Origin of the sequence: Mariniflexile ostreae (genome assembly GCF_042427585.1) — a bacterium.
GTDB lineage: Bacteria > Bacteroidota > Bacteroidia > Flavobacteriales > Flavobacteriaceae > Pseudalgibacter > Pseudalgibacter ostreae.
In genome coordinates this window covers 1-57671 of record NZ_JBHMFC010000006.1, presented here as the reverse complement: position 1 = coordinate 57671, position 57671 = coordinate 1, and the positions used below count along the sequence as shown (strand labels likewise).

General features: G+C 35.8%; 54 protein-coding genes (1 of these 54 running past the window's edge). 18 read left to right on the top strand and 36 right to left on the bottom strand.

All coding sequences use genetic code 11. From position 1 onward, the window contains the following. The 10 genes from ACFFU9_RS01630 to uvrC all read right to left on the bottom strand — a co-directional run. On the bottom strand, positions 1-45 hold the 5' end (the start) of the coding sequence (locus ACFFU9_RS01630; protein WP_379859613.1) for a hypothetical protein. It extends 396 nt beyond the left edge of the window; the window shows 45 of its 441 coding nt (coding positions 1-45); the start codon lies at positions 43-45; its stop codon lies off the left edge, out of view. 15 nt (positions 46-60) lie between these two features. Then, the gene (pgi, locus tag ACFFU9_RS01625) at positions 61-1680 is read right to left on the bottom strand and encodes a glucose-6-phosphate isomerase (RefSeq protein ID WP_379859612.1); all 1620 of its coding nucleotides are present in this window, start codon (positions 1678-1680) and stop codon (positions 61-63) included. Beyond that, positions 1681-2976 (bottom strand): peptidoglycan DD-metalloendopeptidase family protein, encoded by a 1296-nt coding sequence (locus ACFFU9_RS01620; RefSeq protein WP_379859611.1) that lies wholly within the window; start codon positions 2974-2976, stop codon positions 1681-1683. Beyond that, positions 2967-3113, bottom strand: a complete 147-nt coding sequence (locus ACFFU9_RS01615; RefSeq protein WP_379859610.1) for a hypothetical protein — start codon at positions 3111-3113, stop codon at positions 2967-2969. The genes ACFFU9_RS01620 and ACFFU9_RS01615 overlap by 10 nt, the downstream gene beginning before the upstream one ends. A 224-nt stretch (positions 3114-3337) precedes the next feature. Further along, entirely contained in the window at positions 3338-3463 is a 126-nt protein-coding gene (locus tag ACFFU9_RS01610) for a hypothetical protein (protein WP_379859609.1), read from the bottom strand. Between the two features lie 109 nt (positions 3464-3572). Beyond that, positions 3573-4358 carry a DUF3108 domain-containing protein gene (locus tag ACFFU9_RS01605; RefSeq protein WP_379859656.1) on the bottom strand — a complete coding sequence of 262 codons (786 nt, stop codon included), beginning with the start codon at positions 4356-4358 and terminating at the stop codon, positions 3573-3575. A gap of 180 nt (positions 4359-4538) precedes the next feature. Next, positions 4539-6779: a patatin-like phospholipase family protein gene (locus ACFFU9_RS01600; RefSeq protein ID WP_379859608.1), complete on the bottom strand. Its 2241-nt coding sequence runs from the start codon at positions 6777-6779 to the stop codon at positions 4539-4541. Between the two features lie 145 nt (positions 6780-6924). Further along, positions 6925-7575, bottom strand: a complete 651-nt coding sequence (locus ACFFU9_RS01595) for a SanA/YdcF family protein (RefSeq protein WP_379859607.1) — start codon at positions 7573-7575, stop codon at positions 6925-6927. Between the two features lie 112 nt (positions 7576-7687). Then, positions 7688-8014 (bottom strand): DMT family transporter, encoded by a 327-nt coding sequence (locus ACFFU9_RS01590; protein WP_379859606.1) that lies wholly within the window; start codon positions 8012-8014, stop codon positions 7688-7690. A gap of 26 nt (positions 8015-8040) precedes the next feature. Next, on the bottom strand, positions 8041-9846 hold the full coding sequence (gene uvrC, locus ACFFU9_RS01585; protein WP_379859605.1) for an excinuclease ABC subunit UvrC: 1806 nt from the start codon (positions 9844-9846) through the stop codon (positions 8041-8043). 196 nt (positions 9847-10042) lie between these two features. Between uvrC and ACFFU9_RS01580 the strand changes: the two genes are divergently transcribed. Genes ACFFU9_RS01580 through ACFFU9_RS01565 form a run of 4 tightly spaced genes read left to right on the top strand, consistent with a single transcriptional unit; the run spans position 10043 to position 12881 of the window. Further along, positions 10043-10468: an ATP-dependent zinc protease family protein gene (locus tag ACFFU9_RS01580; protein WP_379859604.1), complete on the top strand. Its 426-nt coding sequence runs from the start codon at positions 10043-10045 to the stop codon at positions 10466-10468. Beyond that, positions 10465-11340 (top strand): 30S ribosomal protein S6--L-glutamate ligase, encoded by an 876-nt coding sequence (gene rimK, locus ACFFU9_RS01575; protein WP_379859603.1) that lies wholly within the window; start codon positions 10465-10467, stop codon positions 11338-11340. Before ACFFU9_RS01580 ends, rimK begins: the two co-directional genes overlap by 4 nt. Beyond that, a complete protein-coding gene (locus ACFFU9_RS01570; protein WP_379859602.1) occupies positions 11341-12321 on the top strand; it encodes a succinylglutamate desuccinylase/aspartoacylase family protein in 981 nt (326 codons plus the stop codon). Beyond that, positions 12318-12881, top strand: coding sequence for a 5-formyltetrahydrofolate cyclo-ligase (locus ACFFU9_RS01565; protein WP_379859601.1), 564 nt, complete (start codon positions 12318-12320; stop codon positions 12879-12881). Before ACFFU9_RS01570 ends, ACFFU9_RS01565 begins: the two co-directional genes overlap by 4 nt. Here ACFFU9_RS01565 and ACFFU9_RS01560 read toward each other — a convergent pair. From ACFFU9_RS01560 to panC, 10 genes are all read right to left on the bottom strand, one after another. Continuing rightward, complete coding sequence (locus ACFFU9_RS01560) at positions 12878-13510, bottom strand: lipoprotein signal peptidase (protein WP_379859600.1); 633 nt, start codon at positions 13508-13510, stop codon at positions 12878-12880. The genes ACFFU9_RS01565 and ACFFU9_RS01560 overlap by 4 nt on opposite strands. A gap of 112 nt (positions 13511-13622) precedes the next feature. Continuing rightward, positions 13623-14003, bottom strand: coding sequence for a TraR/DksA family transcriptional regulator (locus ACFFU9_RS01555; RefSeq protein WP_379859599.1), 381 nt, complete (start codon positions 14001-14003; stop codon positions 13623-13625). A 4-nt stretch (positions 14004-14007) separates the two neighbouring features. Beyond that, a complete protein-coding gene (gene ileS / locus ACFFU9_RS01550) occupies positions 14008-17412 on the bottom strand; it encodes an isoleucine--tRNA ligase (RefSeq protein WP_379859598.1) in 3405 nt (1134 codons plus the stop codon). Between the two features lie 133 nt (positions 17413-17545). Then, positions 17546-18001 carry a hypothetical protein gene (locus ACFFU9_RS01545; RefSeq protein ID WP_379859597.1) on the bottom strand — a complete coding sequence of 152 codons (456 nt, stop codon included), beginning with the start codon at positions 17999-18001 and terminating at the stop codon, positions 17546-17548. A gap of 114 nt (positions 18002-18115) precedes the next feature. Continuing rightward, positions 18116-21853, bottom strand: a complete 3738-nt coding sequence (locus ACFFU9_RS01540) for a DUF8693 domain-containing protein (RefSeq protein ID WP_379859596.1) — start codon at positions 21851-21853, stop codon at positions 18116-18118. A 741-nt stretch (positions 21854-22594) separates the two neighbouring features. Next, a complete protein-coding gene (radA, locus tag ACFFU9_RS01535; protein ID WP_379859595.1) occupies positions 22595-23953 on the bottom strand; it encodes a DNA repair protein RadA in 1359 nt (452 codons plus the stop codon). Positions 23954-24003: 50 nt separating this feature from the next. Next, positions 24004-25155: an alpha/beta hydrolase gene (locus ACFFU9_RS01530; protein ID WP_379859594.1), complete on the bottom strand. Its 1152-nt coding sequence runs from the start codon at positions 25153-25155 to the stop codon at positions 24004-24006. Between the two features lie 86 nt (positions 25156-25241). Beyond that, positions 25242-26192 (bottom strand): lysylphosphatidylglycerol synthase transmembrane domain-containing protein, encoded by a 951-nt coding sequence (locus tag ACFFU9_RS01525; protein ID WP_379859593.1) that lies wholly within the window; start codon positions 26190-26192, stop codon positions 25242-25244. 25 nt (positions 26193-26217) lie between these two features. Continuing rightward, positions 26218-26568 (bottom strand): aspartate 1-decarboxylase, encoded by a 351-nt coding sequence (gene panD, locus ACFFU9_RS01520; protein ID WP_379859592.1) that lies wholly within the window; start codon positions 26566-26568, stop codon positions 26218-26220. Between the two features lie 13 nt (positions 26569-26581). Next, entirely contained in the window at positions 26582-27430 is an 849-nt protein-coding gene (panC, locus tag ACFFU9_RS01515; protein ID WP_379859591.1) for a pantoate--beta-alanine ligase, read from the bottom strand. Positions 27431-27549: 119 nt separating this feature from the next. On the opposite strand from panC, the gene ACFFU9_RS01510 reads away from it, so the two are divergent. The 6 genes from ACFFU9_RS01510 to ACFFU9_RS01485 all read left to right on the top strand — a co-directional run bounded on the left by ACFFU9_RS01510 (position 27550) and on the right by ACFFU9_RS01485 (position 36928). Next, positions 27550-28359: a glycogen/starch synthase gene (locus tag ACFFU9_RS01510; RefSeq protein ID WP_379859590.1), complete on the top strand. Its 810-nt coding sequence runs from the start codon at positions 27550-27552 to the stop codon at positions 28357-28359. 27 nt (positions 28360-28386) lie between these two features. Then, positions 28387-30015: a BamH family beta-barrel-assembly machinery protein gene (gene bamH / locus ACFFU9_RS01505; protein WP_379859589.1), complete on the top strand. Its 1629-nt coding sequence runs from the start codon at positions 28387-28389 to the stop codon at positions 30013-30015. A 6-nt stretch (positions 30016-30021) separates the two neighbouring features. After that, positions 30022-31869: a glutamine--fructose-6-phosphate transaminase (isomerizing) gene (gene glmS, locus ACFFU9_RS01500; RefSeq protein ID WP_379859588.1), complete on the top strand. Its 1848-nt coding sequence runs from the start codon at positions 30022-30024 to the stop codon at positions 31867-31869. Positions 31870-32069: 200 nt separating this feature from the next. Next, positions 32070-34877 (top strand): TonB-dependent receptor, encoded by a 2808-nt coding sequence (locus ACFFU9_RS01495; protein ID WP_379859587.1) that lies wholly within the window; start codon positions 32070-32072, stop codon positions 34875-34877. 166 nt (positions 34878-35043) lie between these two features. Then, positions 35044-36552: a F0F1 ATP synthase subunit beta gene (atpD, locus tag ACFFU9_RS01490; RefSeq protein ID WP_379859586.1), complete on the top strand. Its 1509-nt coding sequence runs from the start codon at positions 35044-35046 to the stop codon at positions 36550-36552. An 82-nt stretch (positions 36553-36634) separates the two neighbouring features. Next, the gene (locus ACFFU9_RS01485; RefSeq protein WP_379859585.1) at positions 36635-36928 is read left to right on the top strand and encodes a F0F1 ATP synthase subunit delta/epsilon; all 294 of its coding nucleotides are present in this window, start codon (positions 36635-36637) and stop codon (positions 36926-36928) included. A gap of 66 nt (positions 36929-36994) precedes the next feature. Here ACFFU9_RS01485 and ACFFU9_RS01480 read toward each other — a convergent pair whose 3' ends face one another. The 7 genes from ACFFU9_RS01480 to ACFFU9_RS01450 all read right to left on the bottom strand — a co-directional run bounded on the left by ACFFU9_RS01480 (position 36995) and on the right by ACFFU9_RS01450 (position 43967). Next, the gene (locus ACFFU9_RS01480; RefSeq protein ID WP_379859584.1) at positions 36995-37435 is read right to left on the bottom strand and encodes a LexA family protein; all 441 of its coding nucleotides are present in this window, start codon (positions 37433-37435) and stop codon (positions 36995-36997) included. Positions 37436-37534: 99 nt separating this feature from the next. After that, positions 37535-39721 carry a TonB-dependent receptor gene (locus tag ACFFU9_RS01475; protein WP_379859583.1) on the bottom strand — a complete coding sequence of 729 codons (2187 nt, stop codon included), beginning with the start codon at positions 39719-39721 and terminating at the stop codon, positions 37535-37537. A 277-nt stretch (positions 39722-39998) separates the two neighbouring features. Then, a complete protein-coding gene (arfB, locus tag ACFFU9_RS01470) occupies positions 39999-40412 on the bottom strand; it encodes an alternative ribosome rescue aminoacyl-tRNA hydrolase ArfB (RefSeq protein WP_379859582.1) in 414 nt (137 codons plus the stop codon). Further along, entirely contained in the window at positions 40409-41959 is a 1551-nt protein-coding gene (locus ACFFU9_RS01465) for a DUF4301 family protein (RefSeq protein ID WP_379859581.1), read from the bottom strand. The genes arfB and ACFFU9_RS01465 overlap by 4 nt, the downstream gene beginning before the upstream one ends. Next, positions 41946-42530 carry an AAA family ATPase gene (locus ACFFU9_RS01460; protein WP_379859580.1) on the bottom strand — a complete coding sequence of 195 codons (585 nt, stop codon included), beginning with the start codon at positions 42528-42530 and terminating at the stop codon, positions 41946-41948. Before ACFFU9_RS01460 ends, ACFFU9_RS01465 begins: the two co-directional genes overlap by 14 nt. A gap of 74 nt (positions 42531-42604) precedes the next feature. After that, positions 42605-43339: a phosphoglycerol geranylgeranyltransferase gene (locus ACFFU9_RS01455; protein ID WP_379859579.1), complete on the bottom strand. Its 735-nt coding sequence runs from the start codon at positions 43337-43339 to the stop codon at positions 42605-42607. A 1-nt stretch (position 43340) separates the two neighbouring features. Continuing rightward, complete coding sequence (locus ACFFU9_RS01450; protein ID WP_379859578.1) at positions 43341-43967, bottom strand: 4'-phosphopantetheinyl transferase family protein; 627 nt, start codon at positions 43965-43967, stop codon at positions 43341-43343. Between the two features lie 129 nt (positions 43968-44096). On the opposite strand from ACFFU9_RS01450, the gene ahcY reads away from it, so the two are divergent. Both ahcY and ACFFU9_RS01440 read left to right on the top strand, forming a co-directional pair. Next, positions 44097-45413, top strand: coding sequence for an adenosylhomocysteinase (gene ahcY / locus ACFFU9_RS01445; protein WP_379859577.1), 1317 nt, complete (start codon positions 44097-44099; stop codon positions 45411-45413). Between the two features lie 109 nt (positions 45414-45522). After that, complete coding sequence (locus ACFFU9_RS01440; RefSeq protein ID WP_379859576.1) at positions 45523-45993, top strand: very short patch repair endonuclease; 471 nt, start codon at positions 45523-45525, stop codon at positions 45991-45993. A 7-nt stretch (positions 45994-46000) separates the two neighbouring features. Here ACFFU9_RS01440 and ACFFU9_RS01435 read toward each other — a convergent pair whose 3' ends face one another. Then, entirely contained in the window at positions 46001-46273 is a 273-nt protein-coding gene (locus ACFFU9_RS01435; protein ID WP_379859575.1) for a hypothetical protein, read from the bottom strand. Positions 46274-46539: 266 nt separating this feature from the next. Between ACFFU9_RS01435 and ACFFU9_RS01430 the strand changes: the two genes are divergently transcribed. The 3 genes from ACFFU9_RS01430 (at position 46540) to ACFFU9_RS01420 (ending at position 48824) form a co-directional block, all read left to right on the top strand. After that, entirely contained in the window at positions 46540-47013 is a 474-nt protein-coding gene (locus ACFFU9_RS01430; RefSeq protein ID WP_379859574.1) for a DUF1569 domain-containing protein, read from the top strand. A 173-nt stretch (positions 47014-47186) separates the two neighbouring features. After that, on the top strand, positions 47187-47552 hold the full coding sequence (locus ACFFU9_RS01425) for a S24 family peptidase (RefSeq protein WP_379859573.1): 366 nt from the start codon (positions 47187-47189) through the stop codon (positions 47550-47552). Beyond that, positions 47553-48824: a Y-family DNA polymerase gene (locus ACFFU9_RS01420; protein WP_379859572.1), complete on the top strand. Its 1272-nt coding sequence runs from the start codon at positions 47553-47555 to the stop codon at positions 48822-48824. It begins immediately after the preceding gene. Positions 48825-48950: 126 nt separating this feature from the next. On the opposite strand, the gene rpmA is transcribed toward ACFFU9_RS01420, so the two are convergent. From rpmA to ACFFU9_RS01405, 3 genes are all read right to left on the bottom strand, one after another. Continuing rightward, positions 48951-49211 carry a 50S ribosomal protein L27 gene (gene rpmA / locus ACFFU9_RS01415; protein ID WP_345192380.1) on the bottom strand — a complete coding sequence of 87 codons (261 nt, stop codon included), beginning with the start codon at positions 49209-49211 and terminating at the stop codon, positions 48951-48953. Between the two features lie 42 nt (positions 49212-49253). Next, positions 49254-49913, bottom strand: coding sequence for a 50S ribosomal protein L21 (rplU, locus tag ACFFU9_RS01410; RefSeq protein WP_379859571.1), 660 nt, complete (start codon positions 49911-49913; stop codon positions 49254-49256). A 99-nt stretch (positions 49914-50012) separates the two neighbouring features. Next, a complete protein-coding gene (locus tag ACFFU9_RS01405; protein ID WP_379859570.1) occupies positions 50013-50465 on the bottom strand; it encodes a DUF4199 domain-containing protein in 453 nt (150 codons plus the stop codon). Positions 50466-50791: 326 nt separating this feature from the next. Here ACFFU9_RS01405 and ACFFU9_RS01400 point away from each other — a divergent pair, with 326 nt between their 5' ends. After that, entirely contained in the window at positions 50792-51169 is a 378-nt protein-coding gene (locus ACFFU9_RS01400; protein WP_379859569.1) for a heavy-metal-associated domain-containing protein, read from the top strand. Between the two features lie 83 nt (positions 51170-51252). On the opposite strand, the gene gldD is transcribed toward ACFFU9_RS01400, so the two are convergent. The 4 genes from gldD to mutY all read right to left on the bottom strand — a co-directional run bounded on the left by gldD (position 51253) and on the right by mutY (position 54964). Beyond that, a complete protein-coding gene (gldD, locus tag ACFFU9_RS01395; protein ID WP_379859568.1) occupies positions 51253-51834 on the bottom strand; it encodes a gliding motility lipoprotein GldD in 582 nt (193 codons plus the stop codon). Then, positions 51831-53138, bottom strand: coding sequence for a gliding motility-associated protein GldE (locus tag ACFFU9_RS01390; protein WP_379859567.1), 1308 nt, complete (start codon positions 53136-53138; stop codon positions 51831-51833). Before ACFFU9_RS01390 ends, gldD begins: the two co-directional genes overlap by 4 nt. 30 nt (positions 53139-53168) lie before the next feature. After that, positions 53169-53618, bottom strand: coding sequence for a single-stranded DNA-binding protein (locus tag ACFFU9_RS01385; RefSeq protein WP_379859566.1), 450 nt, complete (start codon positions 53616-53618; stop codon positions 53169-53171). A gap of 305 nt (positions 53619-53923) precedes the next feature. Then, on the bottom strand, positions 53924-54964 hold the full coding sequence (gene mutY / locus ACFFU9_RS01380; protein ID WP_379859565.1) for an A/G-specific adenine glycosylase: 1041 nt from the start codon (positions 54962-54964) through the stop codon (positions 53924-53926). A gap of 139 nt (positions 54965-55103) precedes the next feature. On the opposite strand from mutY, the gene ACFFU9_RS01375 reads away from it, so the two are divergent. Both ACFFU9_RS01375 and ACFFU9_RS01370 read left to right on the top strand, forming a co-directional pair. Then, on the top strand, positions 55104-55394 hold the full coding sequence (locus ACFFU9_RS01375) for an HU family DNA-binding protein (RefSeq protein ID WP_379859564.1): 291 nt from the start codon (positions 55104-55106) through the stop codon (positions 55392-55394). A gap of 379 nt (positions 55395-55773) precedes the next feature. Beyond that, positions 55774-57321, top strand: coding sequence for an Rne/Rng family ribonuclease (locus tag ACFFU9_RS01370; RefSeq protein WP_379859563.1), 1548 nt, complete (start codon positions 55774-55776; stop codon positions 57319-57321). A 157-nt stretch (positions 57322-57478) separates the two neighbouring features. On the opposite strand, the gene ACFFU9_RS01365 is transcribed toward ACFFU9_RS01370, so the two are convergent. Next, positions 57479-57671 (bottom strand): transposase (locus ACFFU9_RS01365; protein ID WP_379859562.1); only part of this gene is annotated, 193 nt, incomplete at its 5' end.

The following is a 57671-nucleotide window of genomic DNA, read 5'->3' as shown; positions in this document are numbered from 1 at the left end:
TAAATAGGCCCAATACGAATGAAGTAATTTTACTGTGTTATACATAATGCTAATATTTTTTTATGATAAATTTTTATAATGATTTAGAAGATTGCTTGTAGACGAATCGTGGGCATTATTAACCGTACCACTAAACTCCTTTAAAATTTTACTAGCCAATTGCTTGCCCAGCTCTACTCCAAACTGATCGTAACTGAAAATGTTCCAGATAATCCCCTGTACAAATATTTTATGCTCATACATCGCGATAAGTTTCCCTAGGCTTTCTGGAGATAGCGTGTTGATAAATAATGTATTTGTGGGCTTATTCCCTTTAAACACCTTAAACGGAACGATATTAGGAGCGGTATTCTCTTTAACAACTTCTGTCTCTGTCTTTCCATTTAATAAGGCTTCCGTTTGCGCTAAAAAATTTGAAATCAATTTATCTTGATGGTCTTGATTACCATGTAAAGCGTTTACAAATCCTATAAAATCTGCTGGTATCAACTTAGTCCCTTGGTGTATTAACTGAAAAAAAGCATGCTGTGAATTGGTTCCTGGTTCTCCCCAAATAATTGTTCCTGTTTGATAATCTATCGGATTTCCTTTTCTGTCAACACTTTTACCATTACTTTCCATTATACCTTGTTGCAAATACGTGGCAAATTGATTTAAGTATTGAGAATATGGAATGATGGCTTCGCTTTCAGCATGAAAGAAATTATTGTACCAAACACTTATCAATGCAAGAATAACAGGAATATTGCTATCAAAGTCTTCGTTTTCAAAATGATTATCCATTTTGTTCGCGCCTTTCAATAGGCTATCAAAATTAGAATAACCAACGGCTAAACTAATCGTTAATCCTACTGCACTCCAAAGTGAAAACCTACCGCCAACCCAGTCCCACATAGGGAAAACATTATTTTCATCAATGCCGAAATTTTTAACGCTTTCAATATTAGTAGAAACCGCCACAAAATGCTTTGCAATCGCATCTTCATTAGCCGATTTCAAAAACCACTCTTTTAGCGTATTGGCATTAGATAAGGTTTCTTGAGTGGTAAAGGTTTTAGAAACGATGACAAAAAGTGTTGTTTCTGGATTTAGTTTTTTTATAACTTCATTAACATGGTCTCCATCTACATTGCTTACAAAATGCGTGGTCAAGTCGTTTTTGTAAAACTGCAAAGCCTCCACGACCATAGCTGGCCCAAGATCAGAACCTCCAATACCAATATTTACTACATCTGTAAAAGCCTTTCCTGTAAAACCTTTTCTTTTCCCCTTTAAGACTTCATTAGTAAACGATTCTATTTTTTGTTTAACGGCATACACTTCAGGCATCACGTTTTCACCATCTACTATAAATTTTGAGCTTTTTGGGGCACGTAAAGCCGTATGTAAAACCGCTCTTCCCTCTGTTTCATTTATAATTTCTCCGGAAAACTGACTCTTTATGGCATCTTTTAGCCCAACCTCTTCAGCCAACTGCAAAAGATGTTTTAAAGTCTCGTCCGTAATTCTATTTTTAGAAAAATCTAAATAAAAATCTTCCCATTTAATAGTCATTTTATTTGCTCTGTTCTTATCTTGAGCAAACAAATCTTTCATGTGAACGTCTTTCACAGCTTCAAAATGCTTTTGAAGTTGTTTCCACGCCTTTGTTTCTGTTGGATTCTTGGTTGGTAATGCCATTTAGTTAGTCTTTGATATTAAGTTTTTATTTGAATTCCCTTCGTTAGCTATTTGTTTTTTATAAGGAATGCCATCCAACTGTTTCTTTATTGGAGGTATAAACTCTAAGTACTTAGATTTTAAAGCATCACTTATAGGTTCCGATTGTGGTAATTTCTCTTTAAAAGGGTCGACCTGTTTTCCATTTTTCCAAAAACGGTAGCATACGTGCGGACCTCCAGTATTTCCAGTCATTCCAACCCATCCTATAACATCACCTTGTTTAACATGATCACCAACTTTAACTTTACGTTTCTGCATATGCAGGTACTGGGTCTCATAAGTAGAATTGTGCCTTATTTTCACATAATTTCCATTACCTCCTTTATACCGAGATTCTGTAACCGTTCCATTTGCTGTAGCTAAAATAGGAGTCCCTACGCTTGCAGCAAAATCAGTACCTTTATGAGGGCGTAGAGCAAAACCATAATAGGCAATTCTTCTATTTAAATTATATCGAGAGGATATTCTACTAAACTGAACAGGTGCTTTTAAGAAAGCTCTTCTTAGGTTTTTTGCTTTTTCATCAAAATAATCATAAACCCCTTTAACCGTATCGGTTTCAAACCTGAAAGCATAAAAATCTTCGTTTTTATGATTAAACAACGCCGCTTTAACCCTATGGATTCCGGCATAGATGGTGTCGTCTATAAATTTATCGGTGTAAATAACCTTAAAACTATCTCCTTTTTGAAGTCTTCTAAAATCAATCGTCCATGCAAAAATTTCATCTGCTAACTTATTGGTCAAAACAGGACTTACGCCTTGCTCTTGCAACGTTTCAGAAATACTGCTATTAATAAAGCCTGTAACGGTATTCTCAACGTATTTAATAGGCTTTGTACTGGTATAGGCATGAATAGAGTCTTCAAAATTAATAACGACATATTCTATCAAGTTGGGTTGATAAATAAAACATTTAGGTGTTTCCAAAGAATCTTTAGCACATAAAAGGGTATAAGGCTTCCCTATTTGCAAACGTCTAATATCGAAGGTGTCCTTAGCCTTTTCACTAATATGAAATATTTTCGGATACCCTATTTTATTCCGTTCTAAAATAGCACCAAAACTATCACCACTTTTTACGGTATCCCTTTTAACTATAAAATCGTTTAAATTAAAACCAAATTCATAAAGTTCTGGTTCGGCAGCTTCCACTACCGCTAACTCGCCTTCTAAGTCTGAATCCTCTGAGGTATCTTTGCAGGCTACAAAACCAATAGCTAATAACAAACAGACTAATCCTTTTATTCCCATTCCCTTAATTCCTTCTTTATCCGTAAATCTGGAAAAAATATTCTCTTTTGATATTTTGGATGCATGTATTTTACCCATTCACTTCCTTCTGTTGCTTCGGCAGTTTTACTACCTGTTTTTAAATAATGACTTGCCATTTTACAATATACCTCAACCTTGTTAAGTTACGGTAAGATCATAAAAGTGCATGGCATCAACCTACTGTTTGTTTTTTGTTTGCTTTTGGAGAATGTCTCAAAAACAGCCCACCAATTGCATGTATCATGAAATTTTGCAAACTTAATGAATTCGTCTTTGTTTCTCTATTCAAAAACTGTTAATGTATCTGTTTTTTAACAGTTTTACAAGCTTTTTATGCAGCTTATCTATATGCTTTTTCAAAACCCTCTATGATTCCTTTTTTCAGAGCAAAGCTACGCACCTCAAAATCAAATATCCTTTCAACAACCAAAGGGGTGGCACCATACTTTAAGATTAAGCTCTGCATCTGTTTAAACACACCATATTTCATTAAAAAAAATCAAATAAACTCAAATCATTTGATTGCGCTATTCCGTTTTCTGGCGAGCTTACTTCACGACGACGCCAACGCCCATTTACTTAGCGTTTACAATAACTTTAAAGGGATGTTTTAATCCTTTAAAAGCATCTAAGTCTGCGCGCAAGGATCCAACAGCTAAATCCGCTTTAATACGTAAGGGCAGTTTGTTTTTATCTTTCGACACCCAAAGCGTTAAGCTCTCCTCTTCCTTAAAAACCCTTCCAGCCATAACATAAGGCCTAAACACCAAGGTTTCCACCTTCCCAAAGCCCGTATCTATAACTTCTTCTCCTAAATATTTTAATTTAAAACCATAATTCTCATCATCAAAAAACATATCGACTTCAATCTCGTCTCCATTTTTCAGATTTTTAATATCAAGATTATTTCTCAGATAATAAAAAGTAGACACCATGTCTTGAATATTGGGCTTTGTATCAATGGTGGTTTTAGTCTTGTTTTTTTTATCGTTCACGTAGGCCTTATTGTTTACTTGATCGAAATTAATCTCTATGTCTTTGGTATGGCCACCTTCATTAATATTTCTAACAAATTTATAAGGCAATATGGTTTCTTTATCAAAATAACTCTCATACCTATCTTTCACTTTAAAAAACCACTTTATCATACCCGACGTCCAACCATTGCCAACAACATGGTATACGTCCCGTCCATTTAAATTGGCGTCTTTTACGCTAAGGGTTGCGGTACCAGCGGTTAAAAAGCCACTATAACTCATTTTAAACTTAAACCATTCGCCAGTATCAAACGAAGACTCTTTTTGCGCAAAAGATGTTTGAAGGCTTAAAATTGCAAGGGATATAAGGAATATTTTTCTCATCATTTCGTATAATTGTAATGGAACTTATTTTTTGACATTTTATTGTTCTCTCTTTAGAAAATACAATTACTGTTCCAAAAATAAAAAAATTACTGAAGTCTTTATCATTATGGGCGTTTTAATCTTTTGTCTTAAATTTAAAATCCACAAGATTGTCTGATAGCTTCTTAAAATATAGACTTAAAACCAAAAGCCTACATTAAAAAACCAAATCCCTTTATTCGTATCGGGAGACCATGTATATTTAGCCTCTAAAGGGCCAAAGAAAGTTTCGATGCCATAGCCCACGGCAAAGCCAGAGTAATTTGGGTTTAGAAACCAATCGGTTGTGGTAAAAATATCATCCCCTACATTGGCATAATTGGCGGCGATATTAACATGATGTTTTCTAAAAATCTCAGCATCGAGTGTAAAGGTTCCTTTTATAAAACTATCACCAGAAATCGAAATAAAATCATGTCCATAAAAAGGCACATAATTATTTATAAAATGATTACCATACCCTCCAAGCCCAAAGTTAAGGTAAGGGTTTGAATCTTCTCCAATTCTTAAACCTGCTTGCTGTTCGATATTAAAAGAAAACCGTTTCATGAAACCAAATGAATAACCTATAGTCGTTTTAGCGATAGAAAAATTTAGGAAGTTTTTATTAAAATCAGACGAATACAAATACATATGAAAATCGCCATCAAACAAAAAACCCTTCTTAGGGAAGTACTTATTGTCGTATGTATCAAATAACAGTGTCCCAAATAAACTTAAGTAATCGCTTTTTTCAAATATAGTAGCATTGTTGTTCTGGGAAATGGTCTGCGAGGTCATTTTTAATCGTTTATGCTCGGCACCTATCGTTAATGGTAAATCCTTCCTGAACAGGGTTTGCAGAAAAATTTGATTTGTAAAATCATTAACTCTCAGTTCTAATTTATCGACATTTATTTGTCCCATCTCCTCTGGAGTAAGTATTGCTTGGGCCGCTACGTTTTTATTAAAGTCATCATATCTTGAGCGCAACCCCACACTCCAATAAAATCCTTTATCTATATAATATTCAAAGTTATATCGCACATTATCTCCTAACACAAGATCAAATGATGCGATATCATTTTTTGCAAACACTTGTTTTTTTGTAAAATTAAGAAGCAATGAACTTTTGTACAGATCATCGTAATGAATACTTGACTTAACAAACATCGTTTTACTGCTTTCTACCAGTTCCGTTTTTAAATTGTAACCTGTTCTTCCTGCCCCAGAAGGCTCTAACTCATATAAAAAGCTATCAAAATTATTCGTAGCTATTAAATTATTAATCCCTTTATTAAAATTATCATAACTGACCTTGGAGTTTGATTTTAGTTTTAATTTCCCTAAAACATAAGACCTCGTAAAATTACTCAACCCTTTTATATCAATATTATTTATGCCTATACTGTCTGGAAGTTTCTCTAATTTATGCCGTTTTACCTTTTTCAATTGCTTTGAAGCAATATCCTGCAATGCATCTAAATTTTCTAATGCTGCTTTTTCACCTACTTTTATAATTTTCTCTCGAGCATCAAAAGAAATAACACTAAAATCTTTAATATTAGGCTTAATATAAACATCCGTTTTTTTAGATTTGATGATCATATCCTTAATGGTCCTATAGTTATTGATTTGAAGTAAAATCTCTGGCGCAGAAACCAACTCTTGTCTTGTTGCCAAACTGTCCTGAACATCTACACCTATAATAATATCCATACCCTTCGCTCTTAGTTCATCTATAGGATAATTATTAGCCACACCCCCATCGATCAACACCCGATTGTTAATAATAACAGGCTGAAAAAGCGAAGGCAATGCACTACTAGCCATAACGGTTTGTGCTAAATTACCCCGATCCAGCACAATAGCCTTACCGGTTTCTATATCAGTTGCCATGCAAAAAAAAGGAATTGGCAACTTACTAAAATCATCAACATTGCTCACGTTCATCACAAGCTTGGATAATAAATTATAGACATTCTGCCCTCTAGACCACGCTGAAGGAAATTTTAGCTTAAACCCATCAAAAGGCAGGGTTATGGCATATTTTTCAGAACTTTCCCGCTCGCGAAATGTTTTAGACTCCCGGGGCAGGTTATCGTTAATGATATCATCAAATCGCAAGGCATTAAAAATAGAATCTATTTGTTTTCCAGAATAGCCAGAGGCATACAAAGACCCGACCATAGAGCCCATACTAGTACCTGCCACATAATCGACATGAACCCCTAAGCTATCTATAATTTTAAGCACACCAATATGTGCCATGCCCTTAGCACCGCCGCCACTTAAAACCAATCCTACTTTTGGGTTGTTTTTTTGAAACACCTTGTTTTGTGCTTGTGAAGCGCACAATGCAAATACCAATAGGATTACTAGACTAATCTGGGTTTTCAATTCTTTTATGTTTTTATTTATGATTTAAGATTCTAATACATTTATAAAATTCTTTTGCTATCAAAGCGCATCGAGAACAAAACGCTTTATCTATATCGCTCGTTTACAAAGACCTACTGCAAACCGTTTGCAGCAAGTTTTCACTTTACTCTATTTTAATTTCTGCACCTAAATACCTAGGGCTTACTCCCAGAACAACATCTAAAATAGCTTTTGTTCGAGCAAAATACTCTCTAATAGTTGTTTTCATTCCATAGTGATTAGGAGGATCTTGAGCATTAAACCCGACGGCATTAATTCCCTTATGTCCAGCGAGATAAATAGCCCGTTCGTTATGGAATTTTTGAGAAATAACAGTAAAATGGCCTAGTCCAAATATCGCTTTGGCCCTTACAACAGAATCCAAAGTTCTAAACCCTGCGTAATCCAAAAATATTTTATCTTTGGGAACCCCTCTTTTTATTAATTCATCTTTAAAGTCTGTAGGCTCATCATAATTTTCATTTCCATTATCTCCACTTACAAGAACAAAATCGATTTTCCCTTTTTTAAAAAGCATAACCGTTGCATCAATTCTATATTGAAAATACAAATTTACACTACCATCCCCAATATTTTTTGAGGTACCAAGAACAAGTCCTACTTTATTTTTTTTGATACGGGAAACATCAAAAAACGTTTTGTTTTTCGCACTGCTTTTAATAGAATAGTTGGACACTATTACCAGAGCGATTGGTAAAAAAAACAAGAAAGAGAGGATTAACATCATTTTATTTCTCATCCATTTTTTTAACATGCTACACAAAAGGTTTTTATTTCTCATTTTAAAAGTGTGATTTCAAATCCACACTTAAAACTAAAAGATTTACAAAAGCAAATTCGTTTCCATTTACATTCATGATACTTCTTTAATGTGATACTATTTTTAACCCCACAATGGAAACAATTAAAGTGGTAAGAAAAAATAATCTCCAAAACGCGGCAGGCTCTTTAAATACTAAAATACCAATAAGCACGGTACCTACAGCCCCAATACCAGTCCATACGGCATAAGCCGTTCCAATAGGCAGTTCCTGCGTTACTTTTACCAGCAACGCCATGCTTATGGCCAAACACACTAAAAAACCTATATACCAATACGTGGTCTCTACACCCGTGCTTTCTTTTGCTTTTCCAAGACAAGCGGCAAACGCCACTTCAAACAATCCTGCTATTATCAATAAAATCCAATTCATTATTTTTTTATTCTATTTTAAATCCTTCACAAATTGTTTTGATTTTTATGGTAATAGTTATAAACCTTATCTGCCCTAGCCCTACCAACCACAGCTTCCAACTCATCCAGCTTCGCATTAGATACGCGTTTTACAGATTTAAAATGCCTTAACAGCTCGACAATTGTTTTTTCACCTACACCAGGAATCATTTCTAATTCTGTATTTAACGCCGTCTTGCTTCGTCTGTTTCTGTGGTGCTCAATACCAAAACGATGCGCTTCATTACGCAATTGTTGAATTACTTTAAGCGTTTCACTTTTTTTATCGAGATATAAAGGAATAGGATCCTCTGGATAAAACAATTCTTCCAAACGTTTTGCAATACCAATAATAGCGATTTTTCGTCTTAAATTTAAGACCTCTAAACTTTTTAAAGCTGACGACAATTGTCCTTTACCTCCATCAATAATAATTAATTGTGGTAGATCCTGCTCCTCATCCAGCAACCTTTTATAACGCCTATAAACCACTTCTTCCATGGACGCGAAATCATCTGGACCTTCAACTGTTTTTATGTTAAAATGCCGATAATCCTTCTTGCTAGGCTTAGCATTTTTAAAAACCACACATGCTGCTACAGGATGTGTCCCTTGAATATTAGAATTATCAAAACACTCAATATGTCGAGGTTCTTCAGAAAGCCTCAGGTCCGTTTTCATTTGTGCCATAATCCTATTAACATGCCTATCAGGATCTGTAATCTTTATCTGTTTAAAACGTTCCATTCTGTAATATTTCGCATTTCGAAGCGATAAATCCAAGATGTGCTTTTTATCTCCCAGTTTAGGAATGGTCACTTTTAAATCTTCTCCTAGCTCCACCTTAAAAGGGACATAAATTTCTTTAGAATTGGAGTGAAACCGCTGTCTAATTTCGGTAATAGCAAGTTCTAACAATTCCTTATCGCTTTCATCTAATTTTTTTTTAATTTCCAGAGTATGAGAGCGGATAATAGAACCATATGATAATTGCAAAAAATTAACATAACCATATTCCTCATCACTCATAACAGAGAACACATCTACATTACTTATTTTTGGATTTACAATGGTTGATTTGGCTTGATAATTCTCCAATATATCAATTTTCTCTTTTATTTTTTGCGCCTCTTCAAATCTTAAATCATGGGCAAATTGTTTCATTTGCAGCTTAAATTCCGATAGCGAGTCTTTAAAGTTTCCTTTTAAAATTTCTTTAATAGCTTTTATATGCCCATGGTATTCCTCTTCCGTTTCTAATCCTTCGCAAGGCCCTTTGCAATTTCCCAAATGGTATTCCAAACAGACCTTATATTTATGGGCTTCTATATTTTCTTCAGACAACACATAATTGCAGGTTCTTAAAAGGTAAAGCCCTTTTATTAACTCCAGAAGTGTTGATACCGTTTTCATACTGGTGTAAGGCCCAAAATATTCACTTCCATCCTTAATCACCCGTCGGGTAGAAAACACTCTTGGAAATCGTTCTTTTTTTATACAGATCCAAGGATAGGATTTATCATCTTTTAAAAGCACATTATAGCGTGGCTTGTGCTTCTTTATTAGATTGTTTTCCAACAGTAAAGCATCGGTTTCTGTTTCAACCACAATGTGCTTAATATCTGCTATTTTTTTTACCAGTACCCGAGTCTTCCCGTTATCATGGGTTTTAGTAAAATACGAACTCACCCTTTTCTTTAAATCCTTAGCTTTTCCAACATACAAAATACCCCCTTCAGCATCAAAATACTGATATACACCTGGGCTATTCGGCAAGGTTTGTAGTTGTAAATCTAAGGTGGTTTTTGGCATAGCCCAAAGGTAATTATTTTAATCGAAAAAACGTTTCTTAGTTAGGCCTAGAAGTTTCTTTTAAATTTGTCATTCCCTTGAAAACGTGACTATAACCTTAAAATTCCTACACATATAAATGTGTTAAACTTTTTAAATAAATGCTTTTATTATACCACTATTTTAATACCTTGCCACACATTTTTAAAAACAAAAAATGAGCAAAAAAGTTATTGGTAGCGTCGATAAAATAGACTTCCCACAACTCAATCTTTTCAACATTGATGTTAAAATAGATACGGGAGCCTATACCTCTGCGATCCATTGCTCTGAAATCATTGAAGAAGATGGTGTTTTAAAGTGTACGTTTTATAGTAAAAAACATCCTAATTTTAGTGGCAAGCAAGTTATTTTTGATTCGTTTTCCAGAACCAATGTAAAAAGCAGTAACGGTATAAAAGAAAACCGATATAAAATAAAATCTGAAATCGTGTTTTTTGAAAAAACCTATAAAATTAATTTAACCCTCAGTACGCGTTACGACATGAAATTCCCTGTTCTTATTGGCAGGCAATTTCTTAAACGCAAATTTATAGTGGATGTAGATTTGCAAAACGTATCTTTTAATTCAAAAGCTTTATGAACATCGTTATATTATCAAGAAACCCACAATTATATTCCACTCAACGACTGCTTGAAGAAGGCAAGAAGAGAGGGCATCGCATGGAAATTATCGACCCTTTAAAATGCGACATCATTATTGAAAAAGAAAAGCCTACTATTTATTATAAAGACCGTTATTTAGATTATGTGGATGCTATTATCCCAAGAATAGGCGCCTCCATAACGTTTTATGGCTGTGCTGTAGTGCGTCAATTCGAAATGATGAATGTGTTTTCCATTGCAACCTCAGGCGCCATACAACGCTCTAGAGACAAGTTGCGTAGCTTACAGCGCTTAAGCAAAGCCGGCATAGGAATGCCGAAAACGGTTTTCACAAATTATTCGCGAGATGTAGAAGAAGTTATCGAACACGTGGGAGGAGCCCCCGTAATCATAAAATTATTAGAAGGCACCCAAGGATTGGGGGTGGTTTTAGCCGAAACAAAAAGTGCTGCAGAATCAGTTTTAGAAGCTTTTAACGGCCTTGAAGCTCGAGTTATTGTTCAGGAGTTTATAAAAGAAGCTAAAGGTGCCGATATTAGAGCCTTAGTCGTAGATGGACAAGTCGTTGGCGCTATGAAACGTCAGGGCAAAGAAGGCGAATTTCGCTCAAACTTACACCGTGGGGGCTCTGCCAATATTATCAAACTGGATACAGATGAATTACGTCTTGCCCAAAATGCATCACGGGTTTTAAACCTTCCTGTTTGTGGCGTAGACATGCTACAATCTGCACGTGGCCCTCTACTTTTAGAGGTGAATTCCACACCGGGTCTTGAGGGTATTGAAGAAGCTACTGGTAAAAATATCGCAAAAAGTATTATTAGCTATATTGAACGAAATAAAAAATAAATGACTTCCGAAAGCTCTGACATACTAACTATTTTAGACGTTAAAGTCTATCCAGGTGAAAGTAAGGAAGTGAGTTTTGACGTTGCAAAATTACATACCTCATCTTCTGTTGATGTTCCTATTATTATAGAACGGTCAAAAAAACCAGGCCCTACCGTATTGTTTACAGCGGGTATTCACGGCGATGAAGTTAATGGTGTTGAAATAGTAAGACAGCTTATCGCCAAAGGCATAAACAAGCCTAAGTCTGGTACTATTATTTGTATGCCTGTTATAAATATTTTTGGATTTATAAACCTAAAACGCGAATTTCCAGATGGTAGAGATTTAAACCGTGTATTTCCTGGCACTATAAATGGTTCTTTAGCAAGTAGGGTTGCGCATAAACTCATTCATGGCGTGATCCCCAATGTGGATTATATCGTCGATTTCCATACCGGGGGTTCAGGACGTTTTAATGCGCCACAAATTCGTATTACAAAAGAAAACAAAAATCTGAATAACTTGGCTAAAGTTTTTGGAGCACCGTTTGTGCTGTATTCTAAGAATTTAAATAAATCTTTTAGAAGCACCTGTTATAAATTAGGCAAACCCATGCTCCTTTTTGAAGGTGGCAAATCGTTCCATATCGATGATAATGTTACCAATTCGGGCGTTAATGGTGCTAAACGCGTTTTATACCATTTAGGGATGTTAAACAATAAGTTTAAAGTATCTAAACCTAAAAAAGACTGTGTTTTTATCAATGAAAGCCGATGGCAACGCGCCAACTTTTCGGGTATGTTCAAGGCTTCTATTTCTATTGGAAGCCATGTAAAAAAAGGAGATGACATTGGCAATATTACCGATCCGTACGGAAAATTCAATCAATTTGTAAAAGCACAAAATTCTGGCTATATTATCAATGTAAACGAATCGCCCATAGTATATCAAGGGGACGCTTTATTTCATATCACTTCAAAACTTAAACGCCAGCCATGAGCAAACTTGAATTACGAAAAAAATATAAAATTCTTCGCAACACATTAACTTTAAACCAAGTAGAGGATTTTAGCATGGATATTGCTAATCAACTTTTAAAATTACCCATTTGGGACTTCTCTTTTTATCACATTTTTCTATCTATTTCGGAACATAAAGAAGTGAATACCGATTATATCTTGAATATTTTATCAGGAAAAGATAAAAACATCCTAATTTCAAAAAGCGATTTTAAAACAGGTGAAATGCTTAGTTTTCTTTTGACAGACAATACAATCATCAAGAAAAATAGCTATAATATTCCCGAACCTGTAGCGGGTATTGAAATCGCCAATAACAAAATAGAGGTCGTTTTTATACCGTTATTAGCTTTTGACATATTAGGCCATCGTGTAGGCTACGGCAAAGGTTTTTATGATCGATTTTTAACACAATGCCAACCTGATACTTTAAAGATAGGACTTTCTTTTTTTGAGGCTGAGCCTGAGATTACAGATGTTTATGATGGTGATATTAAGCTGGATTATTGTGTAACGCCGAAAGGCATCTTTCAATTTTAGCTTTTTGTACCGTGCTTAGGAAATGCTTTGCCATTCCATATAATAAGCATTACAAAACCTGTACTTATAGCCATATCGGCCACATTAAACACGGGATTAAAAAATATAAAATGCTCACCACCCCATATGGGCAACCATTCGGGTAAAAACCCTTTCCACAGTGGAAAATAAAGCATATCCACTACTTTTCCATGCAATAGCGAATCATAACCCCCAGTTTCCGGCAAGAAGGTGGCAATTTGTCCGTAGCTATCGCTAAACCATACCCCATAAAAGACAGAGTCGATAATATTCCCTAATGCTCCGGCAAATATTAAGGCAATAGCTAATACTAAAACACTCGGACTAGATTTTTTAATTGCAGTAACAAGCCAATAACCAATGCCAAAAATAGCAAATACCCGAAATAGCGTTAACGCCACCTTAGCAGTCCTATCTGAAATAAACGACACGATGTCACTTAATTTCGTTCCCCAAGCCATGCCATCATTCTCTATAAAGTAAATTTTAAACCATTTAAAAACCGCAACACTATCCTGAAGCTTAAAATGTGTTTTAATATATATCTTACTTATTTGGTCGATAAGCAAAATAACAATGATCAAGACAATCGATTTTTTTAAGGACATAAACTGAATTACAAATTATGGTTTAAGAATTTCGCCTACAAACGGTTATTAAAAAACAAAACGTCTCGTTTATAAGTCGAGACGTTTCAAATATATCACTTTATACTAATTATTACTGCATGTTTTTAGCTTCAATACTCAATGTTGCATGAGGCACTAACTTTAAACGTTCTTTATTAATCAATCGTCCTGTTACTCGGCAAACTCCATAAGTTTTATTTTCTATTCTGATCAAGGCGTTTTTCAGGTCACGGATAAATTTTTCCTGACGTATGGCCAATTGTGAATTTGATTCTTTACTCATCACCTCACTCCCCTCGTCAAAAGCTTTAAATGTAGGCGAGGTGTCGTCTGTACCATTGTTATGATCGTTCATATAGGCACTTTTAATAAGTTCTAAATCATGCTTTGCCTTAGCTATTTTATCCTTAATCAAATCTTTAAATTCCGCTAAATCCTTATCGGCGTATCTTACGTTTTCATCTTTACTCATAATGTTAATGTTTTTGAATAAACAATTTGGTATTTACATCATCAAAAGCAATCTCTATACCGTTATCTAATTTTTCAATAATTTGTAATTCCTCTGCTAAAGTTTCTGCCTTAATATACAACATATTTGCATTAACGGCATTCACAATATGCGCATCATTTTGAAATGTGATATCAATTCTATCGGTAACCTCAAAACCAGAATCTTTTCTTAAATTCTGAATACGGTTTACAAGTTCTCTAGCTATACCTTCTTTTCTAAGGTCTTCTGTAATCGTAACGTCTAACGCCACGGTTAAAGCGCCTTCGTTTGCCACTAACCAGCCTTCGATATCCTGAGATATAATCTCCACATCTTCAGAGACCAATGTAACATTTTTTCCGTTAATTACAACGTCTATTTTCCCGCTTTGTTCTATTATTTTTATGTCGTCTGAGGTAAAAGCCCCTACTGCTTTAGCTACCAGCTTCATATCTTTACCAAAACGTGGCCCGAGTGCTTTAAAGTTAGGCTTTATCTGTTTTACCAGAATTTCTGAAGCATCCTCCAAAAGCTCGATCTCCTTAACATTAACTTCATGTTTTATTAAGTCTGAAACCGCTAAAATCTCTTCTTTTTGTTGTGCTGAAGCAATGGGAATCATTATTTTTTGCAAAGGCTGTCGTACTTTTATTTTTTCTTTAGCACGTAAAGACAATACTAACGACGATATGGTTTGGGCCGCTTCCATTTTGCGCTCTAGGCTCTTATCTACATAGGCAGCATTAAAAACTGGAAAATCGGACAGGTGGACGCTTTCAAAGGTTTCCTTTTTAGACACAGCATTCAGGTCCAAATACAAACGATCCATAAAGAACGGTGCCACTGGCGCACCTAACTTAGCAATGGTTTCCATGCACGTGTACAACGTTTGATAGGCCGATATTTTATCTTTTTGATAATCGCCTTTCCAGAAACGCCTTCTTCCTAAACGCACATACCAGTTACTCAAATAATCTTGTGTAAAATTAGAAATGGCTCGTGTTGCTTTTGTGGGTTCGTAATCTGCATAATAACCATCTACTTTCTGGATTAAGGTATGCAGTTCTGATAGCACCCAACGGTCAATCTCTGGACGTTCTTCGAAAGGAATGTCGGCTTCACTATAACTGAAATGATCCAAATTCGCATATAATTGAAAAAATGAATAGGTATTATAAAGCGTTCCGAAAAACTTACGTTTCACCTCCTCGATACCTTCTAAATCAAATTTTAAATTATCCCAAGGGTTTGCATTACTGATCATATACCAACGTGTAGCATCTGCACCGTAATGATCTAATGTCTCAAACGGGTCGACGGCATTTCCTAAACGTTTAGACATTTTCTGTCCGTTTTTGTCTAAAACCAAACCATTCGATACCACATTTTTATACGCAACAGAATCGAAAACCATGGTACTGATGGCATGCATGGTATAAAACCAGCCACGAGTTTGATCCACACCCTCTGCTATAAAATCTGCAGGAAAGGTTTTTCCCTCATCGATCAAATCCTTATTTTCAAAAGGATAGTGCCATTGTGCGTAAGGCATCGCCCCCGAATCGAACCAGACATCAATTAAATCGCTTTCGCGGAACATTTTCTGTCCCGTTGGTGATACTAAAACAATATCATCAACAATGTTTTTATGCAAGTCGATTTTAGCGTAGTTGTCTTCAGAATGATTCCCTGTTTCAAAACTTTCGAAAATGTCTGCTTCCATAAAGCCCGCTTCTACGGCACTTTGCATTTCTGCTTTCAATTCTTCAACCGATCCGATACAAATTTCTTCTTTACCATCCTCAGTTCTCCAAAGCGGCAATGGAATACCCCAATACCGAGAACGCGATAAGTTCCAGTCGTTAGCATTTGCCAACCAATTTCCAAAACGTCCTGTACCAGTAGCTTTTGGTTTCCAATTGATGGATTCATTAAGCTCATGCATTCTTTCTTTCACATCGGTTACTTTGATAAACCATGAATCTAAAGGGTAATATAGAATTGGTTTATCCGTACGCCAACAGTTTGGATAACTGTGTTTATATTTTTCTACCTTAAAGGCCTTATTCTCTTCTTTTAATTTGATTGCAATTTCGACATCTACCGAACGCTCTGGCGCCTCCCCTTCATCGTAATATTCATTTTTAACATATTTACCGGCATATTCCCCCATTTCTGGACGGAATTTCCCCTGCAAATTAACAAGTGGTACTAAATTGCCCTGTTCGTCTTTCACCAACATAGGGGGCACTTCTGGTGTAGCTTGTTTGGCCACCAAAGCATCATCGGCTCCAAAAGTAGGTGCGGTATGTACAATTCCTGTACCATCTTCCGTGGTTACGAAATCTCCAGAAATAACCCTAAAAGCATTTTCTGGATTATTATAAGGCAAGGCATAAGGAAGTAAGTGTTCGTATTTAATCCCTACTAAATCCTTCCCAACACATGCTTTAAGAATTAAAAACGGAATTTTTTTATCACTTGGGTTATATGCCGTTAATTCCGATTTATCTGCTACTTCTTTAAACTTTCCAGCAAACTGACTGTTCATTAATTTTTTTGCCAACAGCACTTTTATAGGCTCAAAAGTATATTGGTTATAAGTTTCCACTAAAACATATTCAATTTTAGGCCCCACAGTTAAAGCCGTATTACTTGGCAAAGTCCATGGTGTTGTGGTCCAAGCTAAAAAATGAATAGTACCTTCGTTTTGTAAAAAATCTGGTAAGGTATGCGAAACAGCCTTAAATTGAGCCACGATAGTCGTATCGGTAACATCTTGATAGGTACCAGGTTGGTTAAGTTCATGCGAACTCAATCCCGTTCCTGCTTTTGGAGAATAAGGTTGGATAGTATAGCCTTTATACATCAAATTTTTATTGTAAATCTGCTTGAGCAACCACCAAACGCTTTCCATATATTTTGGTTCGTAGGTAACGTATGGATCATCCATATCTACCCAATACCCCATTTTACGGGTTAGCTCGTTCCAAGCATCGGTATAGCGCATTACGGCTTTACGACATGCGCCGTTATAAGCCTCAACAGAAATACTCTTGCCGATATCCTCTTTAGTTATTCCCAATTCCTTTTCAACCCCCAGCTCAATAGGCAACCCATGGGTATCCCAACCTGCTTTACGCTTAACTTGGTAGCCTTTCATGGTTTTATAACGTGGAAAAATATCCTTAATAGCCCGTGCCAAAACATGGTGCACCCCAGGAAGTCCGTTTGCAGAAGGAGGTCCTTCATAAAAAACAAATGGCTTACGTCCTTCTCTTGTGCTTACACTTTTCTCAAAAATGTTATTTTCTTGCCAATATTGCAATATCTCGTTTGCAACATTTGGTAAGTCAAGTCCTTTATATTCAGCAAATTTCATACTCATTTACGCGTATTTCTTATAAGATTGCGAAATTAAGGAATTTTAAGAAATTAGGCGTGCTTTTGAAGTAAAAGCACGAATATTTTGTTTTTTTATTTAGGATTATAGAAATACAGCCACCATACTAAGCTGAATTTTATTTACTAATTTTCTTAAAATCCTTCTGAAACATTTTAGCCTTATTCAAAAGGATTTTTCCGTATGCGGCATCGACCTCCGATTCATTTATAATTTTTCCTTTTGAAATGTATAATTTTTTAAGCGATGCACTAGCGGTTTCCGAAGTGATAAAAATCAATTGTTTATTCTTAAAATAGAAGTTTTCGACCACAACCTTATCGGTGGTTTCTATGTTCTTTATACGAAATAGATTATTATGCGTATTATAATAATATTCTAAAACATATTGTCCTGTGTCTGTAACCCCAGAAACATCTGTTAAAACACCGTTCACACGTGTCGTCTCTAAATCGTTATTCGCATCAATACCTGCCACGTAGTCGTTAGCCGCTCTAACCTTCTCGGCTAATGGTATTTTTGTTGCACACGAGCAGAAGGTAACTAACAGTATAAAAATCATTATTTGCTTCATAATTTATAGCGTTTAAAAACACATTCCAGAATATCACTTTAAAACTAGAATGCGAAATAATTATTCGGCTATTTTAATGAATTTTAATTCGCTTTTAGCGCTGTAATACAAAAATTAATGCACCATTAACTTTTTAGTAATAACTTGGTTGTCGCTTGTTACAAAATGAGCCAGATATGCCCCCGTAACCATATGAGGCAATTGCAAACCTTGACCTAAATCCTCTACGGATACATTTCTAAATTCTTGCACACTTTGCCCCAACATATTTATAATACTCAGTTTACTTACAGGCGTTTTTAATTGGTGCACAAATAGCATATGGGAATCATTCTGAACATACACAAAACATTCAGAATTCTTTGAGGAATAGACCCCTAACATCTCTGATCCTGATTGAAATACCAGCTCAAACCTTTCGTTAAACCTACCAGACCCTGAACTAAATCGATATGCATTCTTACTTGTTAAATCAAAGTAATCTCCCGTAAGATTATCTTTTAAATAAATTTCTTGTGAGCCCTCTAAATATTCCGTTTCAGAAATTTTAATTTCAAAACTATAATCTCCAGACGACATGAAATTTAAGGGAACCACTTTATTTGCACTAATAGGGCCATATGCCTGTATGCTCAAATCTCTTCCATCCAAACTCAAGCTAAAGCCACTACCATTCAGCTCTGTGGCTTCGGCTTCATAACCATAATCAAAAGCATCTGTAGTTAGATCACTAAAACCTAAAAGCACTTCTGATCTTGTTTCTGGACCTGTTACCGAATTAAACTCTAAGCGTATTTTTTGCATGTGGCCTTGCTCATTATCGCCTTTTAATTCCGCACTCTTACTCTTTATGTTGTTAGATTTAAAAAATGAAGCACCTTTAGCGTAGCTTCCATCTGCATCTGATTCTTTACTAAAAACCCGTTGACTGTTATTAAAAACTATCATCCCACTAGCAATAACCTCAACCATAAACCCTTGCCCAACTGCCAAATATCTAGAAGGCGTAAATGTTCCTACTTCAGTTCCTTTAACATCACCATAAAAACCCACAAACTGACAAGCTCTAACTGCTCCCGTTTTAGTTATTTGTGCATACCCCCCTTCATAAGCTCCTAAATTATGGGAATCTCCACCCCATTGTTGCCACACATATAAAGGGCCCTTAAGAACAGCGGCATTATCATCAATAAACTCATGAACATCTAAAGCCGACGGGTAAGGATTTCCTAAAAGAAAATCCGTTTTCGAAGCGCCTAATACAGCTTCTATTAAAATCGTCCCATTATTTGGTTTTCCTTCAAAAATATAATGTTGTTCTGCATCGGCACTTCCAGTTCCTTTTTGGGTATAACCCATACCCGGACTTAACGGTTCGGTTTCCGCATGACGCGCCCAACCCCAATAACTCAGCTGGTTTTTATAAGTATTTATCCAAAATTTACTGATTTTTCCATTTTCATGATAGGCAGATGTAAATTGAAAAGGAACTCCTAAGCCATCTTTTAACATCTCCAACTTAAACGGAGTATTATTGATGTTATGGCTTGCACTATTATTATCGGTTAAACGACTTTCACCTAAGCCTCCAACAGGCGAACTCCAATAATTAAACCTATATTTATTTGATGTCCCTTCTTGGCGCCTTAAAATTTTACCAGTACCAGATGTCACCAAATCGCTAGTAACGGTTTGAATTAACTGAGAATCACCTAACAAGTTTAGGGTTCCATTCAATTCCAAATACCCACTATTTTTTATTTCATGATCCCCGTTTAAGGTAAACGTTTTGTCTTCATCAATTATCAAACCTAAATTTGTATGCGAGTGGGATGAAGTAATATTATGTTTAATGTGTACGATACTCCAATCTTTATTAGCATCAGCATCTATAATATCCCATTCGGCACCATACTGCCAAGTTCTCTCATTTAGCCACTCCCCATCACTAGCAGAGACATACGGCATGGGCGCGGCTTGACTTTCTATAGCTGAAATATTGCGCAGGGCAAGATTATGCCCATTCCCAGAGGCATCGGTTGTGATGGAGTTTGAAATATTTGTCATGGGGTAGTACGCTTGCAAGTTACCCCAAGATACTGTTGCCCCTGTAGTCTCATCTAATATGTTTTTAGGTATTAGCGCCCCCTGTACATATCCTTCATTCTCTTTAATTTCTTGATATACCATATGCTTCAGTTGCCCATCGGTTAATGCCGTATTGAACACCCGAACCTCATCGATATTTCCTCTAAAATAACTAGAACCAGCATTGCTGCCTGAATCTCTGCCAACCCTAAAATATTTTTGAGAAAGCTCGTGAGAGCTACCGTCCCAATTTTCAGTTAAAAGCCCTGATTTCAACCTACCATTGGTCTTTGTATTTAACAACTCGCCATTAAGATAAATTTTTACAGATTTTGAATCCGAATCGAAAACGCCTGCAAGATGATACCATCGGTCATTTAACAATGTAATTTTAGGAGAAGGTCTTACAGATATAGCCTCAGGACTCTCACTGGAAGCTGTTATAGAATTTTGGGTAAAAACTGAGAACACCGGGTTTCTGTTTTTTGCAATGTACAACTTCACCGTTTCCTGTCCTGCAATAGCATGAATTTGAGATAGATTACCCGTATGGTCACTCTCTATTTTCACCCAAGCCATAAGGGTTGCAGCACTCCAATCTGTAACAAAAGGAGCTGTTTCCAAATAATCCTCCACGCCATCAAAAACAATACTAGAGCTAGCATTCGAGTCAATCCCTGAGGTGAGGTTAACACTATAATCCTCTATTTCTCCGGGACTATGACCAAAAAAACACGCCCTATAGGCACCACTCCCCGTTCTTAACGCAATTCGCATTCTAGACAACCCAACTTCTGCAGTAGTCGGAATAGGGATATTAATGGGCACATGTATGATTTTTTTGTTATTATAACCTGTATTCACAACATCTATTGCATCAAAAACAAAACGTTCTGTATCTTCCTTAAAATTATCATGTGTACTTTCATTAAAGTTCACCCAAACAACAACTTTATTCATAGTGGTATTGTCCCCATTTACAACAACACTTACAGTTCCTGTAAGCGCTTCGCCAATAGCAGCATCTGTCACATCGGTAGACGTGTAATCTGTATATCCTCCCGTATCCCCTAAAGTTGTTTTATTAATAGCCCCAATAGAAACATTCGAAATGTAGTATATGCCATAGTGATTGATTTCGGTTGGCTCACAATACTCGGCCTGATAATCCCCTATTATAGGGTCTGGAACGGAAGACGCTTCTGTGGTAAGATTGATTTTATAATCTTCAACTTCTCCACCGGCGTACTTATAGCTACAAGAGTTGAAGTCACTACCTGTACCCGACCTTACACCAATACGCATTCTTGAAACCCCCAAATGTGCAGCATTAGGTATAGGTAAACTTATGGGCACATCTACTGTCTTTAAACCACTTTGATAAAAATCATCTTTAAAAGTAAACAGAAAACGTTCTCCATTATCTTCGAAATCATTATCTACAGATCTATTAAAATTTATCCAAACAACCAACGTATTAGCCCCCTCATTCCACCCATTCATAGTTACACTAATAACACCATCAATACTCTCACCAATCTTAATTTTTGTTTCAGGCAAAGCAGAATAATATTCATAACGTCCAGTGGCACCAGGCGTCTTATTACTAATATTACCAATTCTAACTTTAGATATATAAATTATATTTGATTCTTGTATATGCAATGGTTCGCAATATTGACCATAAAGGCTTGCTGAGCAAAGATTACTAAAAATAAAAATTACCATAACCCTATAATACTGGGCAATATTTTTGACGTTCATAAACTAAGCCTTTTCACTTTAATGGATAATTTTATAGAATCTGTACTTCTGATTCACAAAATTAAAACGCCGCAATATTATGAATAAATTATAGACTTACCTTACATAAATATAATTATTTCCGTTCAAATACAAATAAACAAGACAAGATGCATAGTGATGCTGTGTAAATCATCACGAACTAAAGCGCCATAGCTTTTTAAATCTGATTTAAGTTCACAAACGAAACTTGACTAGCAAAATACACATCCATACGTACCGTTATTTAATTTTCCATAAAGTTCCAAATAGTTCTTGGATCATCCTATCAGCAGTATGGCCCATACTTTCTAAGTAAAACATTATCATTCAAAAATGATAATTCTTAATATTTATTTCGAAATTCCGGAAATTCCTTCGTGATAGTCCTGACCCCCCTCCTTCTAACCCCATTAGAAAATCGCTTATGCTCTGCAAAGGTCAATATTCTAAATGCAAGCATAATATTTCTTCAAAACCCGCACACCCACTTAAAGGGCTGAACATCTATATCTACTGCTCCAGACTATATTACACATCAACCTTGAGACTGCATGGTTATTTATGCTTTGCCATAACACAAAACAAAGATGTTTTTTTTTTAAAATTAAAACGAACCACCTAAAAGCATATCGTTTTGACTGTTTTGAAGACAAAAAATTCGAGAAAGAGAAAAGAGAACATGTCTCAAGAGAAAAATAAATAAATAAAAAAACCTCGTATTTAAACCACAAACGCCACTAAATCTTCCATTTTAGAAATCAATTGTATTTTGATAGCTGTATTCTTTAATGAAATTTTATTGTATTTAGATACAAAAATAGTTGAGAACCCTAGCTTTTCAGCTTCTAATATACGCTGTTCTACACGTTGTACAGGACGGATCTCCCCAGATAAGCCTACCTCGGCTGCAAAGCAAAAATCTTTTTGCAGAGCGACATCTTCATTAGAAGACAAAATAGCGGCAACAACGGCCAAATCTATGGCAGGATCATCTACCGTAATACCACCTGTAATATTTAAAAACACATCTTTAGCCCCTAAACGGAAGCCTGCACGTTTTTCTAAAACGGCCAAAAGCATGTTTAATCTTTTAGCGTTAAATCCTGTGGCACTTCTTTGAGGTGTGCCATAAACAGCAGTGCTTACCAAAGCCTGCACCTCAATCATTAAAGGGCGCATGCCCTCAAGTGTTGCAGCGATGGCATTGCCAGATAATTCTTCGTCTTTTTTAGTAATTAAAATCTCTGATGGATTGGAAACTTCCCTTAAGCCAGACCCTTGCATTTCGTAAATACCCAGCTCATTAGTGGATCCAAATCTATTTTTATGTGCTCTTAAAATTCTAAACACATGGTTGCGGTCGCCTTCAAACTGCAAAACGGTATCGACCATATGCTCCAAAATCTTTGGCCCTGCAATATTACCGTCTTTCGTAATATGACCAATTAGAAGCACGGGCGTTCCGGTTTCTTTAGCAAATTTAATAAGTTCTGTTGTACATTCTTTTATTTGAGAAATACTTCCAGAAGACGACTCAATATAATCGCTATGCAACGTTTGAATAGAATCTATAATAACGATATCTGGTTCTAAAGTTTCTATTTGCTTAAATATGTTTTGGGTTTTGGTCTCGGTTAGGATATAACAATTATTATTATCAGGATAAATACGTTCTGCACGCATTTTAATTTGCTTTTGACTTTCCTCTCCAGAAACATATAAGGTTTTATAGGGCAATTTTAATGAGATTTGAAGCAACAAAGTGCTTTTCCCAATCCCGGGCTCCCCTCCTAACAAGATTAAAGATCCAGGCACAATTCCTCCACCCAAAACCCTATTGAACTCGCCGTCAAAAGTGTCCATCCGAGCTTCTTTGGTGTTATCGATCTCTTTTATAAGCAAGGGCCTTGAAACCCTTTTAGAAGGAGATGTGGGCAATTTCCAATCCCTTTTTTCTGTTTTCTGGATAACCTCTTCAACAAGGGTATTCCATTCTTTACAGGCAGTACATTGCCCTTGCCATTTAGAATATTGATTGCCGCAACTCTGACAAAAAAAAGTGGTTTTAACTTTTGACATAATATTTACTCATGTAACCAGAATAACTATTGAGCTATTCATTCTTAATGTTAATATCCGAAATCGGTTTTAATGGCATTTGCCCTGTTCATCAATTCATCTTTTGTAATACCTCCAATTTCAGATAAAATAAAAGCAGATTGATAGGTTCGCATCGCTTTTTTAGGATTCCCTGTTTGTTCGTAAAAACGGCCTATATAATAATTGCCCAAGATAGTATTTGGATAACTTTTTCGCCCCATCTTCCCTAGCTGCTCATAATATTCAAACTGTTCTGTTTTCTCTATAGCAGCTGCAATGGCCTTGAAATCGTTCACAAGGATGTCTTTTTCTATGCCAAATAGATCATAAATCATTTTATATTTTTCTTCCAAATACACCACAGGCGAACCTTCTAATTTCAAAATAACATCTCTATACTCTGAAACACTAATGGGTTGATATACATTAAAAATACTTTCTAAAGCACGAGGCATAACATGGGCAGGCAAGGAATAGTGAGACGGTTCGTTAAAGGCATCATACTTATAGACAAGGTTTTTATTATCCACACCACTCATTCTGCCGTGCAACTTTTCTGCATCGTCTAAAATTTCTTTTGAATCCTTTTTAGTGGTAGCTAAATAATAAAAGGATTTAGACGCTAGCGTGCTTAACCTTTCTGGAACATAATCAATTGTTTTAGGCGCTAATTCTGGACTAATAACCACATAAGCTTGAAATACGGGCTGGTCTTTAAGCAAAAAATAGTTTATAAAATTAGCGGTTTCTCCATGGCCAACGGCAACTTTAAAATACGCAGTTCTGTAATTTTTTTCCATAAACGGAATAAGCTCCATCCCTATAAACTCAAAAAAACGAGCCCCTGTTTCTGTAGGCAATCCGTTTTGCTCAGAATACATAGAATCCTCAAAACGCTTATCCAATTGATTTACACCAACCACTATAGCATTAGGCATGTCTTCCCAATACGAATAATAATCTACATTTCCTGCAACAGCCTCAAACATATAATCCCCATCAAAAACCACAAACAAAGGATACTTTTTATTTGGGTTATCATTATAGCCTCTAGGCAGTTGGATTTTAAGCTCCCGTATTTCGCCCATTTTCAAAGACTCAATAGGCTTATAGATAACCTGAGCCTTTACGGTATTAAGAAACAAACACAAGAACAATAAGGATAATATATTTTTTTTCATTTGAAAGATAGTTTGGGGTGTATTATCGCACAAGGTAATAAATTAATGCAATGTTTAAAACAAAGCATTTGAAAATGCTAAAAATCTTATTCACGATTTTCCGAAATCCTTTTTCTATTATAAATAGGAAGAAAAATAAAAGAGAGGGTTCCAAAAACAAAAATCATAAGCGTCTGAGAGGCCCATATAATCCAACCAAAAGCATAGCTGGCATCTTTAGGCAACCCGTATAAAAGAAAAGCCCCTAATACCGCTGCCGGATAGAAAAAAACACCTCCATTTGTGGCTGCTATGGTAAAACTTGCCGCAATAAAAGCAACAATTACAGCTCCTACAGAAGCAGCTTGCAGTTCATCTAAAGCAAACGTAGTAACATAAAACATAAGGATATACATGGCCCAAATAAAAAGAGTGTGAAAAATAAAGGCCCATTTATTTTTCATTTTAAACACACTTAAAAGCCCTTCTGCCAGTCCGTTTAAAAACGTCCTGATTTTTAGTGCTATTTTAGAGGTGCTTTTTTTTATATAAAGAAACAAAACACCAAAAAGCACTATAACAAAAATACCCGCAAGCACTAACTTTATAGGTTGGAATGCGTTTTTAAGCAATTCGTAGATAAATTCAAATTGGAAAATTAACGTAAAAACAATAATGCCAAGCATTACAATAAGATCTGCGATACGCTCTGCCACAATGGTGCCAAATCCTTTTTCGAAAGGAACATTTTCGTAATTAGTAAGCGCCGCTGCACGAAGCACCTCTCCCGATCTTGGAATCCCATAATTAGCTAAATACGTTACAAAAACCGCCATAATACTATTGGGGAATTTCACTTTGTATCCCATGGGCTCCAACAAAAACTTCCACCTATAAGCTCTTGACAAATGGCTTAGGAGACCAAAAAAGACTCCAAATAAAATGTATGAATAATCTGCACTTTTAAAATAAGGGAGTATGGTCGCTATAGGTATTTTTGAAAACATAAACCATCCAAAAAACCCAGCTAACATGAGTGGGATTAGGATTTTAAGCACTTTTTTTTTAGAAGAGCTCAACAGTTTATTTTAAAAGATTAGTCGTCTCATCGGGAAAAACCAAAGCGGGTTTAAACACTTTTGCTTCCTCTATATCCATAAAGGCATAAGTAATCAATATCAAGATATCACCTACCGCAACTTTTCTTGCAGCCGCACCGTTAAGGGTTATTTCTCCAGTATTTCTCGGGCCTGGAATACAATACGTTTCTAAGCGCTCACCGTTATTGTTGTTTACAATTTGGACTTTTTCGCCTTGAATCATATTAGCTGCCTCCATTAAATCTTCGTCAATGGTAATGCTTCCAATGTAGTTAAGTTCCGCACCGGTGCATTTTACTCTGTGAATTTTAGATTTTACGACTTGTATTTGCATGGCACAAAGATAATTAATTTAGAGCTATGTTATCTATTAATCTAATATCATCGGCATATACCGCAATAAACGCACGATATGCTTTCTTATTAGATTTTCGTTTTACTATTTTTAAGGTGTCTTCATCTGCAATAATAAAATACTCCATTTTCAACAGAGGATGATTTGCAAATTGAGCATGGACCCACACCGTTACTTCATTTGCACTTTTTGTGCCAAACTGCGCTTTGGCCGCTTTTAAAATTTCGAAAATAAAAGGTGCTGCTTTTTTATAATCTGGTTTTAATCGAACATTACGAGAACTCATTGCCAAACCATTGGACTCCCTATAAATAGGACAACCTACGATGGTTACAGGTATCTTTTTTTTATCGACCAGTTTTTTTATAATTTGCAATTGCTGAAAATCCTTTTCGCCAAAATAAGCGTTATCGGGTCTTATTATTTCAAAAAAACGTTTTATTATCGTGCCAACCCCATCAAAATGGCCATCCCTGAATCGCCCTTCCATTTCGAACTCTAAACCATCGAAATCGAACTTCTCAGCCTTAACTTTGTCAGCATAAACAGCCTCCACTGTAGGTGCATACACCACTATACTTGAAGAAAGTTTTTCCAATAATCGCACATCTTCATCTAATACCCTAGGATATTTTTCCAAATCCTCAAGATTATTAAACTGCGTGGGATTTACAAAAACACTCACAATTACCTTATCATTATTTGCCAATGCATTCTCCACTAACGCCAAGTGCCCCTGATGTAACGCGCCCATGGTTGGAACAAAACCGATACTTAATCCGCGTTCCTTAAAAGATGTTACAACCTTTTCAACTTCTACTTTTTCTGAATAAACCCCCACAATCTAATTAAAAATTAAGGATGCAAACTTAAGATTTTTACTGCGAATCTGCATAAAATTTTGTATTTTTGCATGTTTTTTATTTTGAATTTCTCAAAAAGAACACCTAAAACAATCATATGAAAGATAAGAGGATATTATATGTATCATCTGAGGTAGTACCTTATTTGCCCGAGACGGAAATTTCTTCCATGTCTTTTGAAGCTCCAAGATTAGTGAATCAACAAGGCGGCCAAATAAGGATATTCATGCCGAGATACGGAAATATTAATGAGCGGAGACATCAATTGCACGAAGTAATCAGGCTTTCTGGAATCAACTTGGTAATCAACGACCTGGACATGCCTTTAATTATAAAAGTCGCATCTATTCCAAAAGAACGTATTCAAGTTTACTTTATTGATAATGACGAATACTTTAAAAGAAAAGGCACAATAAAAGATAAACAGGGCGTTTTATTCCCAGATAACGATGAACGTGCCATATTTTTTGCTAAAGGCGTAGTTGAAACTGTTAAAAAATTAAATTGGGCTCCAGATGTCATTCATGTACACGGTTGGTTAGCGGCGCTTTTACCTATTTACTTGAAAGAATACTATAAAGACGAGCCGTTATTTAACGCTAGCAAAATAATTACATCTGTATACAATCAAAGTTTTAACAATACGTTAAATGAAGATATGCATAATAAAATTAAATTTGACAACATAAATGACGAGGCTATAAAAGTTTTAGAGACGCCTTCTTATACGAATTTAATGAAAGTTGCTATTGATTATTCTGACGCGTTAATTATAGGTTCTGAAGATATTCCTGAAGAATTGGAAGCCTATATGAAAAACACTAAAAAACCTGTTCTAGAGCATAAAAGCAAAGACGAATTTGGAGAGGCTTACACGTCGTTTATTAATTCTCAAGTACTGATTTAAACCCATTTTGTGTTCATCATCAAAATTATGAAAAAAACATTCAAAGCCTTTTTACCAACTTGCCTCATTTTATTTATCGCCTTTTCTATAATGGGATGCGATAAAGATTTTAGCATCCTTGAAAGCGATGTTATTGGCGAAAACAACACCAATTTTGAAACGCCAGACAAAACTATTGCTGTTAGTGCTTACAATAAAAAACTAGACTCGGTTCAAATAAGCAACTTGGCCTCAAGCCTTTTGGGCGTTTATCACGATCCGCTTTATGGACAAACCACCGCTAGTATTGTTGCGCAATTAACTCCAGCAAGTTTTAATCCAGATTTTGGCATTAAACCTGCTATAGATTCTGTGGTATTAAAAATTCCTTATTATAGCAAAGTTACAGGTACAAATTTAGAAAGCGGTAAAACACCGTATGCTTTAGATTCCATATTTGGCAACCCAGAAGCACCCTTTAAATTATCGATTTACCAGAACAAATACTTTTTAAGAGATTTTAATCCAAGTGAAGGATTTGAAACGCAACAACGCTATTACTCCAATGCCAATAATGCTGATAAAACCATCAACTCTGCACTTACAGAGACTTCTGTGATTGACTTCGATTCGCAAAAAGGAGCTTTAATTTTTACAGATAACAACCTGGTTCCTAGCAACAAACAAATACGATTAACGTATACAGATTCTACAAAAACTCCTGAATTTTTGGAGCCATCGCTTAGGCTAAAATTAGATACTACGATATGGCATACAGAAATTATTAAAAAACAGGGGACCAACGTTTTAAGTAACACTAATAATTTTTTAAATCATTTTAGAGGGCTATATCTTAAAGTAGAACCTATTGCGAACGATGGCAGCATGGTTCTATTGAACCTAGCCAGCAGCGACGCTAATGTAGTTATTTACTACTCTAAAGACGTTTCTGCTACAGATGCCACCAGAACCCAAGGCACGTACACGCTTAATTTTACAGCAAACAAACTGAATACGTTTGTAAACGACCTTAACTTAGTAACACTAAGCAATGGCAATAAAGCTACTGGAGACCAGAAACTGTACTTAAAAAATGCTGCATCTATGGCCATTGTCGATTTATTCGGGAATGAAGATTTAGATAAAAACGGGGTGCCCGATCAACTAGAAGCCTTACGGGAAGAGTTTAAAGATGGTGAATATCAAGACCGATTGATCAATGAGGCACAATTGATTTTTTACGAAGACATAACATCGCCAGAAAGCACTCATGAATATGATAGAATCTATGCTTATGATGTTAATAACAATGCCCCTCTTATCGATTATACCTTTGATGAAACCACTAATACAAATAACCCTATTAGTTCAAAGTTTTTTCATTTAGGCACACGAATAGAACAAGAAACAGGAGTCTGGAAATACAAAATACGGATTACAGAACACTTAAATAATCTTATTTTTAAAGATTCTACAAACACCAAAATAGGACTCGTACTTTCAAACAATGTTAATTATACTAATAATGCATTGATTTTAAATAGTAACGATGGTGTAACATCTATTCCCGCAGCATCTGTAATAAGTCCTAGAGGAACCATTTTATCAGGAAGCAATGAAGCCGTTAATGCAGATAGGCGCATGCTCCTAAAATTATTTTTTACTAAATCAAAATAAAATACTATGTGTGGAATTGTTGGATATTTAGGCCCCAGAGAAGCCTACCCCATCATTATTGAAGGTCTTAGAAGACTGGAATATAGAGGCTATGATAGTGCAGGTATTGCATTATTTGACGGTGAAAACCTCAAAATCTCTAAAACAAAAGGAAAGGTCGCCGACCTAGAAGCGCTTGCAGATAAAGAAATTACAAAAAACGGGAACGTAGGTATCGGTCATACCCGATGGGCTACCCATGGAGTTCCTAACGATGTGAATTCACATCCACATCTTTCCAATTCAGGAGAGCTTGTAATGATTCATAATGGTATTATAGAAAATTATGAAACCCTAAAACAAGAATTAATATCAAAAGGATATGTATTCCATTCAGATACCGATACAGAAGTATTGGTAAATTTAATAGAGTATGTAAAAAAACAAGAGAATATAAAATTAGGTAAAGCTGTACAAATTGCGCTTAATCAAGTTATAGGTGCTTATGCTATTGCTGTTTTTGATAAAACGAAACCAGAAGAAATTGTAATTGCCCGCTTGGGAAGCCCACTGGCCGTTGGTATTGGAGAAGATGAATTCTTTATAGCGAGCGATGCCTCTCCGTTCTTAGAATATACTAAAAATGCTATCTATTTAGAAGATGAAGAAATGGCTATTATTAGATTCCATAAAGGGATTAAAATAAGAAAAATAAAAGATGACTCTTTAGTTGCACCATATATTCAAGAGCTTCAAATGAATTTAGAGCAAATTGAAAAAGGAGGTTTTGACCATTTCATGCTGAAGGAAATCTATGAGCAGCCAAAAGCCATTACCGATACATACAGAGGAAGATTATTGAGAAACGAAGCGATTATAAAAATGGCTGGCGTAGAGGATAACATGAAAAAATTCCTCAATGCCAACCGTATAATTATAGTGGCCTGTGGCACCTCGTGGCATGCTGGTCTTGTTGCCGAATATATTTTCGAAGACCTTGCCAGAATACCTGTTGAAGTAGAATATGCTTCTGAATTTAGATATAGAAATCCGGTAATTACTGAAAACGATGTTATAATCGCCATTTCTCAATCTGGTGAAACCGCCGACACTTTAGCTGCCATAAAACTTGCTAAGTCTAAAGGCGCTTTTGTTTTTGGAGTTTGCAATGTTGTAGGATCGTCTATTTCTAGAGAAACACACGCTGGCGCCTATACACATGCGGGTCCAGAGATAGGTGTGGCCTCTACAAAAGCGTTTACAACGCAGATTACTGTTTTAACTTTAATTGCTCTTAGATTAGCAAGAGCAAAAGGCAGCATTAGCAGTTCCGACTTCCGTAAGCATTTACTAGAACTGGAACTCATTCCTAAAAAAGTTGAAAAAGCATTAGAATCTAATGATCATATCAAAAAAATTGCTGAGATATATAAAGATTCTCGCAATTGTTTATACTTAGGAAGAGGCTATAATTTCCCTGTAGCTTTAGAAGGTGCATTAAAACTTAAAGAGATTTCGTATATACATGCAGAAGGATATCCTGCTGCAGAAATGAAACACGGCCCTATTGCGCTTATTGATGAGAATATGCCCGTAATTGTAATAGCCACAAAAAAAGGGCATTATGAAAAAGTAGTAAGTAATATTCAAGAAATCAAGTCTCGAAAAGGAAAAATAATTGGAATTGTTACCGAAGGCGACACTCAAGTGAGAGCTTTAGCAGACCATGTTATCGAAGTTCCTGAAACGGAAGAGTCTTTATCTCCACTATTAACAACTATTCCATTACAGTTGTTATCATATCATATAGCGGTATTATTAGACAAAAACGTAGACCAACCACGTAACCTGGCAAAATCAGTTACCGTGGAATAAATTAAAACTTATCACCAAGTGTAAAGCAGGCTCAATTCGTAATAGATTGAGCCTGCTTTTTTTTACATATTTTTTTAGCTAAACACCAATGACTTACAACTTAAACCTGTTGCTTTAAAAAACAGCCACTCACAATTTTATTGGAATAAAGGATTAATCTTTTTATATTGTTAAAATAAACTTAAAATAACTATAACTATATGAAAGCAATTTTAACTTTTTTACTAGTGTTGGTTTGTAGCGCTTCGTATTCACAAACAACACTATCAGGTTTTGTGAAAGACCCACAAAATGAACCCATTCCTGGAGTAAATATTATTATTATAGGAACAAACTCTGGTACTATTACAGACTTTGATGGCAAATTTACAATTACAGCCAAAACCTTACCTCTTAAAATTCAAGCGAGTAGTGTAGGCTATGGATCAGTTACTGAAACGATTTCTTCTGCTAATCAAAATATCAATATTATATTAAGAGAAGGCACGTCTTTAGATGAAGTTGTGATTTCCGCTTCCAGAACCCCCGAAAGCATAAGGGAGTCCCCTGTAACTATAGAAAGGTTTGACTCTCGAGATGTCAAGTTTTCTGCTACTCCAAATTTCTATACGAGCTTAGAAAATTTAAAAGGCGTAGATGTTAATCGAGGTAGCTTAACGTTTAACTCAATAAACACAAGGGGATTTGCTACTTTCAATAATTTTAGGTTTGTACAATTAGTGGACGGTATGGACAATGCTTCTCCAGCACTAAATTTTGTAATGGGCAACCTTGTTGGCATTAACGAACTAGACGTTAACAGTGTAGAGTTGTTGCCGGGTGCATCTTCGGCATTATATGGTGCCAATGCTTTTAATGGGATTTTATTTATGACTAGTAAAAACCCTTTTGAACATGAAGGGATAAGCGCCTACTACAAACAAGGTATTACCTCTCAAAAAGCTGCGGGCGACAATACGTTTAGAGATTTTGGTATACGTGCTGCCCATAAGTTTAGCGATAAGTTTGCTGCAAAAGCAACCTTCTCATATTTAAAAGGAACCGATTGGTATGCTACTGATAATAACCAATACGACATTGCTGCTCCTGGCCAAGCGGATGGCATTACAGCATTTCGATCTAACCCAGCCCACAATGGTTTAAATATTTATGGCGACGAAGTGAACTTAGATGCTTTAGACCTTAACCTAAAGCAGGTCGCACAAAGTCTAGAACAAGGAGGATTAATCCCTCCTGGAGCTAGCGCATTGGTACCCGAAGACAATGTGGCCAGAACAGGTTACAATGAAGCAGATTTAACGGATTATAACGCAGAGAGTGTAAAAGCAGATTTTGCATTACATTACAAACCCACTGGTGATAATCTTGAAATTATCTGGAACTCCAGAATCGGTAGAGGCAATACAATCTATCAAGGTGCAAACAGATATCAGTTAGAAAACTTTTTAATGCAACAGCACCGATTTGAAATTAGAAATGACGATTTCTTTTTCCGAGCTTATACCACAGGTGAAACTGCGGGCGACTCCTATGATATGTTTTTCACAGGTGTTAACATGAATAAAGTAGGTGCAGAGCAATGGTTTGGAACTTATGCAGGTGCCTATGTACAGGGCGCCGGACAAGTGGCCGGTGGCGGTGGCAATCCATTTGACCCTGTCGTTCAGGAGCAACTGCATCAAGCAGCAAGGGAAACAGCAGACCAATTGGTTACCATCCAACCAGGAACTCCAGAATTTGAAGCTCTTTTTAACAAAGTTACGTCTGATCCTGATGTAAATTCTGGGTCTAGATTTGTTGATAATTCAAATCTTTATGTTGCAGAAGGAAATTACAACTTCAGTAAGCTATTAAACAATGCATTAGACTTGCAAGTAGGCGGCTCTTACAGGCAATACGCCTTAAACTCTGCTGGTACTATTTTTACAGATTATGATAATCCTATAAAATACAATGAATATGGTGGCTATGTCCAGGGTATTAAAAAACTCATGGATGATCGTTTAAAAATAACAGCCTCTTTGCGTTACGATAAAAATGAATTGTTTGATGCCAATATCTCTCCAAGGGTTTCTTTAGGATATTCTGCAGGCCAAAATAAAGAACATAACTTTAGAGCATCTTTCCAAACCGGGTTTAGAAATCCACATACGCAATCACTTTTTATCGGTTTAAACGTTGGTAGAGCTATTTTGGCAGGAGCATCCCCTTCTAATTTAGATAGAAAGTTACCCAATACCACATTAACAGCTAGAGATGCTTATTTTAATGCTTACACCTTAACATCTCTATTAGAGTTTAGCGCCAGTGGCGGGACTTCTGCATTAAAACCTGTAGGAGGTACTGGGGCTACCCCCCTAGTAAAGCCAGAAGAAGTTACAGCTTTCGATATAGGCTACCGTGGTAAAATAGGCCCCATTACCGTAGATTTTAACACATATTATAACATTTATAACGATTTCCTAGCAGAAAAAATAGTTGCTACACCTAAAACAGGCTCTGTAAACGACATGTCTGGTGTAGCAGCAGTAGCCACCGGAAATGTGCAACTTTTTAGCACCTATACCAACTCTTCAGCAGATGTGAGCTCCTATGGTGCGGTTATAGGGATGTCTACCAAAGTAGCCCAAAATTTCAATGTAAGTGCGAGTTACAACTATTCAAAATTAGATTTTGACCAAGCCTCCGATCCAGATTTTAGCGCAGGATTTAACACACCAGAACACAAGGTAAAAGTGTCGTTAGGCAATACAAACCTATATAATAATTTAGGGTTTAATATTAATGCCAGATGGAGCGATGATTACTTATGGCAAGCCAGTATGGCAAATGCCATAATTCCTTCCAGAACGGTAGTAGATGCCCAGTTAAACTACACGGTAGCATCTTTAAAATCCATGTTTAAAATAGGGGCAGCAAATTTAGGAGGAAAAGAATACCAAAGTGCAGTAGGCACAGGGTTTATTGGCCAACAATATTATATTTCTTGGTCGATTAATAACTTATAAATTCAAACTTAAAAAAAATCTAAAACGTCTTGAGCTTCAAGACGTTTTTTTATTACAAAAAACCTTTAGAAACAACATTATTTTTAAATTAAAAAAATTATCTTTGCACGCGAAAACATATACTGTTTTCACACAATTAAATCGCATAATATTAAACATATAAGTAATGGTTAAGGTTACAGGTAAGGTTGCACAAATAGTAGGCCCAGTTATCGATGTTGAATTCGCTGCTGGTTCAGAACTTCCGAAAATTTATGATTCATTAGAAATTAAGAGAGCAGATGGCTCTTTATTGGTGCTAGAAGTACAATCTCATATTGGAGAGGACACTGTTAGAACCATAGCCATGGACTCATCTGATGGTTTAAGTAGAGGGACAGAAGTGCACGCCACAGGAGCCCCTATACAAATGCCCATTGGTGAAGATGTTTATGGTCGTTTATTTAATGTTATTGGAGATGCTATTGATGGTCTTGGAAATTTACCTAAAGCTGGAGAAGCAGGGTTACCGATTCACCGTCAAGCACCAAAATTTGAAGACCTTTCCACTTCTACCGAAGTCTTGTTTACAGGAATTAAAGTTATCGATTTGATTGAGCCTTATGCAAAAGGTGGTAAAATTGGCTTATTTGGTGGTGCTGGTGTTGGTAAAACTGTATTGATTCAAGAACTGATCAACAATATTGCAAAAGGCCATGGTGGACTTTCTGTGTTTGCTGGTGTTGGAGAACGTACACGTGAAGGGAATGATTTGCTTAGAGAGATGCTAGAATCTGGAATTATCCGTTATGGTGATGATTTTATGCATTCTATGGAAGCTGGCGGATGGGATTTATCTAAAGTTGATAAATCTAAAATGAAAGAATCAAAAGCTACTTTCGTATTCGGACAAATGAATGAGCCTCCTGGAGCTCGTGCTCGTGTGGCATTATCTGGTTTAACAATTGCTGAATATTTCCGTGATGGTGCTGGTGAAGGACAAGGAAAAGATGTTCTTTTCTTCGTAGATAATATTTTCCGTTTCACACAAGCCGGTTCTGAGGTGTCGGCACTACTTGGTCGTATGCCTTCTGCGGTAGGGTACCAACCAACATTGGCTACTGAAATGGGTGCCATGCAAGAGCGTATTACCTCTACAAAAAGAGGTTCTATTACATCTGTACAAGCCGTTTATGTACCTGCGGATGATTTAACGGACCCTGCTCCGGCAACAACTTTCGCGCATTTAGATGCTACTACAGTATTATCTCGTAAAATCGCTGAATTAGGAATATATCCTGCAGTAGACCCGTTAGACTCTACTTCAAGAATTTTAACTGCCGATATTTTAGGAAAGGACCATTATGCATGTGCGCAGCGCGTAAAAGAGTTATTACAACGTTATAAAGAATTACAAGATATTATTGCTATTCTTGGTATGGAAGAACTATCTGAAGAAGACAAGTTAGCTGTGGGTAGAGCAAGACGTGTACAACGTTTCTTATCACAACCCTTCCACGTGGCAGAACAGTTTACAGGTATACCAGGTGTTTTAGTTGATATTAAAGAAACTATAAAAGGCTTTAACATGATTATGGATGGGGAATTAGATCACCTACCAGAAGCTGCGTTTAACCTTAAAGGAACCATTGAAGAAGCTATTGAGGCTGGAGATAAAATGCTAGCGGAAGCGTAATATTAATTTAGAATTAGACGCTCAGAATGGTAATCAATTAATTTGTTCTGAATAGATAATTCATAATTCATAATTAAAAAATATGTATTTAGAAATTGTATCACCTGAGGCTACTTTATTCAGTTCAGAAATAGATTCTGTAACCGTACCAGGCGCAAATGGAGAGTTTCAAATGTTGGAAAATCACGCTGCCATTGTCGCTGTTTTAACAGAAGGAACGATTAAAATCCATACGCATACCAAAAGCCATTTGGTTTTTGATTCTTTACATTCAGAAGTTGTTCCTCATTCTGATGACAACAAGATTTTTACCTTAAAAATCAATTCTGGAACGCTTGAAATGAAAGACAATAGAGCGATTATTCTGGTCGATTAATTTATAATTTTCATTATACACTTAAAACGCGAAGCAAGTCTTCGCGTTTTTTTATGCCTAAAACACTCAAACTTTCTTGATCACATTGGTTACAATACCCCAAATAAGAAAATCATTATCTTCTGTAATTTTTATTATGGGATAATTTGGATTTTCCGGCTGTAACCAAATTTCATTTTGATCTACTCTTAAACGTTTTACCGTAAACTCACCATCCAAAAAACAAACCGCTATTTTGTTATTGGCAGGCTCAAGCTTTCTATCGATTACCAATAAATCATTATCATCTAAACCTGCTCCAATCATCGATTGTCCATTTACACGAGCGTAAAACGTGGTTTCCTTATTTTTAATAAGTTCTTTATCTAAAGAGAGGTGTTGTGTATTAAAATCTTCAGCAGGAGAAGGAAATCCTGCAGAAATACCTGTATCAAAAAAAACAGCCTCAAAACCTGTGGCTTCTTGAGGCGTAAAAAATGTTAAGCTATTTGTTTCTAGTCGTATCATAATTCCTGAAAATAAAAGAAGAATCTCTTTCGCTATAAAGTTACTAAAGATTCTTCATTCTTTACAAAAAACTAAGACTTATAAAAAAAGTGTCTTATATTAAAATTTCAATGTAACTCCTAATAAAAAGTTAGCTGTGGCTTGTGGATAATATCCCGAATAATAACCTGTGGTTGTCCCGGTTGCACTAGATGGGTCGCTATAATCATAAGCGCCAAAAAATCCATTAGAAACATATTCTTTGTTAAATATATTATTGGCCAGCGCAGATAAAAGAATAGATTTAAAAATCTTTTTAGGAGTAATAACATAATTGATATTAAGATCACTTACAAAGTAATCTGCCAATTTCGAGTCTTTATTATCGGTATTCCCCATATACTGTTCACCTACATACTTACTTAAAAGCGATAATTGTAAATTAGCAATAGGATGAAAATTTAATGCATTACCAACCACCACCTCGGGTGAGAAAGCGATATTGGTAGCACCTAGATCTACCACTTCTCCATTTAGAGAAGCATTAAAACTACGGTGCTTATTACTGCTCAAGGCAACGTTAGTTACCGTATTAAACATTTCAGAAAACTGAATTTGTGCATCTACTTCCAATCCTAATCTGTAACTTTTACCACTAGTCGCCCTAATAGCGCCCCCCACGTCATTTAGCTCACCTGTTAGAACCATTTGGTTCTCGTAAAACATATAATACATATTTGTACTTAAAGCCACTTTGTTAGACGTGTATCGCCAACCTAGTTCAACATCGTTAAGGGTTTCGTTTTCTGTTACGCCCTCTCTAAAATCAGATCGGCTTGGCTCTCTATTAGCTCTAGCGTAAGATGCATAGAAGCTATTAAAATTAGAGTACTTATAAGTAAGCCCCGCCTTAGGATTGAAAAAATTGAAATTAGCATCTGTTATAAACAAATCTCCATCCGAATCGATACCATCCGTTTTATAAGTCACAAAACGCCCCTGTAAATCGATAAAACCAGTAACTTTATCGGCTAATTTAAATGTTGCTTTAGAAAAAACACTAAAATCTTGTTTTTCACCATCTCCATCATAATACAGGTCATTTATATTAGCATTTTGCGCAAATTGTCTTGCCCAGATAACTTCTCCAAAATGTTGCCCAGAATATGTGGTATAAGAAAGTCCGGAAATAAGTTCTAAGGCGTTTTTTTTGTATGTAACATTGGCATTTACCACATAGAAATCATTATCCAGCCAACGCCTTCTAATAACATCTGTAATAGGCTTGTTATCTTCATCTAATCCTGTTGGAACCACAATGCCATTATACAGGTCAATGTCGTCTGTATCTGCTTCATATTGTTCAAAATAACCCTTTCCTTGCGTGTAATTAAGACCTAAATTTGTAGACCAATGCGCATCCAAGCGCTGATTCCAATGTAGTTGATAGTGGTCTTGCCAATAATTATCGGTTTCATTCTCGTACGTATATGGGTTTTGGCGACGGTCTTCCTTAAGTTGTGCCGCTGTAAGACCTCCCCAAGCTTGATAGGTCTGCTCTAGATTTCCAAATGCTAAAGCTTTTATCAACGTTCCTCCATCTTTATAAACCCCTTGTAAAAAATAAGATTTTAAATCTGTAAAAGCTCTATCAACATAACCATCTGAATCAATTTTAGAAAACCGCCCAGACAGTTCAAAATGATCATTTAACAAACCTGTGCTTAACTTCACGGTATGTTTGCGTGTGTTATAACTTCCAAAACTATTGGAAATTTCTGCATATGGTTGTTTAGATATGGCATCGGTAAGCACATTTATACTCGCTCCAAAAGCCCCTGAACCGTTTGTAGAGGTTCCTACCCCTCGCTGTAATTGTAAACTTTCTGTTGACGAAGCAAAATCGCCTAAATTCACCCAAAACGAACCTTGGCTCTCGGGATCATTATACGGAATCCCGTTTATAGTTACATTTACTCGGCTAGCATCGGTACCGCGCACTCGAATACTCGAATACCCAACTCCGGCGCCTGCATCACTAGTGGTTACCACAGAAGGCAAGAAGTTTAATAACATAGGAATATCTTGTCCTAAATTACGTTTTTCTAATGCTTCTTTTGAAATATTAGAATGTGTTATTGGCGAATCTGCGTTTACACGAACGGCATTCACCAAAACCTCATCCAAGGTTTCTATGTATGTAGAATCTTGTTGTTTTTGATTTATTTGAGCAAACACACTTAAAGAAATCAAGAAAAATAGAGTGTTTAAAGGCCATTGCCTGCGAAAAAATGATACATTTTTCATATCGATTAAATAAATATAACCGAATAAAAAGAGGTAATTATTCTGTGTTGTTAATACATTAATTTTTAAAACCCCTCACTTTAATACTAAGCAAAAACTTACAAACAAAGCAAGCCAGTCTTGGGTATTAAAAGGTGATTTTTCTAAATAGCGATTTTCGCTTTTTCCTAAACAGCATTACCTGTTCTAGGTTCAATGGGTATGATCTCAGCCGATATAGGCACCCCTTTTTTGAGAACGCTGCAAAGATAGCCAACAATTCACAATAAACAAAACATCATGAATCGAGGTTCGGTTTTTTCCTAAAGGCCTTCTTATCAGAGAGCTTTCGATTATTTTTAATACGTTTTTTTATGATGCCCTTTGGTATTCTAGTAGGAATCCGTTTTTTAGGCACCCTTAAGGACACTTTAATAAGCTCGAGAAAACGCTTTATAACAAGTGATTTGTTTTGATGCTGGCTCCTACTCTCATCACATTGTAAGATTAAGAGGCCGCCTTTGGTTAATCTGTGTTGAAGCTTTTTCTGAAGACGCTCCTTGATTACGTCTGTAAAAACAAGCGAAGCTTTTAAGTCATATACCAACTCTATTTTAGATGACACCTTATTTACGTGTTGGCCACCGCTGCCAGAACTTCTCGTAGCTTTAAATGACAATTCTTGTAACAGGGCGTCTTCATTAAACTTCATAACACTTGATGGGCAGGTTTTAACAAATCGTTTACTGTCTTTACAGGGTTAAAGGTTTCTACAGGCACTTCAACAAAAATAGAGTTCCAGTAAGCCATACTTCCGTTCCATAACCCAGGAAGCTCCAAAGCTTGAATATCCAAGCCGTTTTGAGTTTTCATAGTTATAAATGCCGCTTCAGGATCGACAAACGCTTTAAGGTTGAATTTTTTTCCTTTATAATCTTTAATCCCACACACCAAATCTGTAGGATTAAAATGACTTGCCTTTTCCACTAAAGCTTGTTGTCCTTCTTTTTCAAAGTTAATCTGTGCAAACTCTACAATTTGCAAGGATGCGTGGCCATCTTTGTCCTTTATCCAAAATGGGCCACCACCAGGCTCTCCTTCATTTTTAACCATCCCACAAACTCGAATCGGTTTGTTTAGTTTATTTTTTAAATACGTTAATTTTTCTTCTGTAGCGTAGCTTTCAAAATGGGGGGTTACAGCCACATTTAACCTATGATTTAAAAACAAAACCATAGATTTTAAATCTGAATTAGTGATGTTTTCAGCATCTAGCATGTGTAAATAATGAAATATGTCCGCTTGCACCTCCAACAGAACTCCTGCTAACAACTTCTTATAATTGGAAACGTTTATGTTTTTTTCTGAGACTACAATATTATCAATGTTCTTTATAAAAACCACATCGCAATCCAAATCGTTTAAGTTTTCCAATAAAGCGCCATGGCCGGCTGGCCTGAACAGGATAGAACCATCTTCATTTCTAAAAACGGTGCCTTCTTTGGACAATGCAACCGTTTCCGTGGCTTCTTTTTGAAAAGAAAAAGATACTTTAAAATGCGTTTTAGTTTTTGCTTCTAGCGCTGGGATTATACGTTTTAACTCTTCTGTAAAAGCACTATGGTGATCTTGCGAAACCGTAAAGTGAAGCTTAGTTTTAGCATGCGATGACGCATACAAAGTGGATTCAAATAAGTGCTCATAAAAAGCCGTTACACTGGAATCATCATACTTATGGAAAGGCAATAATCCTTTAGGAAGATTGCTATAATTAAGACCTTTTGCATCCAACATGGTTTCTACAAACTTTAACACCTTTTGTCCTTCTGGTAAGGTATCAAAATCTGGAAACAACGCCTTCGCTTTCGTCACAACCTTACTGTAAAACGGAAAGGCTTCCAATCCCGCTAAAAAATCTAATATCAAACTATCTTTCTGCCTTTCTGCATAGTCCTTTATGTTTTCTTTGGAAGGATTAAATTCTTTTATAAACTGAAATAAAAATTTAAACATTCTAGTTGCTGCACCAGATGCAGGCACAAACTTTAAAATAGAGCGTTCGTCTTGTTTCCTTTCATATAAATCGATATAGGCCTGTGTTTCTTTCTTATTGTAACGTTCGATCCCTTTCCCAATAATTGCTGGTGCGATTAAATGAACATGAGACATGCCATGTTTTAATCGGGAGATTTGAGCGTGTACCTCATCTAAGGTCATGCCTTTACTTTGTATTTGTAGTATATCTTTATCGGATAACATGTTCGCTTCTTTTTCTTAACAATTCATCAATATGCCCAATGGCTGTTTCAAGTCGTGCTTTCTTATCGCCTTTAAGCAACACAAAAGATTTATCATACTTTATAAGTGTGTCCTGAAACATCTTAAACATTTCTACTCTCTGTTCTGGTTTATCACGTAAATCATCGGCTTTCCAAGGCGTGTCAATATAAGTTAAAAAATACAAATCGTAAGTGTTTTCTAGCGCGTATTTTTCAAGTATCGGATCACATTCCCCTAAATAATACGCTTCGGAATAAACTTTGGTTTCCAATAAATTAGTGTCGCAGAACAATACAGTATCTGTTTCTTTTGCCAATTCGTTCTCAAGCTTCATTTGTCCTTCGGCAATAGGCAACAAATCTTTTGGTTCGCAAATTTTACGCTCTTTATTCCATTTATCTTGAAGGTACTCACGTGCATATTCTGGTACCCAAACCGAATGGTAATGCTTTGCCAATGCTTTTGATAACGTTGTTTTTCCTGTTGATTCTGGTCCAAACAAAACTATTTTTATACAATTTGAAGGCTGTTGTTTATACTTTTCTTCCATGCTAAATTGTCTTGGTTTGCGAATATAGTAAAGATTATATATTACAAGGCTTGGTAAATTAGTACTATCGGCTTCTAAGCAAGCAAGGCATCAAAAAAAGACTCATCATCTTCAAAAGCCGTTCCTATAACAACCAAATCTGCTCCAGAACCATAAGCTTTCTCTAAATCTTTTTTATTTCTAATACCACCTCCAACAATTAAGGGAACGTGAAGTACTTTTTTAACTTGAGCAATAGTCCTGTTGGACAATGGCGTTTCGGCACCACTTCCTGCCTCCAAATATATCAACTGCATTCCTAAGTATTGTCCCGCGGAAGCGGTATCTACGATTAATTGAATAGCGCTGTTCACCATTGGTTTTGTATGGGTAACATACTCAACAGCAGTTCGCTTCCCCCCTTCAATTAAAAGATATCCAGTTGGAATTACTTCCAGGTTGGTGAGTTTTAATCTAGATACCGCTTGCACGTGCTTATCGATTAAATAGTCTGGGTTTCGTCCAGAAATCAAGGATAAAAATAAAATAGCATCTGCGCTATCTGTAATTTGGGTCACATCTCCCGGAAACAGTACGATAGGCAAAGGTGTATGCTTTTTTATTTCCACAACTAGTTTTTCTGTTTTATGGGCGTCTACCGTACTACCACCCACAAAAATATGCGTAGCTATCGAACGGTTTACTTTTCCAATAAACCGACTTGCATTTTCGATAAAAAACTTATCGGGATCAATTAAAACAGCCAGCAACTGTTTTCCTGATGCTATGTCTGAAACTATATTCTTGTATATGTTTATTTGTCCTGTCACCCTATTTTATTGCGTAAGCACAAGTAAAACCCTCAAATTCTAGAAAATGAATATTATAGCGGTGTTTTTCATTTTTATAATCTATCCAAGCCACAGTTTCAACATCGCTACTAGCAAAGGGAATAACCATAAAGCAGGATTTAAAACTCAATCCTGGTGTAGCGAAAAGTTTATATAATGATTCTTTTACACACCATATGGTGGTTAACTTTTTTATATAATCCGTAGCATTTTCATCCAGGTAATCAAACTCATAATCAATAAATTTATGGGCAATAACAGCAATTTTATCTCGTTGTTTTTCAATATCAATCCCAACAGTAGCATCGCTTATAATCACTGCAGAAAAATTAAAAGAATGTGTAATGGATATTTGCTTACCATCTTTTAGGTGTGGCTTACCATAAACATCGTAAAACAAATCGGCATCCTCATAACCAAACGCTGCCAACAAATGGCGAACACTTAAAAACCCGCGCTGGTGCCACTCACTTTTCATACTCAAAACACGCTCTAAAGTTGTTGGTTTTAAGCTTAGCGGCTGCATTAGCGCTTCAAAGGATTCCGTTATCTTCCAGATTTTAACAGTTGTTTGTGAATTTGGAACAATGGTTTTATAAAGTGGCATTTAATATTCTAAAAGTTATTGATTATCTTTGCACTGCCTACGGCATCTTAAGCGATATTGCTAAGCGCAATTTAGTATTTTACGCGCTAATTGCAATGATGTTTGAGTTTAAAAATAAAAGAAAACACTATGAGCACAAAAACAATTCCTTACATAGCAAATAAAGTAAAAGACATATCATTAGCTGCTTGGGGACGTAAAGAAATAGAATTGGCTGAAGCAGAAATGCCTGGCTTGATGAGCCTTCGTGAAGAATACGGAAACTCAAAACCACTAAAAGGAGCACGAATAGCTGGTTGTTTACACATGACGATCCAAACAGCTGTTTTAATTGAAACCTTACAAGCTTTAGGTGCTGAAGTAACATGGAGCTCTTGTAACATTTTCTCCACACAAGACCAAGCTGCTGCGGCTATTGCCGATGCAGGAACTGCCGTGTATGCCTGGAAAGACATGACCGAAGAAGAGTTTGATTGGTGTATCGAGCAAACCTTATTTTTTGGTGAAGACAGAAAACCCCTTAATATGATTCTTGATGATGGTGGTGATTTAACGAATATGGTTTTAGATCGTTTTCCAGAATTGGTTCCAGGTATTAAAGGGTTAAGCGAAGAAACCACCACTGGTGTTCACAGACTTTATGAGCGTGTTAAAAAAGGAACACTCCCCATGCCCGCTATCAATGTAAACGATAGTGTTACAAAAAGTAAATTTGACAACAAATATGGCTGTAAAGAAAGTGCTGTAGATGCGATACGCCGTGCAACAGATTTAATGCTTGCAGGAAAACGCGTAGTAGTTTGTGGTTATGGCGATGTAGGCAAAGGAACTGCAGCTTCTTTTAAAGGTGCTGGCAGTATTGTTACCGTTACAGAAATCGACCCTATTTGTGCGCTACAGGCGGCTATGGATGGTTTTGAAGTTAAAAAACTAGAAACTGTTGCGCCAGTTGCAGATATTATTATTACGACTACTGGAAACAAAGACATTATACGCAGCGAGCATTTTGAGGCTGTAAAAGACAAAACCATCATTTGTAATATTGGACATTTTGATAATGAAATTGATATGGCTTGGTTAAATAAAAACCACGGACATACCAAAAACACCATCAAACCACAAGTAGATAAATACACCATAAACGGAAAAGATGTTATTGTACTTGCTGAAGGCCGTTTAGTAAATTTAGGTTGTGCTACAGGGCATCCTAGTTTTGTAATGAGCAACTCGTTTACAAACCAAACTTTAGCACAAATTGAATTATGGAACAACACCGATAAGTATAAAAACGACGTGTATATGTTACCTAAACACCTTGATGAAAAAGTAGCACAATTACACTTAGCGAAAATTGGTGTAGAGCTTACAGAACTTCGTAAAGACCAAGCCGATTATATTGGTGTAGCAGTAGAAGGCCCTTATAAGCCAGAATACTACCGCTATTAGTCTTAAATAAACTATTAGAGTTTATTTATTTCGCTTTTAGATATTCAAACCCTTCACCGTTCGTTCTGTGAGGGGTTTAATTTTTCTAAAAATTCCGTACATTAATACCATGGAATATAAAGAACCCAAAATAAAAGTGCCAAGATTTAATGAGGCTTCTGGCTTTTATACCACTAAAAAGCGCTCAAAAATAATGGGACGTATTAAAAGTAAAAACACAAAACCAGAATTGCTGTTTAGAAAGGCTTTATGGGCCAAAGGCATTCGCTATCGGATCCATTCTGAGAAACTCCCAGGAAAACCAGATATCTCCATTAAAAAACACAAATTAGCCATTTTTATCGATGGTGAATTTTGGCATGGCTATCATTGGGACGAGCGAAAACTCCAGCTAAAATCCAACCGAGACTTTTGGACCCCTAAAATTGAACGCAATATGCAGCGTGACAGGGAAATAAATTTAGAATTAGCAACATTGGGCTATACCGTTTTCCGGTTTTGGGAGCATGAAATCAAAAAAGAACTCAAAACCTGCCTCAATGATGTTATGGTTTTTATTGACATGGGCGAAAACCCTTAAGCCAAGTCTACTCGTCAACCAAATCCTCCTCAAAATACCACCATAAACTAGAATCAATAGCTGCTTTTACTTTATTGATATCCACATCATTTTTTAATAGAATGGTAATGCTTTCGTCCCCTCGATTTTGCTCCATACTTTCCGCAATTTCTATGGACTCTATTTCACTGAAATGTTCTAAATGTTTTTTTATTTTTTCATCTAAATCGCTATCAGTTAAATAAATTTTGATAGTGGATTGCGAAGGAGAATTTCTGATTTCTGATCTAAAAGGTTGCATAGGCACTTATTTTTGTTTCTTAAGGATTAACAATCTATTTACTTTTGATATGATATAGAGAAAATACAAGACAACTGGTTTCTAATTCGGTATGATAAAACGCCATTATAGCTGATATACTATTATAAATCGACACTTTTCTAAATCACTTTATTTTCACCTATAAGGCTTTTAAATCCAGAACTCTTAAAGAGAACAAAGAACGATTAGCCATGTTGTAGCCTAAGTTAAGCATTTAATCAATACCTTTAAATTAAATTTTAGAAATGGACAACACCAAAACAGCAGTTTTAACCCGGCTTTTATCTCAAATAGAAAAACACATCCCCTTAAAAGCTGAAATAAACACAAACGTATCGAAAGCAAATGTAGGCTGGCATATAGACCACACATTGAAAGTGATACATCGGGTGTACACTATTTTAGAGAAAAGCGACCCCAATACATATAAAAAGAATTTTAATTTACTGCGTAGCACTTTCTTTATTTTAGGTTGGTTTCCACGTGGCAAAGTAAAAGCGCCAGAAGAAGTAACTCCCCCTAAATTGATTTTAGAAAAAGATTTATACGCGCAATTACAAGAAGCAAAAGAACACCTAAAAAATATTGAAACATTACACAAAAACACCTTTTTTGTTCATCATATTTTCGGCATGCTATCAAAAGCCCAAACCTTAACTTTCTTAGAAATGCACACCACACACCATTTAAAAATAATGAATGCTATTTTAAAAGCATAACTACTTTTTAAACTCAGATGCTTTAAATCTTATCGCTTAAAAAACATGCCTAACCCTTCTACTATATTTAAGTTAAAGCACATCTAATTTTAATTATGTACTGTATTAGGATTGTTAATTCTTTATTCAAATTTTATGAATAAAGTCTTTGTTTTTCACGTAATTTTAAGGCTATGGAAACACCTGAGATACATAAAATAAAAAAGTCGGACAAAAACTACAGAGTTGCGCGTCCAACACAAACAGGTTTCTCTAGCCCTGCCACACATTACAACGAACCCAGAATCGATTTAAACGATGTTCTGGTAGAAAATGCATCTGCAAGTTTCTATATTCGGGTTTCGGACGATTCTTTTTCAGATTTCAGCATCCATAAAAATGACGTGCTTATTATCGACAAGTCCCTTACCCCCAAAACCCATCAACTGGTTGTTGCTGTTCAAGAAGACGCTTTTAAAATTATTAGAATATCAGATAAAGAAACGGCGGCATTTCAAACCTGGGGTGTTATTACATACATTATAAAATCGGTTTTATAAATGATTGCATTAGTAGACTGCAATAGTTTTTACGCTTCTTGTGAACAGGTTTTTAGACCCGATTTACAAAACCGACCCGTTGTGGTGTTAAGCAATAATGACGGCTGTATTATTGCTGCAAACAAAGAAGCAAAGGCTTTAGTAGACATCCCCATGTTTCAGCCTGTTTTCAAAATCAAAAAAATATTGGACGACCACCATGTGGTGTGTTTTTCATCCAACTACACCCTTTATAGTGACATGTCGCGCCGAGTAATGGACACCTTAAAAACATTCTCTCCTTTAATAGAAGAGTATAGTATTGACGAAAGTTTTATAGACCTTTCGTTTTACCAAGGAAAAGCATTAGAAACTATTGCTCATAAAATAAAAGACACCATATTTAAAAACACCGGCATTCCTGTGGGTATTGGCGTAGCAAAAACCAAATCGCTCGCCAAAATGGCTAATAAGTTTGCTAAGAAAATTCCAGAAAACAATAATGTGTATGTTGTAGATTCCGAAGAAAAAAGAAAACATCTTCTACAAACCTCAACGATCAAAGACATTTGGGGCATTGGCAGAAAACATACGGTACGCATAGAAAATACCGGCAAAAAAACTGCTTGGGACTTTGCCAATATGGAAGTTGCTTGGGTTAGAAAAGAAATGACCGTGATAGGCGAACGCCTTTGGAGAGAGCTCAATAATTTTCCTTGTTTAGAAATAGTAACCTCAACCGATGCCAAAAAAGGGATTGGTACAGCAAAATCTTTTGGAAAGAAACTTGACGATTATGGTTTAGTTGAAGAAGCCTGTAGTTATTATGTTGCTGAAGTCGCCGATTTGTTACGTCAACAAAAAAGTGCCGCTACCCAAATGGAAATCTTTTTAACTACTAATTACCATAATGATGGTGATAAACAATATCGAAATAAAATCATTATAACTTTAGATAGCCCAACAAATAGCACCATCAAATTAACCCAACAAGCATTAATAGGTTTAAAAAAAATATATAAAGACGGCTACCGTTATAAAAAAGTTGGCGTAAACCTCTTTCATTTAGTACCAGAACACCAAATTCAATTAAATTTATTTGAACAACCCAGTAAGATTGAGAGCAAAAAGCTCACGGATGCTATTGATACCTTAAATGATAAATTTGGAAAAAATAAGGTAAAACTCGCCACAGTGGGGAATCGAGAAAAACAATGGGCCCTGATAAAAGAACATCGCAGCCCTAGGTATACCACGCAATGGGAGGAACTACTCACCATTGGAGGGCTTTAAGGCCAGGCTCCTTCACAACTTACAACTTAAGACAACCGTTTTGTATCCAATAAAAAAGCTCTTTTTGTTTCCAAAAAGAGCTTTTTACCTTTGCTTAAGCTTAGGTTAAATTTTAAGACATACTTCTTAAGCCTCAAAAGGCTCTATAGAAACATAAGATTTATTATCTTTTTTCTTTGTGAATTTCACAACGCCATCAACATATGCGTGCAATGTATGGTCTTTTGAAGAATACACATTCTCACCTGGATGGTGTGTGTTTCCTCTTTGTCTTACGATAATGTTTCCTGCAATAGCAGCTTGTCCACCAAATATCTTAACACCTAAGCGTTTTGATTCTGATTCTCTACCGTTCTTAGAACTACCTACTCCTTTTTTATGAGCCATTGTTTTAAGTTTTTATGTGTTAATATTTAGCTATATTGAAAATTACTTTTCAATACCGCCGTCTAATTTGTCTTGTAATTCTTTTAACTCATCCCATTTACCAGCTGCAGCTAATTTAGCTTGCTTTGGCCAAGTATCCGTAACGATATGAGCAAGCCTTGAACTCGCTTCATTTAGAATGGTACTTAGGGCTTCTGGCGTTGCTTTAGAAACTTTTTCAAAAGTATCTAAACCTGCATTTACTAGTGCTTCAGCAGCTTTAGGTCCTGCACCTTCGATTTTTTTCAAATCATCAGCTTTTCCTTTTGCTTTTTTAGCGGCTGGTTTGGCTTCTGCTTTTGGAGCAGCAGCTTTAGGCTCTGCTTTTGCTGGGGTAGCTTTTTTAGCTCCCGAGGCAGCAATACTTTCAATAACGATTTCAGTTAAAGATTGACGGTGACCATTTTTAACACGGTATCCTTTACGTCTTTTCTTTTTGAAAACGATAACTTTATCACCTTTAAGGTGCTTTAAGACTTTAGCTCCTACTTGAGCACCGTCTATAGCTGGGGCGCCAACAGTTATTGCATCACCATCTTCAATTAGAAGTACATTATCGAAAGCAATTTGCTCTCCTTCTTCTGTTTGTAAACGGTTAACAAAAACCTTTTGATCTTTAACAACTTTAAATTGTTGCCCTGCTATCTCTACAATTGCGTACATAGCGTTACGTTTTTATTAATTAATTTGTTTAAAAAACTCGATTTGCCTCTCTTAAAGGCGGGTGCAAATATACTGCTAATTAATTAATCTACAAATGTTTTATTTATTTTGAGAAACATTTCCACTTTTTTTAAAAATCTGCATGACAGCAAGGGTGGAAACCACTGTGGTAGACAAGCCCATGATGGCAACAACAAAAGTAACCATACCAATATCCGCATCAAGACCTCCGTTCATTACAGCAAGCAGTTCTGGTAAGAAATCCGTATTAAGCGCTGTGGCATAAAAAAGAAAAAAAACAGTAAAAAACAAAGTAGCAATAAACCCTGTAATGAGTCCTGTTTTAAAGCCTTCGCCATAAGAAAACATTTTTGGTTCTTGAAGCTTCATCAAACGCACAGCTTCATAAATCCCAAAAGCGGTAATAACCGCATTAAAAAAACTAAATACAGGATTGGTATGTTTATGGAACAGAGCCAAAATCAAAAAATATGCAATGAGCACAGCCGCTGTAACAAGTCCAAATCGAATGGGAAGGGATGCTTTTTTCATAGTATAATCATTTTAAAGACCTTTAAATTTCGTGAAAAAAAATGGGAAATAATAATTTAGCAAATAAACTCTTATTAAAAAAATGTTTTTCCTTGTGATTAGGGCTTGTAAAACACTACAAATAAATTAACAACTTGTGCCAAACAAAAAAAAAAGAATAACTCGTTAGCACACAATACCTTAACCACCCTTCATATACAAACCGTTTCTACGATCTCATACTAGTTAATAATAAGCAACCCTATCACAAAAACGGTATTCATAACAGAATACCCCACATTATTTCTTAATTTTGTAAATACAAAACATTATAAAAACATTTACCTATGAAAACCATACACGCTATAACCTTTACTTTAATGATTTTATTGATCATGAATTGTAAAAACGAAGCAAAACCTGAAATCAAAACAGTACAAACAGAAACATCGCAAACTTTAGATCCCAATGCCACCTACGCTAAAGCGGAATTCACTATTAATGGCATGACCTGCGCGGTTGGCTGTGCTGCCTCTATACAAAAAAGCATTGCTAAAATGGATGGTGTAAAGTCTGCTACTGTAGATTTTGACAGAAAATTAGCAATGGTAGAATACGACAATGCTAAAATAAACCCCACAGCATTAGAAGAAAGAGTGAGTAAAGTTGCTGATATTTATAAGGTAACCAACATGAAAACTGTTGATAGTTTTTCTGCAGAATAAAACAAACAGCTTATGCTGTGCTGTAGTTTTAAAAAAAGGGTTCAACTAAAAAAGCGTTTGGGTTTAAAATCCAAACGCTTTTTTTAATTCCATTTAATGGTTTCCATGATATGCTTGATATCCTTTTTCAAATAATTTGCAGCCGGCAAAATAGAATCGTAATTAGGTTTTGCATAGAAATACAAAGAACCCGTTAAGAAATGATTAATGCTATCGGTAATATAAAATTGCGATTGGGATGCAGCATCCCCACCCACTTCATAAAACATACCGTAAACATTATGCTCTCTGTTTTCATAGCGTTCTTCTAAAATGCCATCGGCTTTTATCATGTGCTTTTGTGGCAAACTTTGTGCATCTTTCAAAAAAGCCAGTAAATTATCCTTACTGTTCCCTATGGCCTTATAAGTTAAAAAAATAGTACCCTTTAACAAAGGGTGCTCAATATTAATAGCATAACTCTCTGTAGTTCCGGCTTGTTTTTTACTTGTTAAATATGCACCTACAGTATTGGTTTCGAAAGTAAAAGGCACATCCATATCCGTTTGCACATATTGGGCTTCAGGGTACTCTAGGCGCAAATAGCCCTTAGGTTTTGGCACGTAATTTTCGTCGCAAGACATCAAAAGTAGCGCAAGCGCCATTAAATAAAAGGAATGCCTCATGGCGTTATGGTGAATTTTACACGTTTAATCCGTTTTTGATCTAAAGATTCTATGGTAAAAACGTAGTTTTCGAAATGTATCTGAGAGTTACGTTTTGGGAAACTTCCCGAAATTTCCAGCACGAAACCAGCTACGGTTTCAGCTTCGCCTTTATGGTTTTCAAAAATAGATTCGTCGTTAATATTAAGTATCTTATAAAAATCCTTTAATGCTGTTTTACCTTCAAAAACATAATTATTATCATCTAGTTTGGAGTAGTTCAAATCTTCATCATCAAACTCATCGCTAATATCACCAACAATTTCCTCGATAATATCTTCTAATGATATTAAGCCAGATGTTCCGCCATACTCGTCTACCACAACTGCTAAGTGCACCTTCTTTTCTTGAAACTCACCCATTAAATCGTCTAGTTTTTTATTTTCTGGCACGAAAAAAGGGTCACGAAGCAAAGCCTTCCAATCAAATTGTTTTCTATCAATATACGGCAGCAAATCCTTAACATATAAAATGCCCTGTATGTTATCGATATTATCTTTAAAAACAGGAATTCTAGAATACCCATTTTCTTTAATTGCTGCTAAAACCTCTGTGTATTTTTGCTCAATATTTAAAGCAAAGATATCCATTCTCGGACGCATCACTTGTTTTGTATCCGTATTTCCAAAAGACACAATACCCTGTAATATCTTTTGCTCCTCTTTTGTAGTATCCTCTTCACTGGTAAGCTCTAAGGCTTGAGATAATTGATCTATACTTAAATTCGACTTTTGTTTGCCCAGCTTATTATGAATGCCAAGGGTAATGCTTCGCATAGGCAAGCTTAAAGGCGCTAACAACACATCTAAAACCCGTAAAGGATAGGCCATAAAGGTTGCAAACTTCACATTATTCCTACTGGCATATATTTTGGGCAATATTTCCCCAAATAATAAAATTAAAAACGTTACGATTACCACTTCTACAATAAATTTCAATACAGTAGAGGTTATAGTGTCAAATAAAAAACCGCCTAAAAAAGCAAATAAGATAACAATGGCAATGTTTATAAAATTATTAGCAATTAGAATCGTGGCCAATAACTTTTTGGGACGGCCTAAAAGCATTGAAATAACGTGCATACGCCTAGATTTCTCTTCTAAACCTTTGGCTATGTCTGTTTTTGAAAGAGAAAACAAGGCCACTTCGGCACCAGAAATCAATGCAGAACATGCCAGTAACAACACTAATAATATGAGACTACTAACAATCGAAAAGTCAATTGTCATAATTAAAGATTTAAAACTCGCGGGGTCAGGGTCCAATTACTTTGGTTTAAGTTAAATTTAGAATTTTTAAAATGGAAGATCATCTTCCTTCTCTTCACCTACAGGCTCAGTATTAGGTTTTTGATGTGCCGAAGGCTTTTGTTCAGACGCAGTATTAGAGACATTGTTCTCACTTTCTTTTTTAGTGGATAAAAACGTGAAATCGGTACAATGAACTTCAGTGGAATAGCGATCCATACCTTTATCATCTTGCCATTTTCTCGTTTTCAAACGCCCTTCTATATACACTTTATCACCCTTACTTAAATATTTCTCACAAATTTCCGCACCCTTATTACGCACCACTATATTGTGCCATTCGGTATTTGTAATACGTTCATTCGTTTGCTTACTTGTATAGGTTTCATTGGTGGCCAAAGGAAATCGACCAATACAACCGCCACCTTCAAAATAATGCATTTTCACTTCATCACCCAAATGCCCAATAAGCATCACTTTATTCAAGGTTCCAGACATAGTTTTTAATGTTTTAAAAAGCAAAATTAACGAAATATTTATTCATTCTTTTATTTTTGGGTACTTGATATTACAGAACCCCCATAACGAATTATCGCGTTACCATATATAAAGGAGCAGCAATTACAATGAAACACCACATACCAGCAACTTCGACCTCTTTTTAGTTAAAAAAGCTTTTCATTTTTTTTAAAAATAATAAAAAAAATAAGACTGCCGAAATTAACCGATTAAATAATATTGACCAAAACGCACAACGCTTTCTTGGGGTACAGGAAAACCATTTAATAAAACAAGCATTCGTTCTAAAAGTTAAAAACCTCTAGAAAATTACCGATTAATATGGGCACCGCATAATCTTTCACGGTGCTTATAGGAATTGCGTTTTCAACCTCATCATCTGTAGTAACAATCCAGAATCTGGTATAAAGATGTTGGTGTGATAATTTATGAACCACAAGCACCTCATTATATAAGGAGAGCTCAAATGACTTTCCCTTTACAGCACTATGATCATCAACTAAATCCTTAAAGGCATTATAATCCAAATCTTTTTTAGTTTCAATTAAAGGAAACTGATATAGGTTTTGCCAAATCCCCTTCCCTTTTCGCTTCTCTAAAAGCGTTTTATGGTTTTTAGAGATAAGCACCAAAAAATTAAAGTGCTTTTTTTTGGGCTTTGCAGATTTTATTTTAACAGGTAAAACAGCAATAGCTTGTGTATTAAATGCGACGCACCCTTTAGCAAACGGACAACTTTCACAATCTGGGTTTTTAGGCCTACACTGTATAGCACCAAACTCCATTATAGCTTGATTAAATTCTGCAGGACGTGCTTTATCAATAAGTGTTTGGGCCAATTGCTTAAACGCTTTAGCTCCTTTCGGACTATTAATAGGGGTATCGACCCCAAAATATCGAGACAACACCCTATACACATTACCATCTACCACAGCCGTAACCTCATTAAAACAAATAGATGCAATCGCACTTGCGGTATAATCCCCTACGCCCTTCAATTTTAATAAGTCGGTATAATTATTGGGAAAACACCCATTCAACTCATGGGCTATATATTGAGCAGTAGCATGTAAATTTCTAGCTCGAGAATAGTAACCTAAACCTTGCCACAGTTTCAATACAGCACTTTCGGGTGCATTCGCAAGATCAAAAACAGTTGGGTAATCGCGAACAAAACGCTCGTAATAAGGCAAACCTTGTTTTACTTGGGTTTGCTGCAAAATTATCTCAGATAACCAGATATAATATGGTGCAATTGTTTTACGCCACGGCAAATCCCTCTTATTATTTGAATACCAAGCAATTAGTGTTTTTGAAAATATCATTGACCTATTTAATATAGCGCACAAAAATAAACGTTTATAATCTTAAATTTTAATGAATTAGGTTTGAAATATTGAATTTTTAATTCCTATATTTGCATCCCTTTAAATTAGATATAGTAACATAAAATAAATTATTAAAATGACGAAGGCTGATATTGTAGCAAAAATTTCTGATAAGTTAGGAATTGAAAAAGGAGATGTTCAAGCAACTGTTGAGACATTCATGGAAGAAGTAAAAACTTCTTTAGAAGGTGGTGATAATGTTTACCTAAGAGGTTTTGGAAGCTTTATTATTAAAACTAGAGCAGAGAAAACAGGTAGGAATATTTCTAAAAATACTACTATTAAAATACCTGCACATAATATACCCGCATTTAAGCCTGCTAAAGTTTTTGTAGAAGGCGTTAAAACAAATGTGGACGTTAAATAAGCATTAAAACAAATTATTAATTTTAAAGACACTATTTATGCCAAGTGGTAAAAAAAGAAAAAGACATAAGGTAGCAACACACAAACGTAAAAAACGTAGACGTGCTAACCGTCACAAGAAGAAAAAATAAACCCAAAAAGTAGTTAGATTAGCTACTTTTTTTGGTTTTAACGCAACAAACGTTCTTTGAAATGAGTCCATTCAAATTAAATTATGGACTCCACGGATCATCCCGTTTAATCCCGATTGCTATCGGGACGGGACCTGTGATTATCTTACAACATCCCTTGATTTCGTATCATAACCGTTTTTAAGATATAAAATATTGTATAATCCATCTGTCTCAGTAGTGTTATTGAGGTGGATAAAAATTAACAAAATGGATAAAGAATTGATCATTCGGTCTAGTTCAGAAGATGTTGATTTTGCCTTATTAAAAGATGGAAAACTTGTTGAATTACAGAAAGACGAGGGTGCTAACAACTTTGCGGTTGGCGATGTGTTTATTGCCAAAATACGAAAAGCTGTTCCTGGACTAAATGCTGCATTTGTAAATGTAGGTTATGAGAAAGATGCGTTTTTGCATTATCATGATTTAGGGCCAAAGCTTCCTTCGCTTTTAAAATTCACAAAAAGTGTAAGCACAGGTAAATTAAAGGATTTCTCTTTAAAAAATTTCCCATTTGAAAAAGATATTGATAAAGACGGCAAAATTGCCGATGTCTTAAAATCAAATCAATCGCTATTAGTACAAATCGTAAAAGAACCTATATCGACCAAAGGCCCCAGAATTAGTTCTGAGCTCTCCATAGCCGGTAGGTATATCGTTTTAGTGCCTTTTTCTAACCGTATTTCTATTTCTCAAAAAATAGAAAGCAAAGAAGAAAAAGACCGCTTAAAACGATTGGTAAAAAGTATCACACCGCAAGGTTTTGGTATTATTGTTCGTACAGTAGCACAAGGCAAAAAAGTAGCCGAACTAGATAAAGATTTACAAAATTTGCTAAGTCGCTGGACCGCAATGTGTAAAAAGCTACATAAAGCCCACCACCCCAGTAAGGTTTTAGGTGAGATGAATAAAGCCTCGTCAATTTTACGAGACATATTCAACGACACCTTTACAGGAATAACTGTGGATGATGAAGAGCTTTATTATCAAATTAAAGATTATGTGCAAGAAATTGCACCCAATAAAGAATCAATAGTGAAACAGTATCAGTCCAATATTCCTATTTTCGAAAAATTTGGAATAGAAAGACAAATCAAAACTTCATTTGGCAAAACCGTTTCCATGGCAAAAGGTGCTTATCTTATTATAGAGCACACCGAAGCCTTACACGTTATAGACGTAAACAGTGGAAACCGGTCTAATAAAGCCAACAATCAAGAGGATACGGCACTTGAAGTCAACCTAATAGCAGCTACCGAAATGGCACGCCAATTGCGATTACGTGATATGGGCGGCATTATTGTAGTCGACTTTATAGATATGACCAGTGCAGAAAATAGGCAAAAACTCTTTAATCATCTTCGCGATGAAATGAAAGATGATAGAGCGAAGCATAAAATATTGCCTCCAAGTAAATTTGGATTGATACAAATTACAAGACAGCGCGTACGCCCAGAAATGAACATTAAAACCCGTGAGGAAAACCCTGACGAAATTATTAATGGCTCTGAGGTAGAAGCACCGATAGGAATCGTGCAAAAAGTGACACAAGATCTTGAACAACTATTAAAAAAAGACTATAAAAAGTTGACATTAAACACTCACCCTTTTATAGCAGCCTTCCTAACAAAAGGTTTTCCATCAATACGTTCTAAATGGTTTTTAGAACATAAAAAATGGGTAAAAATATTACCAAGAGATGCTTACACATATTTAGAATACCACTTTTTCGATAAAGATGGTAAACAAATTAAATAATTAAAAACCCGCTACTTTTATTAGTTAGCGGGTTTTTTACGTTATATACATCCTTTCAAAACCTTCAATATTTACCTGTTTAACTCGAATAAGAACCCCTATATTTTTAATTGGGGCGTTACCCCGGATCAAGTCATAAAGTTGTGGGATTTTAAGATTATGCATAAATTGTTGTAAGTCTATATAGGAAGAACTCTACGTTTCTAACCCCTCTGAACTGCGCTCTAAATGCCTTTATTTTTGCACTGAACGATTCTGCCGAAGCATTGGTGCTTCTGTTGTCAAAGTAGTTCAGTATGTTTTGATAATGGATGGACATTGTTCTGGATATGGTGCTGAAGCTTTTGAAT

Excerpts from the sequence above, each read along its gene's own strand:
- ACFFU9_RS01370 (WP_379859563.1), top strand. The coding sequence starts at position 55,774 with ATGGATAAAGAATTGATCATTCGGTCTAGTTCAGAAGATGTTGATTTT.
- ACFFU9_RS01605 (WP_379859656.1), bottom strand. The coding sequence starts at position 4,358 with ATGAGAAAAATATTCCTTATATCCCTTGCAATTTTAAGCCTTCAAACA.
- atpD (WP_379859586.1), top strand. The coding sequence starts at position 35,044 with ATGGTTAAGGTTACAGGTAAGGTTGCACAAATAGTAGGCCCAGTTATC.
- ACFFU9_RS01565 (WP_379859601.1), top strand. The coding sequence starts at position 12,318 with ATGAGCAAACTTGAATTACGAAAAAAATATAAAATTCTTCGCAACACA.
- rimK (WP_379859603.1), top strand. The coding sequence starts at position 10,465 with ATGAACATCGTTATATTATCAAGAAACCCACAATTATATTCCACTCAA.
- ACFFU9_RS01610 (WP_379859609.1), bottom strand. The coding sequence starts at position 3,463 with ATGCAGAGCTTAATCTTAAAGTATGGTGCCACCCCTTTGGTTGTTGAA.
- ACFFU9_RS01385 (WP_379859566.1), bottom strand. The coding sequence starts at position 53,618 with ATGTCTGGAACCTTGAATAAAGTGATGCTTATTGGGCATTTGGGTGAT.
- gldD (WP_379859568.1), bottom strand. The coding sequence starts at position 51,834 with ATGAGGCATTCCTTTTATTTAATGGCGCTTGCGCTACTTTTGATGTCT.
- ACFFU9_RS01570 (WP_379859602.1), top strand. The coding sequence starts at position 11,341 with ATGACTTCCGAAAGCTCTGACATACTAACTATTTTAGACGTTAAAGTC.
- ACFFU9_RS01485 (WP_379859585.1), top strand. The coding sequence starts at position 36,635 with ATGTATTTAGAAATTGTATCACCTGAGGCTACTTTATTCAGTTCAGAA.
- ACFFU9_RS01475 (WP_379859583.1), bottom strand. The coding sequence starts at position 39,721 with ATGAAAAATGTATCATTTTTTCGCAGGCAATGGCCTTTAAACACTCTA.
- ACFFU9_RS01430 (WP_379859574.1), top strand. The coding sequence starts at position 46,540 with ATGGACAACACCAAAACAGCAGTTTTAACCCGGCTTTTATCTCAAATA.
- arfB (WP_379859582.1), bottom strand. The coding sequence starts at position 40,412 with ATGAAGTTTAATGAAGACGCCCTGTTACAAGAATTGTCATTTAAAGCT.
- rpmA (WP_345192380.1), bottom strand. The coding sequence starts at position 49,211 with ATGGCTCATAAAAAAGGAGTAGGTAGTTCTAAGAACGGTAGAGAATCA.
- ACFFU9_RS01555 (WP_379859599.1), bottom strand. The coding sequence starts at position 14,003 with ATGAGTAAAGATGAAAACGTAAGATACGCCGATAAGGATTTAGCGGAA.
- ACFFU9_RS01480 (WP_379859584.1), bottom strand. The coding sequence starts at position 37,435 with ATGATACGACTAGAAACAAATAGCTTAACATTTTTTACGCCTCAAGAA.
- ACFFU9_RS01620 (WP_379859611.1), bottom strand. The coding sequence starts at position 2,976 with ATGGGAATAAAAGGATTAGTCTGTTTGTTATTAGCTATTGGTTTTGTA.
- ACFFU9_RS01540 (WP_379859596.1), bottom strand. The coding sequence starts at position 21,853 with ATGAACGTCAAAAATATTGCCCAGTATTATAGGGTTATGGTAATTTTT.
- radA (WP_379859595.1), bottom strand. The coding sequence starts at position 23,953 with ATGTCAAAAGTTAAAACCACTTTTTTTTGTCAGAGTTGCGGCAATCAA.
- rplU (WP_379859571.1), bottom strand. The coding sequence starts at position 49,913 with ATGTACGCAATTGTAGAGATAGCAGGGCAACAATTTAAAGTTGTTAAA.
- ACFFU9_RS01590 (WP_379859606.1), bottom strand. The coding sequence starts at position 8,014 with ATGAATTGGATTTTATTGATAATAGCAGGATTGTTTGAAGTGGCGTTT.
- panD (WP_379859592.1), bottom strand. The coding sequence starts at position 26,568 with ATGCAAATACAAGTCGTAAAATCTAAAATTCACAGAGTAAAATGCACC.
- ACFFU9_RS01435 (WP_379859575.1), bottom strand. The coding sequence starts at position 46,273 with ATGCAACCTTTTAGATCAGAAATCAGAAATTCTCCTTCGCAATCCACT.
- ahcY (WP_379859577.1), top strand. The coding sequence starts at position 44,097 with ATGAGCACAAAAACAATTCCTTACATAGCAAATAAAGTAAAAGACATA.
- uvrC (WP_379859605.1), bottom strand. The coding sequence starts at position 9,846 with ATGCCAAAAACCACCTTAGATTTACAACTACAAACCTTGCCGAATAGC.
- ACFFU9_RS01405 (WP_379859570.1), bottom strand. The coding sequence starts at position 50,465 with ATGAAAAAAGCATCCCTTCCCATTCGATTTGGACTTGTTACAGCGGCT.
- ileS (WP_379859598.1), bottom strand. The coding sequence starts at position 17,412 with ATGAGTATGAAATTTGCTGAATATAAAGGACTTGACTTACCAAATGTT.
- ACFFU9_RS01560 (WP_379859600.1), bottom strand. The coding sequence starts at position 13,510 with ATGTCCTTAAAAAAATCGATTGTCTTGATCATTGTTATTTTGCTTATC.
- bamH (WP_379859589.1), top strand. The coding sequence starts at position 28,387 with ATGAAAAAAACATTCAAAGCCTTTTTACCAACTTGCCTCATTTTATTT.
- ACFFU9_RS01440 (WP_379859576.1), top strand. The coding sequence starts at position 45,523 with ATGGAATATAAAGAACCCAAAATAAAAGTGCCAAGATTTAATGAGGCT.
- ACFFU9_RS01400 (WP_379859569.1), top strand. The coding sequence starts at position 50,792 with ATGAAAACCATACACGCTATAACCTTTACTTTAATGATTTTATTGATC.
- ACFFU9_RS01495 (WP_379859587.1), top strand. The coding sequence starts at position 32,070 with ATGAAAGCAATTTTAACTTTTTTACTAGTGTTGGTTTGTAGCGCTTCG.
- ACFFU9_RS01420 (WP_379859572.1), top strand. The coding sequence starts at position 47,553 with ATGATTGCATTAGTAGACTGCAATAGTTTTTACGCTTCTTGTGAACAG.
- ACFFU9_RS01450 (WP_379859578.1), bottom strand. The coding sequence starts at position 43,967 with ATGCCACTTTATAAAACCATTGTTCCAAATTCACAAACAACTGTTAAA.
- ACFFU9_RS01465 (WP_379859581.1), bottom strand. The coding sequence starts at position 41,959 with ATGTTATCCGATAAAGATATACTACAAATACAAAGTAAAGGCATGACC.
- pgi (WP_379859612.1), bottom strand. The coding sequence starts at position 1,680 with ATGGCATTACCAACCAAGAATCCAACAGAAACAAAGGCGTGGAAACAA.
- ACFFU9_RS01545 (WP_379859597.1), bottom strand. The coding sequence starts at position 18,001 with ATGAAGCAAATAATGATTTTTATACTGTTAGTTACCTTCTGCTCGTGT.
- mutY (WP_379859565.1), bottom strand. The coding sequence starts at position 54,964 with ATGATATTTTCAAAAACACTAATTGCTTGGTATTCAAATAATAAGAGG.
- ACFFU9_RS01425 (WP_379859573.1), top strand. The coding sequence starts at position 47,187 with ATGGAAACACCTGAGATACATAAAATAAAAAAGTCGGACAAAAACTAC.
- ACFFU9_RS01580 (WP_379859604.1), top strand. The coding sequence starts at position 10,043 with ATGAGCAAAAAAGTTATTGGTAGCGTCGATAAAATAGACTTCCCACAA.
- ACFFU9_RS01615 (WP_379859610.1), bottom strand. The coding sequence starts at position 3,113 with ATGGCAAGTCATTATTTAAAAACAGGTAGTAAAACTGCCGAAGCAACA.
- ACFFU9_RS01530 (WP_379859594.1), bottom strand. The coding sequence starts at position 25,155 with ATGAAAAAAAATATATTATCCTTATTGTTCTTGTGTTTGTTTCTTAAT.
- ACFFU9_RS01460 (WP_379859580.1), bottom strand. The coding sequence starts at position 42,530 with ATGGAAGAAAAGTATAAACAACAGCCTTCAAATTGTATAAAAATAGTT.
- ACFFU9_RS01375 (WP_379859564.1), top strand. The coding sequence starts at position 55,104 with ATGACGAAGGCTGATATTGTAGCAAAAATTTCTGATAAGTTAGGAATT.
- ACFFU9_RS01510 (WP_379859590.1), top strand. The coding sequence starts at position 27,550 with ATGAAAGATAAGAGGATATTATATGTATCATCTGAGGTAGTACCTTAT.
- ACFFU9_RS01595 (WP_379859607.1), bottom strand. The coding sequence starts at position 7,575 with ATGTTAAAAAAATGGATGAGAAATAAAATGATGTTAATCCTCTCTTTC.
- glmS (WP_379859588.1), top strand. The coding sequence starts at position 30,022 with ATGTGTGGAATTGTTGGATATTTAGGCCCCAGAGAAGCCTACCCCATC.